Origin of the sequence: Hyphomicrobium sp. (assembly GCF_041674905.1) — a bacterium.
In the GTDB taxonomy this organism is placed as follows: Bacteria; Pseudomonadota; Alphaproteobacteria; order Rhizobiales; family Hyphomicrobiaceae; genus Hyphomicrobium_B.
Genome location: NZ_JBAYUV010000020.1, coordinates 1 through 57671 on the forward strand (window position 1 = coordinate 1; position 57671 = coordinate 57671).

Sequence of the window (57671 nt, forward strand, 5' to 3'; positions counted from 1 at the left end):
ACGACGAACGCCATCTTCCCCGTCATGCCCGCGATGCCGCCGATCGAGAACAGCACCAGCGCCGGCACCCCGCTCGCAACCCAAAACGCTCCGCGCCAATCTATCGAGCGAACAAGTTCTTTTGGAACGTGCCCTCCGTGAATGCTTGCTGCTTCAACCGTCATTATTTCCCTCCCAGGAAAAGTGTTCTGCCGCTTTTGCGATGCAGTTTTTTATGATTTCAACCAAAAATGCCAAAATATAACCAAAAACGACATTTCCTGATTGATGGGTGCGATATTTTCACATCTTGCAAAGGAAGCAAGTTAAAATTCGTTTCCAGAGTGGAAAAATTTGGCCTTGCTCAGCTTTTTAGCAGAGGCAGGAAATACTGTGCATTTGCGAAATAAACAGCCTATTTATTGAATTATAATCATTTTGGAAAGCACTGGTGATGATTGGTGATATTTGGTTTGATTATGTTGGATTTCTATGCCAATTAGATGATCAGTCGTCAGCAAACATATGCCGTAGGGGAGCCGAACGTTGTGAATGGGATAAATCGGCCCGACGCTTGGCTGCCCTGTACCCTGGCCGGCGTAAGAGCAATCGAGGATGCGCGCTTCGATGAAGCCGCCTTATTTTGGCGCGACAGCTGCGCATTCGCCGATCATCTTCCGGACGATGATCCGAGGCGGGCAGCCGCACTCAATAACCTCGGACTGATCGAGTTCATTGCCGGTCATCGCGACCAGGCCATGAGCGCTTTGAGCACGGCACGAGATCACTGGCAAAAAGTGGAGACGTGGGTGCGGCAGGTGGACATCCCGTCTTCGGCAAGCAGTTCGATGTTTCATTTCCTGCTCGCAGCCAATCATCCTGACGTGCTGACACGCCTGCGCCGGGAAAAGTATCTGACGATCTGTGCCGGCGCCGCGGCCATAACGGAGGCGATCTACGATCAGGCGCGTGGACACAACGCGGAGCCCGATCGCCTGCAAAAGCACGCCGAAGCCATTCAGGCCGCGTTCGGCGAAGACGCCGCCGAAGCCCACACGCGCGTCGCGCTTGCAGCGCGTCCTTCGCCAGAAAAACCGCCAGAAAAACGCGCGCGCATCGTGAAAAGCGCGGAAGAGCAATGGCGATCGGTGTCGAAAAATACGGTGGTCGAAATGCGCCCCCTCATCGATGCTGCATATCTGACGATCGCATTGAAACCGGAATATCTCGACCGCGCACACGCGCCTCTGGACTAGCAGCCGCAAAAAACAAAGACATACGGGAGCAGAAATGGCTGGCGCAATATCAAAAGCTATCCCGCCTTGGGAGCAGGAGGGCGTCGATCCTCCGTTCGCGAAGGAAAAGGTGAAACTGGCCGCCCGGCGCGTTTTCGAACGCATCGTCTCAGGTGAGTATTCATTTGGCTCTCGCCTCGCAGCCGAGCGCAATTTCGCCGATGAATTCGGCTTGACGCGATCCACCGTCAGGCAAGCCCTGGAATTTCTTGAAGCCTATGGCGTCGTCGTGCGGCGGGCCAACAGCGGCACGTATGTCATCTATAAGCCTGCGCCGCTCCCGCAAAGCGCACCCGTCCCCGCTCCACCATCTCTCGACGTCCTCGACATCAAACCCATTGTGGAATCGGCTTCACCCTTCGAGATGGGCGTCGTCTGTTCGCTATTGGAACCGGAAATCGTCCGGCTCGGCGCATTGTATATGTCCGTGCGCGATTTGAACGAGCTCCGCATCCTGCTTGAAGACATCGAAACGGTCGTCGCGGACGCCGCGAAATTCGCGCATTTGGAAAAGCAATTCCTGATGAAGATTGCGGAAGGTACCCACAATCGCCTCTTGATCACGATGTACCGGATTGTAGGCGAAGTCCGCTGCCAGCCTCATTGGCTTGCGACGCGCATTCAATCGTTATCCCCGAAGCGCATCAGCGACAGCCGCCAACGCCTTCGCTCGCTTTTCGAGGCCTTGGAGAACAGGGATATCGAAGCCGCGATGGAATTCATGAATCTCATCATCGCCAGCAATCAGCAGGATCTTCTCTATCAGCCATGAGTGAAGCTGAGTCTGCTTAAAGAATATATCGGCTTTCCGCGATTTTCTCTTCGCGCTGGTCCCACATCAGGCCCATCTTGCGCATGTGCCGGATGAGAACCTCTTTGTGTTGCGACCACCAGTCGAGAATGGAGCCGAACTCCACGATCCGCGCACGACCGTCCTGAATTCTGACCACTGGCCAATACCCGACGAGCGCATTGTCGATACCGAACAGTTCCCGGCCCCACCAGATCGCATCGCCGAAAACATTGCGGCTGCGCCCCCCGACCTTCATCATCGCCATGACGGTCCCGGGCTCGAAAGATCGGCATCGCTCGACGGCCGACTTCCAAATATCCAGCACCGACACATACTGCCAGGAGACGGCACTCCAAGTGCCCGGAAAGCGCGCGCAGAACTCTTCGTAAAAACCGTTCGGATTTTCAAAGCTGATCTGCTGATCATTCAGACGCGGATCGTCGAAATCCGGGAATTGAAAAACGAAGCCTTCCATGAATTCGGCAGATGTCTTTGCGATCAGCTCGACATAGTTATCGCAAGTGCACGACAGGATCGGCCCCCGGTATCCCTGCCGAAAAGCCTCGATCGTCAAGGCGTGCACGAACGGCTCATAAGCCGTGTCCCAGCATAAAAGGTCGGGCTTTTTGGAAAGCAGCTCTTGCACCAGCGGCTTGAACTCGGACGTTTCGATCGGAAACAGAATCTCGGCGACAACGTCGATGTCGGCAGCTTCGAACGCGGCGCGGTAAGTGGCAATGGACGGGATGCCGTGCGCGTCGTTTTGCGTGCACATGGCAACCGTCTTGATGCTCGGATGCGTCCGCTTCAGCCAATCGACCCCGGTCACGTTGTAAATAGGATGAACTTCACTCGGCGCGATCAGCGTTCGAGAATCCGGCGTAAGATCGCTCGGCAAGGCCGTGCTGACGAGAATTCGGCGCTGATTCAAAAAATCCCGCAGCGGTCGCGAAAAGTCATTACCGCCGACCATGATCAGGAACTTGACCTCGTCCTCCATGACGAGCTTGCGGGCTCCTTCGAACGCGCGGTCGGGTTGGAACTGGGTATCATACGGAATAACGTTGATCAGATAGCGATGATCGCCGATCTGCAATCCGCCGCTCGCGTTGATCCGCTCCTGCCAGATCAGGCAGCCATTAAACCCCGGCTCCGCCCAAGACTTCAATGGCCCGGAAAGCGGCGCAAGAAAGCCGACATTGACCTTTTTCTTCGTCACGAATTTACGGCGCGGCATCGCCACGGAAAGCGCCGAAATAAGCGGAAAATGCGACTTGGCCATTTAGAACGGGTCTTCCGGACGTAGGAACCGCGGCGAGCCTCGATCCTGACCGAGGCAATCGAAGTTGGTGCGAATTCTAGCTGATTACAAGACGCATGATTACACAATGGTCAAACCGTGGACCGCCGGCGATGACGATCCGCCGTCCCCGCCGCCTGCGAAAAGACCGGACGAGAGGCGCGGAAAGCACGCGAGCCATCAAGACTGCGCGCGAGTTATCGTCGCGCTCAAGCCTTGCCAAGGCGGAACGGGCTCGGTGGTCATAAAGATGCGCCGCGGCCGGGTGAAAACGACCGGCCCATCATCTCGGCTGGCATACGTGTGCACGCGCGGAATCTTGTTCATCGGCGTTTGTACAACCTAAAACGCAATCTGGCGGACTCGATCGGGAAAGCTTAGGCTCCCCGGCGCCACGAGGAGAGATCGAATGCCGAACTTTGGCTTGCCGCGCCGAGACGCGGTCGCCTTGAGCGATACCCGCTCGGTGAACTGGAAGCGCGGCCTGTTCCGCGTCTGGATGCTGCTGTCAGCCGGCTGGATCATGGGCTGGACCATCTACCTGATGCTCGAAGGCGCGCATGGAAGCCTGAACAGTCGCGGCGATCTGATCGAAGTTCCGATTCTTCTGTTCGCACCACCGATCGCGCTTTGGCTCTTCGGCCTCGCGGCGGCATGGGCGATCCGCGGCTTCGACACCGATCAATAGAGCGCCGCGAGCCGGCTCGGTCCTGAGGACGTGCACGGCGGACTACGATCCATAATAACCGTGATGCCTGCCAGACGACGGTGGCGGACTATTTCGCGTCTTCTGTCGCAGCCTCGGGCGAAAACTCCGCTGCCTTTCCAGCGCGGCCGTTCTCCGCATCAGCGTCCGGCATGGCCGCCTTCTTCGCAACGATGTTCGGCCATTGGTCCGCGTGTTTGCGATTGAGATCGAGCCAATGCGCCGTCGCCTGCGGCTCGGCGTCGGAGAAGATTGCTTCCGCCGGACACTCTGGAACGCAGACCCCGCAATCGATGCATTCGTCAGGGTGAATGACCAGCATGTTCTCGCCCTCGTAGAAGCAATCGACGGGGCACACCTCAACGCAGTCGGTGTATTTGCACTTGATGCAATTCTCTGTGACGACGTAGGTCATGATCTCGGATAAATCACTCCAATCTGTTGCTCGTCGAGCGATGCAATTCTGAACCCTTGGCATCGACGAACGGAGCGAGCATATCGTCGCGCCGAACCCTTTTTACAGGACGCGTGGCGCCGCTGCTCAATTTGCTCGATCAGCGGCATTGCCGCGATCACTTCCGCGAAGTGCGGCTATCGTTCCATGTTGCGCAAGCGTCAAGCCAAAAGATATACCTAAAATATATCAAATAGCCGTGAAACAGCAAACTCATGCAATCCGGCTCGAGCCTGCCAAATGCATGCCGTCTCGCTACACCCCTCATTTTGTCACTCTGGAAGTCAGCAGGCACAGCAATTAATGTCCTTCAACGCGTTGAATCGCGCCAAATGGATCTACGAGGTTCAAGGATATCGTCATGAAGCCCGCAACAAGTTCGATCGCGACAGTCGTCGGCGCCGATGATCCGACGATCCAGACCCTGTTCGCTGAAACCGCCACGAAGTGGCGCGCCGACGGGTTGAACGTCGTCGGACTTATCGCCGAGACGCACGGACTGGAGGACCGCGTCTGCCGGGCCGGATATCTTCGCGATGTCGTTTCCGGCAAGATGTTCTCGATCTACGTCGGAACACCGAGAGCCGAAACGTCGTGCCACCTCGACGCGGACGGCGTCGATACCGCCTGCGGAGAGCTTCTGAAGCAGATCTCCGATAGCGATGTCGTGGTGCTCAGCAAGTTCGGAAAGCTCGAAGCCGAACGCGGCGGTTTGGCCCGCGCCTTCGACGCAGCCATCGCGGCGGGAAAGCCAATTATCACGACCGTCTCGGATCGCCATCGCGAGTCATGGAAAGGTTTTGCAGCCGAAGGCGCAGTTTATCTATCGCCGGATGAAACCGCGCTCGAGCAATGGCGTGCGACAATAAAAAAGACCGCGGCCGGACATTAGCTCTCGTTCGATCTCCAAGTTGGCGTCTAGTATTTTTTATAGCGACGCCTGTGCGCGCGATCGCGAGTTCGCTGTGATAGCCGTTTGCAGAACGCGCTGTTTGTTCCGCTCAAGCATCCATAACGCTCTAAAAGCTCGGCATCGCGGTCGCTCAGCGGACCGCCGGCGCGAGCATTGGCGCGCGCGTGTTCCAGCTCACCAGCTTCTCCCAGGCCAATGGCATTGGCCGATCCGGAGACAGCGAGCACGCACAAACCGGCCGCAATGAAAACACTTCGGATCATTGTTTCCTCCGGCACAAAAACCTCCGGTCTCATCAATAGACCCACTTCGCCGCGTCGCAAAACTGACATTGTAGCCAATAGAGCCGAATTCCGATGGCAAACGCGACCGCTACTCAGCAACGTCCGACAATCACGAAAAAATTCAAGCCGACGCGGACATAAAAAGCTGATCTGCCCTGGCGAAACTCGTGAGCATCGCCACATGTTGAGGTATCGGCACGATCACCGGTGCGCGGACGGCGGCTGGATTTCCGCCAAACGACCTAGGGATAAAGCGACCACCATGAAAGCCGACGGTTACAGTTCCGATGAGTTGAAGAGCTTCAATCGCGTTCTGCGGACGGCAATGGCCGAGATCAACGCGCGGCGCGCGGATTTTCCGATCGCCGACATGATTGCTCGGCTTTTCGAAGCCGCCGACAAAGGCGAACGCGACCCTGCCAAGCTGCAAGCGGCGGTTCTGGCGGTAGCTCAATCCCGCACTTCGGCCGCATCCAGACAAATGAAGGCGCGTGCTCGTCCGGCGATTTCAATTGCTCCGAAGCGGCGCAGCAATCGGCCTATGTTGTCGCTGTTTCCGCGTGCGCGGTTGTCGGACCAGAAAGTCTGACCCGACGCCGGCAAGAACGGCGGCAGCACAATGTGTGCACCGCAATTTATTTTATTGGTGCGCCTGCGCAGCCCTGCGAGCGACTTCTTCCTGCGAGACCTCGCCAGCTGCAATCAATGCGTTGAGGCAGCGCGGGGACAACCTTTCACCGGCTGCGCGCATGCACGCGCGAACCTCGGGGCTATCGGATGCGTGCTGGCTGCACAACGCGCGGTAATCGCTCGAGCACGCAAGCTTCACCCGTAAGCTGACCGCATTGGCCTGCGTCACGGACAGCGCTGTGGCCGCAACCGCCGCGATCGCGCAGCAAAACCAGAAACGGGACATCGCGTTACGCATCGCTCCTCGCATAATGCTCCTCGCGTTAATCGACTTATTAACATACTGACAATAAATGATTTAACGAACTCTAACAGGCTTCGGCGATTTAATTAAAGTACAAACTGTCGCGAGCGCGAAAAACCCCTGCTTTAACGAGATAATTTAGAATTGTTCGTCTTACCGAACCGTGCGGTCCAAATTAATGGACTGATCGAGACCGAGAGCTTCGTGCAGGCCCTTCACGCCGATAAAACTGGCGCCTTCCAAATTCGCATGTGAAAAATTCGCGCCTGACACATCCGCCCCAGCGAAGTCCGCGCGCGACAGATCAACGTCCGTGAAGTCGGCGCCCGTCAAATCGGCTCCGGTGAATTTTGCAAACCACATCACGGCACGCTGCATGTGAGCGTTATGCAAACGCGCTCCTGAAAAATCGCAGTACTTGAGAATGTTTCGGTACGTCGTCGCGAGCGTACCTTCGCCGGAACGCTGTTCAAGCGGAACGAAGTTTGCTTCCGTCAAATCCGCGCCTCGAAAGTCGGAACCCGACAGTTCCGCTTGCACGCGAACCCTCGAAAGGTTCGCGCCGGAAAATCGTGGAGCATCGGATGTTTTGTTCGAAAGGTCAGAATAGATCGTCGGCCTCAAAATCGTCGCGCCGGTGAGATTTGCTCCCGAAAGATTGGCGCGGATTAAGACGGATCGGTCAAGCCTCGTGTGAGAGAGGTCGACGCCCGACAAGTTCGCATCCGTAAAATCGGTGCCGTAGAAATCGGATCGCGCCAGGTTCGCGCCCTTGAAGTCCAGCTCGGTGAGATCGAGATAGACCAAAAACTTCCCTGAGAGGTCCGGCCGTTCGCCGGACTTGGCGGTGTGAAGCATGGCTGTGATCGTGCGAGCGCTGACCTCAGCATGCATCGGCACGGGGACGGCCGGCTGATCCGCCGACGCCGACCCGGCGATGGCAAGACTGGCCAACGATGCAATCACAATGGTCTGGCGCAAACGACAACGCATGCTGGCTACCTCACCCGCTCATGCCACTCATGCATGAATCGAGAGCAGAGACTATTCGTTTTGCCTAAAATGGGAATGCGTGGTCGGCCTTTAAGAGGCAGGCTTGCGGCATCCCGAAAAAAGGTCGAACGCGGGATCATAAACGCGTGTTTTAACGTCCATCAGTCCGAGAACGGACGGAAACAGATTGTCGTGGCTTACGCGCTGCGAAGAACGCTGAACGAGGCAAGCCAAGTCGACCCCCGTGCCCTCCCGCATCGAGGACGATAGCCAAACCACCATCGGCACATGGATCTGCGCCTCCGGTGCGAGCGCGTAGGGCATCCCGTGAAGATACATATTATGCTCGCCAAGGCTCTCGCCGTGATCGGAAACATACAGCATTCCGGCGTCCACGCCGTGGCTGTCCGCAGCCGACAGAACTCCGATCAACCGTGCCAAGACGTGATCCGTGTAGAGGATCGTATTGTCGTAAGCATTGATGATATTTGCCGTTTCGCAGTCGCTGAACTGAACGACCTTGCACGCAGGCTTGAAGACTTCAAACGTCTCCGGATAACGCTTCCAGTAAGCCGGCCCATGACTGCCCATCATGTGCAGCACGATGACCGTGTCGCGTTGCATGTTTGCGATGCGCCGGTCGAGCCCATCCACGAGCACATCGTCAAAATTCTCCGTGCTCGGAAAGAACGTCGGAGCCACGTGCCCGGTCAGCGTTTCGGTCGGCACGCGATCGCAAACGCCTTTGCAACCCGCTTGGTTATCCCGCCAGACCACGTCGACGCCCGCGCGCTTCAGAATATCGAGAAGATTTTCGCGCGATGCCGCCTTCGTATTCGTGAAACCCGCCTTGCCAAGACCTGAGAACATGCATGGCACTGACTGCGCAGTATCGGTCCCGCAGGAATAGGCCTGCGAATAGTTGATGAGATCCGGAATATTCGAAAGCTCCGGATTGGTGGCCTTCCCATAGCCGTTGAGGGAAAAATGATCCCAGCGCGCCGTTTCTCCCACCACAATGACGAATAGAGATTTTCGCGCCGGTGACTTCGCATTCGCGACGCGATGTGCATCCTCGCCATAAGGCGCAAGGACTTTGGCCTGCAAAACGTTTCGTTTTTTCCAATAACTGGAGGTCGCCGCGATGTAATTGAAGGGCGCCAGCGTCAGCTTCAAATCACGCTGCTCGCGAAAGATCGACAGAAAGCTGCCCCACACCGGAAATATCGCCAGCACGAAGATGACCGCCGCAACCGCCGCATAGCGCGCCTTCGCCAGCGCTTCGGCCTTGAACGTCTGCGCGGCCCACGGAATAGCTGCGAACAAAACAGCAGGCAGAACTCCGAGAACTCCGACCCAGGCCACGAGCTTCCACGACACGAGATCATGAACCTCGCGCATGTCCGTCTCGAATATGTTCTGCACCATGTCGGCATCGATGACGACGCCGTATTCGGTCATGAAGTAGCTCGCGGCGGCTGTCAGCGGCAACACGATCAAAACGATCGCGCGAAGCACCGGCTTGTACGAAATGGCAAGCAGGATGAGATAAAGCGCGAGAACGGCCGCCACCAGCGTCGCGGCGACGAAATGCCAATCGCTGAAATTATGCGGCGCGGCGGCAATCAGCAGTTTCCGCCAGAACGCGTAATTGAGCACCACCGCGATATAGACCGCGAGCAGAAGGATCAGGATTTCCGGACGGCGAGGCTTGAACATAGGTGATCCTGGACGCTCTGAATTGCGAGGTTGACGGATGAAATAATCGGGAAGAAATCTCGAGCAGCATCAACGTCACGGCAACAGCCACGTCAAGCGGCGGCGCGCCGATCTGATGCGCCGATGAGCCTTTCCAGCGTCAACTCGGTCGATCGGTCTAGCCTGCCATCAACGCGGAGCGGCCGGAAATGCGCCTGAAAAGCCGTGAGAACGTGGCTCGTGAGTTCGTCAAGCACGCCCGTCGGCTCGATGCGATAACCATATAGCGCGAGCAGCTCTTGCGCGGCCGCCACCCGGCTTCCGCACGCGCCAGCATCGAGCCCCGGATCATCGCCGTGTACTGACGAAGGCCGTACCCAGAGCCCCAGGCCCCGGCGCGCGAGAAGCGCCCAGTTGAACTTCTCCCCCGGATCGATCTTGCGACCCGGCGCAATATCGGAATGCGCAAGAACGGCATCCGCCGACATCCGATGACGTTGCGCAATGTCCTTGCCAAGTGCGATCACCGCATGCATCTGCGCGGCCGGAAAATCCGGATAGCCGTGCTGATGGCCCGGATTCTGGATCTCGATTCCGATCGAATGCGAATTGATGTCGGTCTCACCGCGCCAGAACGAAGCCCCCGCATGCCAGGCGCGCAGGCTTTCCGGAACCAGCTGAGTGATCCGGCCTTCTTCATCGATGACGTAGTGACAAGAGACGTTGCTTTCCGCGCGCGCCAACCAGTCGATGGCCTTTGCCGCCGACGACATGCCCGTGTAATGTAAAATGAGCAGCGACGGCCGAACGCCGCCACGCCGCGGTTCGTGGTTTTCCGCAACGTGGACTGCGGCGACCAGATCGCTATCGGCTGTGAACGTCACGGACTGGGTTCCAATGCCCGTTCGACACGCAACCCGCGCTCGGTAAGGATTTCTTCGTAGGCCGCCGTGATCGCGGCAAGCCTACGCTCGGCGCCGGCGAGAAATTCCGGCGGCACGCCCTTCGCGACCAGCGCGTCCGGATGATGACTTTTGACGAGGTCGCGATAGCGCGCCTTGATGTCCTTGTCCGAAGCCCCGGGCGAAACGTTCAGAACTTCATAGGGGCTGTCCGCGTCGACGACAAACCCGCGTCGAACACAGCGATACTCTCGCTGTGAAAGCCCGAGGATTTCCGAGACGTGCGCGAGATAGCGATCCTCATCCGGATGCAGCACGCCGTCGGCGCTCGCGACATGAAACAGACATTCGAGCACCGAAACCTTGAGATCCGGCTGATCGTCGAGCAGACGCGCGACCTGCGCCGCATAAGTCTCATAGCCGGCGACGTCCTGGCTCGCGAGTTGATACAGGCGGCGCACGTGCGCGCGCTCGGAATCGGGCACGGAAAACTGACGTTCGAAGGCTTGCGCCTCAATCGGCAACGAGACGCCGTCGGCCTTGCTCATCTTGGCCGCGAGTGCGACGACCGCAATCGTGAACGCGACACGCGATTGCGCGGGCGAGCGCACGCCATCGATCCCGAGCGAGCCCTTGAAGGCTTCGAGCGCCGAGCGCAGGCCGCCGCCGTAGGTTGCTGCCACCGCATTTTTCAGAAATTGCCAAGCCATCGTCCGGCCACCCGTCGTGAGCCCTCAAGGCGGCCTTTCGGCCACGGATCGGGAGCATAAGGGACGTCGAAACAGACTTCCCCTAAAATTCCTGCAACAAAGGCGGAAAGCCGGAAATATCAGATATGCGGGATCGGCAGGACGTGGAGCCTTCGCGCCGCGCAGTCCGCCAGAGCTAAGACCCCGCGCGCCGCGAGTTCAGGAAGTCCTGAAAGTCGGAGGCGTCCGCAGCTTGACGCAACTTGGCGAGAAACGCCCGGAATTCCCGCGCTTCGTCGTCGAGCTTGTTTAACGTCGCGCGCCGGTAATCGTCGAAGGCGGAGTGGTCCGGATCGCGCCGTCGCGGCGGACCGTCAAACTGGCGGTTTTGATAGCGCCAGTAAGCGCGCCGCGCTCCGAAACCCAGCGCCCGGGCCACTGCACCGAGGAGACCGCTGCCGAACAGGACCGCCCCTGCGAATGCCGCGATCGCAACGAAGAACAGCATCCTGAGCACAATCGCGCCCACGAAAAACAGGATCATGGCCATCACGAAAAATGGCACCACGAAAAGCAATGGGAAGAAAAACAGCGGCATCGATCGTCTCCCACACGCCAACAAATCAATTGCCAACGAATGAGGCGACCCGAACGGCCGCCTCACGCATCATATTGCTCAGACCGCGCCTTCGCTGGCAGCCGGACGATCGCGACGATCGCTCATGAACTGATCGAACTCAGACTTGTCCTTGGCCTGCCGCAGGCGCTCAAGGAATGAGCGGAACTCACGCTCTTCTTCCTCGAGACGTGTCAACGTCGCCTCGCGATAGTCGTCGAACGCTTTATTGCCGCTCGAATACGCGCCGCGTGCGAAATTCCGCATTTCGCCTTCGACGCGGTCTTTCGCGCGTCCGAACCGTTCCGCGAACCGGTTGTCCCATCGTCCGCGACCGCCGTGCCATCCACAGTTCATGCGTCCACTCCAAAGCATATAGGCCAAGATGGTGAGCCCAATCGGCCAGAAAAGAACGAACCCCAGGATCATCGCGACGAGCCACGCCGGCCTGCCGAAATCGTCCAGGGTTTGAACCACTTGCGTCATTCGCCACCCTCTCCTCGTTTAGGGATGTAAATGTATTTTACATTCACATAGGTGGGACGGCAAGGGGCGGATTCAAGGGCGGCCGACGAATTTTTCGGATCTTCGGAAAGAGAGCCGTTCAGGCGGGCTTCGGCCGCGCACCCAACCCATCCAGATAAATCAGCACCGCCGCGTCGAGCAGGTCTTCCGGGCTCATCGGAATGGGACGGCGGGCCTCGTCGCCGCGCGCGAACAGCGACGCGATGCCGTGCGCCTCGGCCCAAATGTGCAGCGCCATCATCATCACGGGCGGACGCTTGCCCTCGGGCATCGTCGCGATCAGCGCCGAGCACGCATCGCGCAGCACGTTGAACGCCCGGTCGCCCGCGACGTGCAGATCCGGAAACGCCTGGAACGACAGCCCCGATTCAAACATCGCCGAATATTGCGCCGGCTCCGCGCGCGCGAAGCCGAGATAGGCGTGTCCCACCCGCTCGAACGCCTTGAACGGATCGGGCGTGCCCTTCGCCCAGGCTTGCGAGAGCTTCGCCTCGAACTGCTCGAACGCCCGGCGCGCCACGTCCGCCATCAGGGAATCGCGATCGCGATAATGCCGGTAGGGCGCCGCTGGACTGACACCCGCCGCCCGCGCCGCTTCCGCGAAAGTGAATCCCGCCGGTCCCTTCGCGGCAATCAGCTCCAGCGCCGCCTTCATCAGGGCTTCGCGCAGGTTTCCATGATGATAGCCGCGCCGCGCTCCTGGCGGCGGATCGTGATCCCAGGTCATGAGCGCTTCTAGAGTGCTTCCGGAAAAGTGGGAACCGGTTTTCCGGTAAGAAGCACGATCAACAAAAGGCTAGAGCCTTTCCGCAGTTCCACCAAAATCAGAAAGGCTCTAGCGGATTTGCTGCGCGCCTGCACGCACGCCCACGCTGGCAAGCAAGCGTTATTTGCAGATGCGCATCAAGCCGTCGCGCCCGTGATGGGCAAGATCGAGATGGAAATGGTCGGCGTGCAGCCGGTTGTATTTCGGACTGAGCACCGTCGTGAAATACTCGCACGAGCCCTCGTGCACGCGCCGCAAAAACGCCTGCTCGCGATCCGAGCCGTTCCAGCCGCGCAGCACGCTGATCGTATCTCCGTTCGCAAGCCTGAAGCCGCCGATGTCGACGGCATTGGCGTAGGCGTGCTCGGAAATCTGTGCGCCTTCGACACTATTCATCGGCCTGCAGGAATAGGAGGCGAGAACTTTCAGTCCCGCAAGCTCCTGTCGAAAGTAATAGCGTGCCGCAGGCTCGACGACGTTCTTCACCCAGCTATCGATCTGCGGGATCATCGGACAGCGCAGCGATGCGGAGGGTTCGAGTGTCACCCGGCCGTTATCGGCAGCCAGCATCTCGAACGGAATTTCAGCGCCACAGACACTCGGACCGCCAAGCGCCGAGCGGGCGCGAACGAACGCCGACTGGCGGACGACGCCGGAGGCAAGGCACGCGCGTTCTTCCGGTGAGCGCCAGGGATCGCTTTTGACAACGAAACTCGTCCCCGTGGTGCCGCAACCCGACAAAAGCGCCGGGCCGGACAGCAAAAGGACAATCAGCGGAGCGAAAACGCAGATACGACGCAAGACCATGACCGGCCAAGTAAACGGAGGTAACGTTAACCGAGAGTAAAGAAGCGCCCGCCCGGCACGCAAAATCCCAGATTTTTCAGGCTGATTCTGGCCGTCGCGTTGTCAAAGCAGAGGCAAGCAAGCCGAATCTGGCGGCGCGCCCAACCTGTGACCGTCAAGGTGTGGACGGCAAATTAGCAAAGTTATCCACAGTTCACTCTATCCCGACATATCTCTGAAATCCCACCGTCATCGAGCCCCGCTATTGGGCATCTGCTCCCGTAGGCGCTGCCGGCCGGATATGTCCCGCGTACCAGCCCGGAATGCGCCGGTTTCACGTTCTTCGATCGGATTTGTACCGCGTACCGATCCGAAGACGTGTGAAGGAGCGCACGGCCGAGAAAATACCGCGAGACAGCCCGCGTCTCGCGGCCATGTGCCCTGGCGCGCTCGATGTCTGGCCTTGCCGCTTCCCTCAGGCGCAGGCTCGGGCAACGGCCGCCGGGGCAATCATTTATTATTGGCCGCCGCCGAGCTGCTTTCGAGAGACTGGCCGCCTTCCAAAAATGCCAGAACCTCGGCCTTGAACGTTCGGTCTCCGACGGCCCGGTTATGGTCTTTCCCCGCCATCGTGATGGCCCGCGCGCCGGGGATGATCTTCGCAAGTTCGTCCGCCGATCCGCCGATGACGTCGGTTTCACCGACCGCCACGAGAACCGGGGCCGAAATCGACGCGGCCATCTCCGCCGTGATCGGCGCACGCGCCGAGCGAATGCACGCCGCAAGCGCTTTGAGATCGCTTTTCGTCTGCTCGGCAAAGGCGCGGAACGTGCGCGCGGTGGGATTGGTCACATCGTCGATGCTGTCGGCCTCGAGCGCCCGCGCGATCGGCCCCGTCCCGGCCATGCCCCGCACCATATTGATGCCGAGCCCGCCGAAAACGACATGATCGACGCGATCGGGATGCGCCAGCGCCAGGAATGCGGCAATGCGCGCACCCATCGAATAGCCGATGACATGCGCTCGCGTGATGCCGAGATGGTCGAGCAGCCGCCGGGCGTCTTCGGCCATCAGCGGGGCACCGTAATCCGTCAATTCGTGGAGCTGCTGACTGTGCCCGTGCCCGCGATTGTCGAAGGCGACGACGCGGTATCCGGCCTTGCGGAGAAAATCGACCCAGCCCGTACCGCCCCAGTTCGTCTCGACGTTTGACGCAAAACCGTGAATCAACAACACCGGCGGCTTTCCCGTGCCTTCGCCAGTCTCGCCGCCAGTATCGAGGTAAGCGATCTCAACGCCCGCGCTGTCGAAGTGCTTCATGCCGTCGCTGCCCACTCTCTCGAAGGATGCGGTATCTCCCCTACCATCATCGGCGTCCAGAAGGTATGGTGCCGCCGCAAATCTCCAATTCACTAAAGGGCGTCGCATGGCCGGAGCACTGATCCCTCATTTCGCAAACGACGTCGGCGCCGAGCGCATTTTCGTCGGCGTCAAGGAATTCAACTGCATGGGCGCACGCCCGCCGTTTGACCATCCGCACATCTATCTCGACATGGGACAGGACAACCAGATCCTCTGCCCCTATTGCTCGACGCTTTATATCCACGATCCGCGCCTCAAGGCCGACGAAAGCGATCCGAAGAACAGCCTCGTCTCCGACGCCGCCTGATTGAGCGATGCGCCCCGCCCCGCACATCAGGCACCGCAACTGATGAGCGAAAAACTTTTTCGAGTCGCGATTGCAGGCGGCGGCATCGGCGGCATCGCGACGGCGCTCGCGCTGGCGCGACATGGCATCGCGTCGGACGTTTACGAACGACGCGATACGTTTCCTGAAGAAGGCGCAGGCATTCAGATCGGGCCGAACGGCACGCGCATCCTGCAACACCTGGGCGTCGCGGAACGTCTGCAAGCCCACGCGGCGACACCGGATTGCCTGAGCGTTCGCGACGGCAAGACCGGCCGCGAGCTGACACGCCTACCGCTGGGCGCTTGGATCGCGGAGCGGCACGGTGCGCCCTATTGGACCGCGCACCGCAGGGATTTGCACACGGCGCTTCGCGCGCAGGCCGAAGCCTCTCCGCTGATCGAGCTTTGCACCGGCGTCGAAATCACTTCCTTCGCCACCGACAGCGACGGCATCGGAGCAACCGGCACGCGCGGCGAAACGCTAAACGCCTCGGCACTCGTCTGCGCCGATGGGCTCTGGTCGAACCTTCGCAAGAAGATCGCACCCGGAGCCGCACCGCAGCCGGTCGGCAAAGTCGCCTATCGTTGCGTCATTCCGGCTGGCGACCTCGCTGCCGAATTGACACCCAACGCCGTCCACATCTGGCTCGCGCCCGGCGCTCACGTCGTCCACTATCCCGTCAACGCCGGACGCGATATCGCCCTCGTTGTGATCGCCGACGACACGTTGCGCGAGCCGGGATGGGATACATCGGCATCAAACGAAGCGGTGCGCGAAAAAGTCCGCGAGTATGCGCCTCCCTTGCAAGCTCTCGTCGCCAAGGCGAACAACTGGCGCTGCTGGTCGCTCTACCAGATGCCACCTCTAGAGCGCTGGTCGAACGGCCACGCGACGCTACTCGGAGATGCCGCCCATCCGGTGCTGCCGTTCCTGGCGCAAGGCGCCGTGCTCGCACTCGAAGACGCGGTGACGCTGGCGGCGGCGCTGGCAGACCGTCAAAGCACCATCGAAACCTCATTGCAAAATTATGAGCAAGCGCGCCGCCCGCGCGCCCGCCGCGTCGTGGAGGCATCATACCGAAACGGCCGCATCTATCATATGGCAGGTGCCGCAGCCCTTGCGCGCAACACGACGATGCGCCTCGCGCCACCCACGCGCGTAATGGCCGGATTTGACTGGCTCTACGGCTGGAGATTTTGAGCCATGCTGCTCCGGCTCGCCTCTTTCTTCTCCCGGCGTTCCGATCTCGTGACGCTCGGCGCGCAAGGCGTCGTCGTCAACGAAGCCTCCCAGGTTCTGTTGATCCGTCATGGCTATCGCCCCGGCTGGCATTTCCCGGGTGGCGGCATCGAGCACGGCGAAACCATTGACCGCGCGCTAAGCCGCGAATTGCACGAAGAAACAGGCGTGACGATCGTAAAGCCCGCACGGCTTTTCGGCATCTACACGAACTTCGACGTTTTTCCCGGCGATCACGTTGTGCTCTTTATCGTCAATCATTGGCGGCAGGATCACGTTCCCGCAGCCAATGCCGAAATCGCGGAACAACGATTTTTCGCCCTCGACAATCTCCCGAATGCAACCGGAGCGGCCACAAAACGCCGCCTCAACGAAATTTTTTCCGGCGCGGATCGTACACGAGCCTGGTAGATAGCCGCAGCTTAAGCCGGGACTGCTTCCTTGGCGGATGCAAGGGCGTTAAGAAGCAGCGATCGTCACCCCATCGCACCAAAATTAAACAGGACCCATGGATCTCCTCAGCGGCATGGTTGGTAGTTTTCTGGTCGCTTTGCCGGCGCTGTTCTCGATCGTCAATCCGATCGGCGGCGCGTTGATCTATAGTCAGGTGACCATGGGGCGGCCCCACGCCGAAAGAATAACACTCGCCTATCGCGTCGCCGTTTACTCCGCCATCGTCATGCTGGTATCGCTCCTGATCGGCGCATCGCTGATGAGCTTCTTCGGCGTCAGCATCGATGCGCTTCGCGTCGCGGGCGGACTTGTCGTCGCCGCAAGCGCGTGGGGCATGCTTTACGACCCCAAGGAGAACGAGGACCGCAAGCAGGATCACGCGGCTTCGGCTGCGGGAGAAAGCGACGTCGCCTTCTTTCCTCTCACCATGCCGTTCACGACAGGGCCGGGCACGATTTCCGTCGCCATCGCGCTGAGCGCCAGCCGCCCATCGACGACGGAAGCCCTCTTGCCATTCTACACCGGCGCATCGGGAGCCGCGATCCTCGTCGCATTCGCCGTTGCCGTTTGCTACGCATCCGCAGATCGCCTCGTGGCCCTGCTCGGACCTGCCCGTGCGCGCATTCTCACGCGGCTGTCGGCTTTCCTTCTGCTCTGCATCGGCGTCCAGATTCTGATCTCAGGCGCACAAGGCGCGATTGCAACGACCCTCGCACACCGCCACTAAGCCCCGGCTTCCCCGGTCGAACAAAATCACCTAGGGTCGCGCCCGTCAGCAGGGAGTGGACATATGATGGGAATAATCATTGCGGTCGCCGTCCTGATTTATCTCGCGAGCTCGATCCGCATCTTGCGGCAGTACGAGCGCGGCGTCGTCTTCATGCTCGGCAAATTCGCGGGCGTGCGCGGCCCGGGAATGACGCTGATCTTCAACCCCTTCCAAGCAATGCAGCGCGTCTCGCTCCGCACCGTAACGATGGAAATCCCGTCACAGAAAATCATCACCAAGGACAACGTCTCGATCGATATCGCAGCCGTCGCTTATTACAATGTCAGCGATCCCGAAAAATCCGTCATCGCGATCGAGAACGTCTACGAAGCGATCAACCAGATAAGCCAGACGACCGTACGCAAGGTCGTCGGCCGCTTTTCGCTGGATCAGCTTCTGGCTCAGACGATCGACGTCAACGATCAGATCAAGGACGTGATCGACGGGCACACCGAACCGTGGGGCGCACAGGTCACCGCCGTCGAGATCAAGGACATTGTCCTTCCCGACAACATGCAGCGCGCCATGGCGAAGGAAGCCGAAGCGGAACGCGAACGGCGTGCAAAAATCGTCGCCGCCGAAGGTGAATTCCAAGCGGCGGTGCGGCTCGGCGAAGCCGCCGACATCATCGCAGCCCACCCCGTGGCGTTACAGCTCCGCACGCTGCAGACCATGTCCGAGATTGCAACGGAGAAGAACTCGACGATCTTCTTCCCGGCGCAGTTCATGACGACCGTGCACGAGGCAATCGCAACCATCAAGCGGGATTCAGAAAGAACCTGACCAGAGAACCTGACGGCCGCACGTCAGCGACCGCCTATCCGCCGGTCACCACCAGTTGAAGAACGTCGGCTTGTTGCGATACCGGCGATCGTAGCGGTCGTAACGGCCATAACGTCCGTCGTCGTAATACTCGTAGGGATCGTCACGCATGTAAGCCGGCGCCGTTTTGCGTGGCCGCTTCTTGAGTGCGCCTTGCAGTTCGGTGCTGACCACGACGACGAAGTCCGTCGCCTTGCCCGTTTCAACGCTCAGCGGCTCGTCGGAAACGATGATCGAGGAACCCGGCCACACGTATCCGGAAATCCGCGACGCCACCTCCGGCGGAATGGTGATGCGATCGAGCGCCGCCGACGCCTGATCGGCGTCCGTTGCAGGCGGGCTGAAGTTAAGATCCGCGACACGCCGCTTTTTGTACGAGACCGTGTCCGGATCTCCCGCCGAGCGCCGGGCGATCGAAACGACTTGCCAGCGCAGGTCCTTGGCGTGTTCCGTGTAGTCGACGGCCGTGATCACATGCGTGCCGATCGGTTCGTCGGGATTGGCGATCGCGATCGGAGCGTCGAACACCGGCTCATTGGCCTGGCGAACATAAAGCCGCTGCGTCTTGCGACTGATGAAGATCGAAACCGGATACATTTTCCACTTCGCGGCCTGCATCACGGCAACGGCCGCCTTCTTGACGTCGTCGACTTTCGTCCACTCCGCCGTTGCGGCTGCCAGTTCCTTTTCCGCGGCATCGACAGCGGCTTTCACAGCATCATACTTGTCATTCACGATTTTGGCGGCGGCATCGACTTTGGTTTTTTGATCCTGCGCCCGCGTCGTTGCGGTGGGCGATTTCGCGGCAAGAAGCGTCTTATCGGCACGCGCGACCTTTGCGTCCGACGCCTTCTTGCTGGTTTCCGCACGCTTCAATTGCTTGACGGCCTTGGCATGGACGGCCTTCTTTTCGTCCACAACGGTCTTGAGTTCATCGGCTTGCGACGTCGCCGTCTGAGCCAGGAGGCTCTTTTCTGACGCGGCCACCCTAAGCGCCTGCATCTGCGCGGCGCGCGCCGGCCACTTCGAAACATCGGGCTCGAAGACGTTGAGGTCTTCTTGGTCGTTCGCGTCTCTCTCATACGTCGCCGGCACGGCAACAGCAGCCTCGGCTGCCGGCAGCGGCTTGGGCAGCAGCGAATGCGAAATCGCTGCGGGAGCCGCATCGTCATACGCGACCACGACACGCAATCCCAATCGCGTCAGGGGAAAGAGGTTTTGCGCGAATTCGTAGGGCAGGCGCACGCAGCCATGCGACGCCGGATATCCGGGTAACGCGCCGGCATGAAGCGCAATGCCCGACCATGTGAGCCGCTGCATGAACGGCATCGACGCATCATCGTAGATATTGGAATAATGCTCTTCGTTTTTCTGCAGAATGCTGAAAACGCCAACCGGCGTTTCGTAACTCGTCTGGCCTGACGATATCGGCGCGCGGATCGCGGCACCGTTGGAGTCATAGACCGAAATACGCTGATCTTTGATCGAAACGACGGCCACGACGGGCCGGCCCGCAAGGGATTGCTGCGTGACTTGCGCGTCATCCACATCGCGATCGCGAACACGATCGCGCGCATCGGCGCCATCCGCAAGACCGAGCGCAGCAGCGAAAACCAGAGTTGAAATTGCGGAATTTCTGACGCGCACCAGCGCCGACACGCTCGACATGTGTTGCCCTACCGAAGACAGGCAGGCGAGCCGCTGAAGCGTCCCAACCCCCATCTGACTTATACGTTCACACCAAGTTTACGTTCCGGCGTGCTATCCCGCCGCTGAGGCAGAAGATCACCGAAACGTGCCGGAAACTCGACATTGATGCAATTGAGATTATGGCCAGCGCGTGAAGCGACCGTTAAATTGCGTCGGTTTCGGAGCGAAATCCGGCTGACATTTACAAATTGAGCAAGCTTCGCCTGCTGCTCTGCAAAAACCGACTCATGATCCCTACATATGGCCAGGCTAAATTCCCAAAAATACTCATTCCGATCAGAAAGGCGCATCGCATGACATTGACCGCGGAAACGATCGAACGGGCCGGACATTTTGTAATCGGCGGCGATTTGCCGGTCGTGAGGCTCGGCTTCGGAGCGATGCGCGTCACGGGAGCCGGAGTCTGGGGCGAACCCGAGGACCGCGCCGAGAGTTTGCGGACGCTGCGCCGCCTACCCGAGCTTGGCATCAGCCTGATCGATACCGCCGACTCCTACGGCCCAGAGGTCAGCGAGCGCCTCATCCGCGAAGCTCTCCATCCCTATAAGGAACTGGTAATCGCCACCAAGGGCGGCCTTCTCAGGCCCGCGCCCGGAACATGGGTGCCCCTCGGAAAACCTGAATATCTTCGTCAGCAGGTCATTCTCAGCATCCGGCGGCTCGGCGTCGAACGCATCGACCTCTGGCAGCTCCACCGCATCGACCCCAAAACGCCACAGGACGAACAGTTCGAGGTCATCAAAGCCATGCAGGCGGAAGGCTTGATCCGCCACGTCGGTTTGAGCGAGGTGAGCGTCAAGGACATCCAGGCGGCGCAGAAATACTTCCAGGTCGCGACCGTCCAAAATCTCTACAATCTGGCCAACCGAAGCAGCGAAGACGTCCTCGACTTCTGCGAAAAGAACGGCATCGGCTTCATCCCGTGGTTCCCTTTGGCGTCGGGCGATCTCGCCAAGCCCGGTTCACGCCTTGAGGGCATCGCCAAGAAGCACAACGCCGCGCCGAGCCAGATCGCGCTCGCCTGGCTTTTGCGGCGAAGCCCCAACATGCTGCCGATCCCCGGAACGTCGAAGGTTCGCCATCTCGAGGAAAACGTCGCGTCCGTCGCGATCAACCTGACGGATGCCGACGTCGACGCCTTGAACGAGATCGGCAAGGCTTAAGCTGATCTGACGCTGGGCTTCACGGGAGGTGTGCGGGCGAACGAGCTTGCCATCTCCCTGAGCAGCGCACGAACCTCCGGGTGCTCGTTGCGGTCCCACTCTGACAGCATGTGCCTCAGATCGTCCTCGCGCCGGCGCAGCAGCCGATCGTAGGCGGCGCGGCCCTCGGCCGTCAGCTCGACGACGTCGCTACCGGGTTCCACCGCCATTCCCGAAGCCAGCAGCCCCGCGGTCAGCCGTGCGATCTGCGCGTCGTTGATCGCCAGCCGCTTTTCGAGTTCGACGCGAACTTCGCGGCCGCCACGTTCGGCGATACGGGCGAGCAGCCAATATTCATCCGGCTCCAGCGTGATGCCGACGCTCTTCGCCGACTCCTGGTACACACGCCAGCGATTCTCGCGCGCCGTATTGCGCTCGACGATACGGTGCAGTTCTTCGAGCGAAGTTGCGTCGCGAAGCATCTGCAGCGGATCGTTCACGGGCTCCGGAGCGAGACTTGTCTTGAGCGGCACTTCCTTGATCCCGAGCGTCAACAGAAAGCTGACAAACGCCAGCACCGACGCGGTCACGAACACCGGACGGAGCGCCTCGACGAACAGCGCGTGATAGGTGGCACGCAACGGCTCCGTAAGCCCGGCGATCGCCGAAGGATCGTTGGTGATCTCGGCCAGCTGCGGCACGGCGGCACTCAATTTATGATGCAGCGTACAGGAAAAAATGCCGCCGAACAGCGCCGCGCCGACCGCGCCGCCGATGGACCGGAACAAGGTCGTCCCGGAAGTCGCGACGCCGAGCTGCTCGTAGGCGACGGCGTTCTGCACCGTCATCACAAGAATCTGCATCACCATGCCGAGGCCGAGCCCGAGACAAAGCATATAAACGGAGGCCATATCGGCCGAGGTTGCGAGCGTCATCCTCGATAGAAGCACAAGCCCGATCGTCATTAGCGCGGTGCCTAAAACCGGAAACATTTTATAGCGGCCGATCCGGCTGATGATCTGGCCGCTCGTGACCGAGCTGACGAAAACACCGAGCATCATTGGCGTCATGTGCAAACCTGCGCTCGTCGGATCGAGGCCTTGCACGATCTGCAGATAGACCGGCATCAGCGTGATCGACCCGAACAACGCCATCCCGACGATAAACCCGACGGCGGAGGCGATCACGAACGCACGTTCCCTGAACAAGCCCAGCGGCAGCAGCGGATCCGGCACGACCGTTTCCGCAAAAAGAAACCAGGCGAATGCCAGCAGGCCGAGCGCTGAAATCGCGAACAAGCTGACCGGCGCTTCACGCGCCAGCGTCGCCCCGAGACTCGTGACGATCACGACGCACGTCAGCGTGATTGCAAGAAGTGCGGCGCCGACATAGTCGATTTCGACTTTCGCTTTCCGGCTATGCGGCCGGAACGTTCTATTGATCACGAGCAACGCTGCGAGCCCGAACGGCACGTTGATGAGAAAGATCCAGCGCCACGACATGTTGTCGACGATGAAGCCGCCGATCAGTGGCCCGAGTACTGTCGAAAGCCCGAAGATGCCGCCGAAAAATCCCTGATATCGCCCACGCTCGCGCGGCGGCACGACATCGCCGACCACCGCGATCGCGGTTACGATCAGGCCACCGCCGCCGAGTCCCTGCACGATGCGAAATGCGATCAGCTCCGGCAGATTCTGCGCGAGACCGCAAAGTGCCGATCCGACCAGAAAAATGATAACGGCCGCTTGTAGAATGAGGCGCCGCCCGAAGAGATCGCCAAGCTTTCCGTAAAGCGGCACCACCACGGTTGTCGCCAGCAAGTAAGCCGTGACGATCCAAGACAGGTGAGACAATCCGCCAATCTCGCGAACGATGGTCGGCAGCGCCGTCGAGACGATCGTCTGATCGAGAGACGCGAGCAGCAGAACAAGTGCTAACGCCCCGAAGATCGCGAGACGTCGCCGTGTTTCGCTGTGCGCATCATCGGAACTTTCCACGGTCGGACGTTGCATGCCGTCGAGGATCCTCGGAGCGATGTGTGGTTCCACCGGAAGTGAATTGAGCAAAGTTCGGAACTTGGAACCAACCTGCGATCATGCGGTTAGGCGAAAATCGGCAGCGCTGCGTAGACGACTTGCCGTAAGCCCGCAAGAGTGGCGAAGTGTGGATATTTCGCACTCTGAGCGCCGCATAAGCAACACAACTCGCTTTAAGGTAGACAGCGTGCGAGGTTCGATTGGCGCCGTAACCGCGAATATGATAGCCGAACGAAATTGAAATTCCGGAGTCCATTATGCGAGCACGGGCGGCTCAAATCGCAGCGATGGCGCTATTTTGCCTTGGCGGACCGATATCCGCGTCGGCGAGCCCAGCGCTGCTCTTTGAAATATCGACCGGAAAGGTGCTCTACTCGGAAGACATCGACGATGTCTGGTATCCCGCATCTCTGACCAAGTTGACGACAGCCTACCTTGCATTTCAGGCGATCAAGGACGGCAAACTCCATCTCACCGATAAAATTCCCTGCTCTCTCGTTGCAACGCTGCAGCCGCCGAGCAAGGCCGGCCTCAACGTTGGCGAAACACTCACGGTCGAACAGGCGCTGCAAGCCGTCATCGTAAAATCGGCCAACGATGTAACGGTCATGCTCGCCGAAGCGATTTCAGGCAGCGAAACCAACTTCATCGAGCAGATGAATGCGACCGCCCAGCGCCTCGGCATGACGCGCACGCATTTCGACAACACCAACGGCCTTCCGTCTCCCGGTCAGCTGACGAGCGCGCGTGACCTTGCAAGGATCGCCCGCGCCATCGTCACGGATTTTCCACAATACGCCAGCTATTGGTCGATGCCGGCGATGCGCCTCGGCAAGCGCCGCCTCGGCAGCCACAACGCCTTGCTCAAAACCTTTCCCGGCGCCGATGGAATGAAAACCGGATTTACTTGTGATTCCGGCTACAACGTCGCCGCCTCGGCGACGCGCGACGGCCGGCGCCTCTTGGCCATCGTTCTCGGCGAGTCGTCCGGAAATGAACGCGCCGTCCGCTCGGCTGCATTATTGGAATACGGCTTCCAGTATTACGATTGGAAAACTCTGTTCAACATGCCGACGATCGACACGCTTCCGGTCGATCCCAACGCCAAGGATGTTTTGTCGGTTCGCGACACGGTCGCAGCCACCAGTTGCGGTGGCAATCGCCATCGCGTCGCCAAGCACAAAGCGAAGGGCAAGGTTGCTTCAAAAAACAAGGCGTCCAAGAAAAAGAGCGACGCCGCCGACGAGCCGCAGGATGCAGCAGGCGACCGCACGCAGGGTTCATCCACGGCGACCAGCGCTCAACCGAAAGCTGCCGAAGCCGCGTCTCCCTGATCGCACCCGTCTCTAGACGATGAGTTCAAGAGGCTCCTGCCGATAGGTGCAGCCGGGCGGCTCGCGCGTATCCGGAGACGCGTTTTCATCTGACCCCTCTTCGCCCCCGTCATTGTCATCGCCCGGTTCGGCATTGTCGCGACCGTCGTCGTGACGGCGAGTGTCGGGCGGCGACTGTGCGCCCCCGCGCCCTGCGTCTGCCCCGCCCGTCCCAGACTCGGCCTGCGCGCGTTCTATTCCGATACGCCCCCCCGCGGCGTCCGATGCCCATACTGGCGCCAGGGCCAGCCCGAGAACCGCGCTCCCCGTCAACACGCCTAAAACAAACCTCATAAATGGCCTCTCGGATGCCTTGGCGTCCCAATGATGTCAGGCAGTTAACCTAAGTCGAATAAGGCCGCGCGTGAAGTCCACGCGATGTGGCGTCAAATTTGCTTTCCCGGCTTCATCAACCGGTAGGTAAGCCTGGAGTAGGACCACACAATGTCGTCGATGACGCCAATTTCCCGGATTAAAGAGCCGGACTTTACCCCGACGCCTCGGGATGTCGGCGCGATGGCAGAAGTTTTAGAGGGTCGGCACGGCGCTTTCGCAGCGGCGATCGCCGATTTCTTCGCAATCTATCACGGCGAGAAAGGCGACGCGGGCCGCGCATGGGCCTGGAGCGGAGTCGCCGAACTCGTCCGACAGCGCGAACGAACCCGGCTTGAAAGCTGATTGAGCGATAGGAATTTGCTGTGACGACCGCGATCGCACCCAGCGCCGATGCCGCCACCGCAACACGCATCGAAACGGAGCAAGCCGGCGCCTTCGGGGCCAGCCGGACGTTCGTCTCGAACGTACTCAAGCAAGCCGTTAAAGTCCTGGCCGCGCGCGGCGAGCGCCAACGGACGCAGCGCGACGCCCTCGTCGCGTTCGCGGTTCGCGTTCTAAGCGCGGGCCTTCTCTATCTCACTCAGATCGTTCTTGCCCGTTGGATGGGCGGCTACGAGTACGGCATCTACGTTTCGGTTTGGACCTGGGTGCTGATCCTCGGCGCCATCCCGCATCTTGGACTGAACCTCGCATCGATCCGTCTCGCGCCCGTCTATCGCGAGACCGGCGATTTCGAACGCCTGCGCGGCCTGGTGCACGGCAGCCGGCTGTTCGCGCTCGCCAGCGGCACGGCGGTCATGATGATGGGACTGCTGGGCGTCTGGCTGTTTCAAAATCACATCCAGAACCATTTCGTGCTGCCGGTCTATCTCGCGCTCGTTTGCATCCCGCTTTACGCGCTGACCGACGTCCAGGATGGCATCGGTCGCGGCAATGCCTGGATGACCATCGCGCTCGTGCCGCCCTATATTCTCCGCCCGGTATTGCTGCTCGCGGCCATGCTCGCCGCCTACGCGGCCGGTCTGCCGATGGACGCCGCGACGGCCGCTGCTGCCGCCATCGTCGCGACATGGCTGTCTGGAATTGCACAGGCCGTCCTGCTGAACCGGCGCATGAGCGAAACGGTGCCTCCTGGACCTCGAACCAGCGACTTCGCGGCTTGGTTCAAAATCTCGTTGCCGCTGCTCGCCATGATGAGCGCTGAACTTCTGCTTCAGAACACCGACATTCTCGTCGTCACGCACTTCATGTCGCCGGCCGACGTCGGAATATATTTCGCCGCCGGCAAGACGATGGCGCTGATCATGTTCGTTCATTATGCAGTCGGCAGCGCCGTTGCGCATAAGTTTGCGGCCCTGCACGCACGCGGCGATCGGGACGGCCTACGCGACTTCGTGAAGGACGCGGTCAACTGGACGTTCTGGCCGTCGCTCGCGAGCGCGATCATCATCCTGGCGCTCGGCAAGCCGCTGCTCTCGCTGTTCGGACCACAATTCGAAACCGGCTATCCGGTGATGGGCATTCTCGTCGTCGGCTTTTTGACGCGCTCCGCGATGGGCCCTGCCGAATACCTTCTGAACATGCTTGGCGAGCAGAAGCTGTGCGCAATCGTCTTGTTGGGCGCTGCGCTTCTCAACATCGCGCTCAATTTCATTTTGGTGCCGCGCTTCGGGCTCATCGGCGCAGCTAGCGCGACAGCAATCTCGCTGACCACCGCCGCGTTGATGAACGCCATCGTCGTCTGGCACCGTCTCGACATCAAAATCGCAATCTGGAAAAACCTGCCGAAGTTCTAGTTCGCACCCCTGCGCCGACAAGGGTCCGGCCGCCTCAACGTGCAGTCGCTGACGTCATAGCCGCCCGGCCAGACTAAATACACACGCGTGAACTTCGTGGCGGATGGAGCACCCAACACACACTCCCCCACGTCACGGCCACCGGACCGCCCAACACGCACTCCCCACGTCATGACCACGCAGCCTTAGCCCCGCACCATCCAACGTCATGGCCGCGAAGGCGGCCATCCACGACAACCCGCAACAATAATAACTCCCCGGGATTTGGCAGCTGCCGCTGAGCGATTTTTGGAACACCGCAATAGATGACTTTCGCGAGCGGCGTGGATGGCCGCCTTCGCGGCCATGACGTAAGAGGGAAAACCGGCGCCGTTACCGCCACAAGCTCGTGCCGGGCGGCCGGCTCGCGGAACGCGTATGACTGGCACCAACGAAAGGATCACCAGCGCCCGCCACAAAGCCCGTGCCGGCGGCCGGCTCGCGGAACGCGAGTCGCCGGCACCAACAGAAGGCTCCGCGCCGCAAGCGCCATCTAAAAACTCTACATTGGCGAGGCGAGAACGAGCGTCCAGAAGGATTTGAATTCGCTCTTCGGGTCCTGCACCAGCGCGATGCCCATGTGGGTCGCATCCCGCGTCAGAAGATTCTTGTTATGGCCGGGGCTCTCTTCCCAGCCGCGCATGACTTCATTGAAGTCGACTTGACCCGTGCCGACATTCTCCGCCGTCAGACGCGCGCGAAAACCCGCCCGCTTGACGCGATCCCACGGATTGGAACCGTCGGACCCATAGTGCGAGATGCGGTCGAACTTCGCGAGATCGCGCGAATGCGATTTGGCCGCTTCCGTCAGCTCGGGATTGAGCTTCAGGGCCTTCAACCCATTCTTCTTGCGATAGGCGTTGATGACGTCGCGCGCCATTTCCGCGTTGAGCGACGTATGCGAGTAATCGCGATCCGCAAGCACGCCCGGAGCGGCTTTCTCGAAGCTTCCGCTCGGCGCCTTGTCGAGCGACGCGACCTTGACGTTGCCGCGCGGCGTCGACGGCTCGCCGCCAAGACCGACACTCTTGATCGACGGCGATGACAATGAGGACGTCGTTTCAGGTTCCGTAAAACCTGTCGACAGGGACGTTGAACCGAGGCTGCAGCCGGCCAAAGCCGTAGCAAGCCCGGTAGCGAGCGCGACGCGATACATAACAGCTACTCCCGGCACGAGACGTGCGCGAAACTCCATCATTGCCGGAAATCCGTTAACGCGATGTTAACACTAACGGGACGCGAATCGCGGCTCATATCGTAACGAAACGATGTTCTAGATCCTCGCATGAGGGTCCCTCACGTGCCCATTCCCGCCCACCTGATTTTCGCGCCAACAAGGTGTCGCGATTTTGACCGCCCGGCGGCGAAAGCCTGACGTCGGAACCCTTCGCGAGCACTCAACCCCCGCCCGACCGTCGGGCCTGTGGGTCGTGGGCTCTAAGCCTCTTGGAAGTGCTCGGCCGATCATCAACAGTCGTCGCGGCAACTTGATTCGTGCCGGGAGACCTTCGATGAGTGCAGTCATCGGACAATCTGAGCGAAAATTCGAAGCCCATGTCCCGGCCCTCACCGCAAGGGACCTGGTGCTGCTGCGCATTGCCGCCGGAACCGCGACCCGCGCCGACCTGCAGCGCGACGTGGCGCCGCTTCTCGCTCCGAAATTTTCCGGCGCCGAGTTCCGCCGCTCGGCGGAGCTTGGGATCAGCAATCTCATCGGCAGCCAGCTTGTCGCCGAAACCAAAGGCCGCCTCAGCGCCACGGGAAAGGGCCTTCAAGTTGCAGAAGCCCTGCTTACCTCGGCCAAGGCCCCGTGCGCCACTTGGGCCGACGTAAAACTCGCCCTCGTCTTACGGGCGCTGCGGACAAGCGATACACCGGCGATCCGCAAAGCATTACAGCGGGTTGAAGGTCTCGCCGCCATCGTATTGCAGGATCACTTTGGGAAGTCCACGGGACGCGCACAATCGCCCGCCGACCTCCGCGCCGACTTGGCGATCATCGCGCTCGAACGCGCCTTCGGGAACAAGATCAAGACTGGCTTCAAGAAGGGCGCGGGCCTGCCTGCGAAGCCCGGCCGCGTTCTGGCAGGTCAGCTTTTCAAGCAGCCACGCGAGATCGCGACCGACGGCAAGCTGATCGTCCATCTCGCATGTGAAATCGCCGGCAGCCGCGAGCAGTCCCTCGACGCCCTCGAACTGGCAGTCTTGCGCGGTTTGATGTCGCCGAAGGACGGCACCGACGCACCGCCCGCGCAACCTCTGCGCCCGCAATGTCTGGAAACGCCGCGTATCGCACGTTCGCCCACGCCAAAACCAGCCAACGACCGCGCCCCGATCTCCGAGATCGCGCCGCCAAGCCTGCGTTTGCCGTCGCCGCCAGACATGCCAGAATTTTGTCGCGCTGTGATCGATGCGGCACGACCTGTCTCAGAGGGCTGGCCAGGCAACCGGAAGGCGTTTATCTCTTTGGTCTGGAAGGCGATTCGCAACACGCGGCCCGACTGGGGGTTATCCGAGATTGCGTTCAAAGGCATGCTCGCGGAAGCCCACCGTTCGGGTCAGGTCGAACTCGCGACCGCCGATCTCAAGGACGGCCGCGACCTGAAATCGCTTGAGGATTCGAAGATCCTCTACAAGAACACCGTCTGGCATTTTGTGCGCGTCCAAGATTAAAAGGCATTCCGGTTCGCAATGGGCGTTGAAGGCGGTCCACTCAAAAAGGCGTCGTTTGCTCCCTCGCTCGCTCCCGACAAGCTGAGCGAGGCGTTCGAGCATTCGATTACCTGGGAGGATGATCTCTGGCGCGCCGATCCGGTCGACGTGCCGGAAATTCACGCCAAGGCCCGGCAGAAGTTCAACGATCTGCTGACGACGGTCACATCGGGACGCGGCTATCACACGCCGGAACGCATCCTGCTTTTCCACGGTCAGTCGGGCGCCGGAAAAACGCATCTGCTGCGCGCCCTTAGAACGGACTCTCATCGCACCGGACAGACCTACTTCGGCTACGCGCAGATGACGCCGGACGTGCAGAACTACGCCGATTTCTATTTGCGCCGCCTCGTTCATTCTCTCGAAAAGCCCTACGATCCGGATCGCTTCGGCGAATCCGCGCTGTCGCGGCTGACGAACCGCATGGTGCTCGATTCCGAGGTGATTTCCTCAGCCGACGTCGACAAGCTCCGCGACGCGACGCTCGACGACAAGCAGCTGGCGCGGCTCATTCTCCGTCTCGCCGACCAGATCGTCGCCTGCGACAAATTCCAGACGCGCGAACTCGACATCAATATCGTGCGCGCGCTCCTCTATCTCCAGCGCCGCGATCCGCGCATCGACCAGCGCATCCGGCAGTATCTCAACGGTCGCCAGCTAACGGCAATCGCACACGAAGCTGTCAGCGCCCTCGACCCGAACGACGGCGAAGACCGCGCGTTCGAAATCATCGCCGCGCTCGGCGCACTCGTCTGGACCGTTGAGCGCGCGGCACTCGTCTTCTGCATCGATCAGGTCGAAGACCTGCGCTTCTTCGACAATGCCGAAGATCGCTTCCAGCGCGCCGTCCGCGATCTCATCCAGATCGCAAACCGCTCGACCAACGCCATCGTCATCATTTCGTGCCTGGAAGATTTCTACGGCCAGGTACGCAGCCTTGTGGCGCAATCCTATATCGACCGCATCGAGAAATCGGGTCCGGTGCTTCTGCGCGAAAGCCGCACGCCGGAAGAAGCCCGCCTTATCATTTCGAAACGCCTCGCCTATCATTCGGAAACGAATGGCGGGGGACTGAGCTTCCCCGACGCCTCGCAGTTCTTCGGACCGCAGTTCTTCGAGGAATTCGGCGGGCTCTCGACGCGGCGTCTATTGGAGCACGCGCAGTCGCGCCTCAGGGAAGCGACATCGACAGAGGGCGACGAACGCGAGTCGGAGGCAGAACGTCCGTCCTTCATCTCGACGCTCGCGCAGGCGCTTGGAGCGGCGATCGGGTTCGGCTCCGAAGACGAAGCCACGCCGACGATTTCCGCAGTGCAATTCCGTGAAATGTGGGAGCGCTTCGCCAACGAGAGCGAAGCCGAAATGCCCGCCGACGATCAGGAGCTGGTCGACATCCTCTCGTCTGCCCTGCAGCTCGCGCGCGACGAATGGGGCAGGGCGATCGAAGTTACCGTCAAGCGCCTGGAGCTTGGCGACGATCTTCCCGCCTTCGACCTGACGGTCCGCCATCGCACCGGCTTCGCCAACGACGTGCGCGTCTTCCTGTGCAATCGCCCGACCCAGGGCGGCGGCCTGAAGCGTCAGCTCGACAAGGTGCTGACGGCGATGCAGGGCAAGCCCTGCTTCATGCTGCGCGCCAGCGACTTCCCGCCGAACAAGAAAAATCAGACCGCGCAGGCTTTCCGCAAATTCCGCGACGGCGGTGGCCGTCAGTTGCTCGTGCCGATCCCCGAGTGGGAGCGCATGATGACGGTGCGCGAGTTCACCGCCCATCACCGCACCGATCCCGGCATGGCGCAGTGGCTCGAAGGCACGAAACCGCTGTCGAGCCTGATCTCGATCATCCATCTTCTGCGTCTGGATCTCTTGGGCCGCCCGGTGCCGCGCCTCGTCGCCAAGGAAATGGACGACCCGCAGTCCTCGCTCGACGGCTTCCACACGCCGTCGGCCGAACAAACGCGCGCTGTTCAATCCGGCGACGGCGAACCGGGACTTGCCGCCAACGACGACGACCTGCCGATGTCAGTCATCCTCGACGAGAACGGCAGCTACGGCGCCAGCATTCTCGCAGGCGGCGAGAAAAGCAGCCGCGGCCGCCCCGTCACGCTGAACAAGAGCGTTCTGAAACGCCACGCGGCGTTCCTCGGCGGCTCAGGCTCCGGCAAGACGACGCTCGCGCTGTCTCTGATCGAGCAGCTTCTTCTGCGCGGCATTCCGGCCGTTCTGATCGACCGCAAGGGCGATCTCGCGAGCTACGCCAATCCCGACGTCTGGCGCGCCAATGACAACGAAGCGTCCGACCGCCGCGCCGAGCGCGAAAAACTCGCCGACGCCATCGACGTCGCCGTCTACACGCCGGGCCGCGCATCGGGGCGTCCGATCTCGATCACGCTCCTGCCCAACGGCATCAACGAGCTGCCCGAGCACGAGCAGCAGTTGCTGGCGAACTTGTCAGCCGCCGCACTCGGCGAAATGCTGCATCTGAAGAACTCCGCGACGCATCAGAAGCAGTCGGGTGTTCTGGCTGTGGCCTTGCGCGTCCTGGGTTCGCTGTCGACGAGCGAGGTCACACTCGCCGACTTGATCCGGCTTCTCGAAGACGAACACCCCGAGCTGACCGATCAGACGCAGCGGATGGACCCGTCAGGCAAGCTCCGCCGCGATCTCGTCGCCCAACTTGACTCGCTCCGCCTGCGCAACGCCGCGCTGTTCGAAGGCGGTGGCGAAAGCCTGCGCATGGAAAGCCTGCTCGGCCTCGGACGCTACCAGCGCCCGAACCGCACGCGCCTGTCGGTCATCTACACCGGCTTCCTCGGCGACAACGAAAACATCCTGTTCTGGGTCTCGCAGTTCCTTTCGGAAGCCCTGCGCTTCTGCCAGCGCAACCCGAACGACGAGTTGCAGGCCGTCGTCATGTTCGACGAAGCCGACCTTTACATTCCGGCGAACTCCAAGCCCGCGACCGCCGAACCGCTCCAGAGCCTCTTGAAACGCGCCCGCTCCGCCGGTCTCGGCATGATGCTCGCGACGCAGTCACCGGGCGACCTCGACTACAAGAGCCGCGACCAGATCACGAGCTGGTTCATCGGCCGCGTGCGCGAGGATACCGCGCTCCGTAAGCTCAAGGCGGCCTTCCAGTCGGAGTCGGGCCTCGATCCGGCAACGGCGCTTCCCGGCCAGACCGTCGGCGAATTCCATCTCGTCCAGGAAGGTTTGGTAAGGCCGATGAAGGCGCAACGCTCGCTGATTGCCGCCGAGCAGGTGCCGTTCGATCGCATCGAGCAGCTGGCCGCCGAAACGCGCGGAATCGACGAGCGCCAACTCCGGCTTTTTGACCTTCGTTAATTTATGTAAACTGGAATTGAAGCGTCGAATAGCTATTCAATTCGCATTTCAATACCCGAAATACTCCGTGATATTGCGCTGCCTATAGTTGCTCCCTTGCGTGCAGGCGCAATCCGACCGTCTCAAAGCAACACTTTGAAAATAAAATATATTTTTGCCGACCTGAAGAATGCTTCAAACGCAAATCCCGGAAATGGCGAGCCATTTTATTTGCGAGCCGGACGCGCGGGATCGTAGCCGCAAAATAAGGAGAGGGTCTGTCCACTCCCCATTCGTCGCGATATTATGGGGACGGCTGACAAAGTGGGAATGTGGTCAGCCGCGCAGTTAGGGGCGGCCCTCTCTCGGCGAAAAAAGAACGCGATGACCAGGGGGCAAACCGGTCGGATGCGGTCTTCACAGATGGCCGAGGCAGTTGGGAGTGAACCTTTCGAGTTCAGTGCGGGGTAAGTGTCATGGTGGCGAAGCATTTCGTCATGATGGTCGTTGCGACTCTAGTCGGTCCAGCAATCGGCGTCGGTCTTTTCATTCTCGTCAGCAATTTCTAGGCCCAGAAGCTTGTCGGCGCTCGCGCTCCGATGCGACGAGTGTCTGCAATGGCTGCGTGGAGCCTTGTAGGCCTCGGCCGCACAAATGCCATCAGTTGGCGTGAATGCCGCCGCGAGCCCGTTGAGTTGGCGCCTTAAACTCCAATTATGCAGGCCATACGACAGCCGCGTTCGTCGCGGCGAGAATGGCGGCTTGCGGCAATGCTACCCATCCTTCGCCTTCTCACGGCGCTCAGCGAAATTTGTCTGAGGCTTCCGCGCCAGATCGCGCGCCGCCTGATGTCGGCCGTCGCCTTCAATCCGAAGCTCGGACCTATCCGCCACGTATTCACGGCCGCGACGCTCTATATCCTTTTCGCGCTCGTGCTCGTTTACGTCGCCGCCCCGATCCGAGGCTATGTCGGCGACCTCACGATGCACGAAAAGCTTGGCTACGACGCCGAACGCTGGCTCGCGACCGCCATCTACGATCCCAAAGGCAACTTTGTCGGCACCTTCGACCCGCGCCTCGATAGCCTGCGCGACGTCAACTACACCGACAGCGATATCGAGCTCGGCAATTACGTCGCCAGCCCCGATCACAAATCTATTCCCGTCCGCGACGTGCCCGAGCAGTACTGGCGATGCCTGTCCTATCACGAGGACCGCTATATAGGCGGCGTGCTCAATCCGTTCGGCATCGATCTCGCGGGTGTTTTGAAGATCCCGATCACCACGATCACGCATTCGATTGCGGCGCGGCGTCCGACCCTTGGCGTGGGCGGCTCGACGCTGCCGATGCAGTTCGCGCGCGTCATCTACAAGACGCCGCCCCACGCCGGCGAGGGCGGCATCACGAAACTCCGCCGCAAGCTCGGCGAATGGTGGCTCGCGCCCGTCATCTACCGCGAACTGACGCGCGGCGGCGACGATACGCTGCTGAAACAGTGGGCCGCGAACCACATCTGGCTGGCGCAACGAACCGGCGGCCAGCCGCTGCACGGAGTAGAAGTCACGAGCCAGGTCGTGTTCGGCAAGGAGGCCAAGGACCTCTCAACCGCCGAGCAGTTCGTCCTGGCGTCTGCCGTCAACAAGCCGATCATTCTGCTCGAAGGCAACGACCGCCTGAATGCCGTCCGCCTCGACCGCTGGCGCTACATCACCGAAGTCCGCGCCCGCACCTGCGCCGAAAAGCTCATCACCGATGAAGCCGAGCAGAGAAAAGTCGTCTTCGAGCTGATGGCGCTCGCGGGCGGCCCGCCCGATCCGAAAGTAAAACCAAAGCTCGAGGCGGCGCTCGAACGCTTCGTGCCCGATCAGGTGAAACGCGCCGAAGCCAATCCGATGATCCGCGCCAACCTGCTGCTCCCCGCAGCACGCTTCGGCATCCGCGAAGAGATGAAGCAGAGCTATGGCTTCGGCTGGCGCGATTACGTGCGCGGCGTCACGACGACCTTCGACATCGGCGAGAACCTCGCGTTCCGCGAAAAAATCGACGCCAGGCTTACGGCTCTCAACACGGAATGGGCGTCGCGCATCAACGCCGCGTTCACGCTCGATCCCACGAAGGTCACTGCCGACAAGGCGCTCCCGAATATCATCGTCGTCGCCGCCGACGCCGAGGGCCGCATCGTGCGCTATTACGAGTCCGGCGAAACCGCCGCTTACTTCGGTTCGCTACCCGCACGCCGCTCATCAGACGGCGTCTATGACCCGAGTTCCGAAAGCCGCCAGGTTGCCTCGACCGGCAAGATGCTGCTCGCCATCGCACTCGCAAATCAGGGCCGCGATACCGGTGAAAGCCCCTATTCCGACCCGGCGGCACCGGCACAGGGCCTCGACACCTGCGCCCGAGGCACAAGTCAGCAGAACCGCAAGGCCGTCGTTGCCTTCGCCTGCTCGCTCAACGCCCCGCTGATCAGTCGCGGCGCCGCGCTCGGGCAAGCACCGATCAAGCGGCTGATCGACGGATTCGGCTTTACGATGCCGCCTGCTGCCGAAACAGGCGGCACGCCGCCGTCGACCGCCGTCGTGCTCGGACAGATTGCCGGTGCCCCGCGCCGCGTGCATTTCATGTCGAGCGTCGTCCTCGCTTCCTTGATCGGCCGTAGCGATCGTCCGATGCGCCCGCCAACGATGATCAAAACTTACGACTACACGCAGAAAGGCCAGAACGGCGGCGGCATCGCCGCCGAAGCACGCCCCGCAGTCATCCCGAAGTCGTTGATCCGGCCGCGCGGAACGGGATTGATCCGGACGTTGCTGGAAGCCCCGCTCTGCTACGAGACGGGCGGCAAATCCTACGGCACGTTGAAAAGCATCGCCAAATGGTGCGCGCGGCGGCGCGGCGACCTGCGCCTGCATTTTGCCAAGACCGGAACCTCCGTCACGCTCGATCCGAACGCGACGGTCGACGCCTGGGCATCGGGCGGCCTGCAATTCGCGAACGGCGCCGCCTATTCCTACGTCGTGCTCGTGGGCACGGGAACGGCGTCTCAGCCTTGGGCGCACGATCTGCACGCGGCCCAGGTTGCCGCGCCGCTGCTTGAAGTGCTGCTCGGCGATCTTGCCGATCACGCCAAGGCGAATCCGCGCCGCGATCTTCTACCTGCGCCACGAATCAATTCCGCGCCGCGCATTTCAAAGGCAGCGCCTCCACTGACGGCCGCAAAACTCGCGACCAACAAAAAATTCGAACGCTCGCCTTCCGACGAGCAGCTCCGCACGCTGACGTCGAATTGAATGCACTCGCGCGGTCGGTTGACCAAGGATGACGGAAACAAATCCGTCAGCACTTCGACACCCGTCAGCCGCAGTTGCGACATCAAAAACGCGTTCTGGCGACTGAGTGTGCTGCCGGCACCAAATGCGGGTTGGCGGCAATGAGATTGCAAACACGAGATCAACGGCGTGGATCGTTTCCGCTGCGCGATGCGGTGGACGACGACACCGACGCGTCGTCGAAGCCGCCGCGCGACTGGAAGCGCATGATCTTGATTTTCGGCTTGGGCGCGCTCTCCTGGGTCGCAACCTACGTCGGCATGCTCGAGCTGATCGAAGCCAACATGGGCGACCTGCCGCTGATACACCGCATCATCGTCGCTTTCTCGGTCGCGATGCTGATGACGATGATCATCTGGCTCCTCGACCAGTTGTTCCGGCCGCAACCTTTGACGACCAAACTGTTCTATGCGAGCGGCTACGTTTTCCTGTCGCTGATTTCCATCGGCTTCGGGTTCGGCTTCTACTGGAAGGTGCTCGAAAGCCGAGGGGAAGCATCGCGATCGGCCGAAAGCGCCGTCTCGCAGGTTCAGAATTCGCTGCATGGCGCATCGACGCGTCTCACGCAATTGCAGGCGACGCTCACGCAATTAACTCAGGTTTCAACCGACAAAGCCGAACTTGAACGAACCAAGGGCACCTCATGCCCGAATTCGCGTCCCGGTGATGGTCCGCGACGCAAGATGCGCGAGGACGACGCGCAGCGCTTTTCCTTCGCGTCCGAATTCGTGAAGGGCCGCGTCGGTGCGGTGAATGCCGACATGCAGGCCTTGAACGGCGATCTGGCCAAGGTTGTCTCCGCCGATGCATCGACCTTCGACGCCAAGACCGGCACGCGCAACGAATTCATGCGCGCCCTCGGCCGCAAACTCGACCTGACGGTGACGGGATTCAACGCTTTCCGCACCGATCCGCAGCTTCGGCAAATTCGCAGCGATCTCGCCGACCGCTCCGACCGCACGACCTTCGGCGACGGCAAGGCGGCCGTCTCCTGCCCCGACCCGCAATTGCAAATGGCATTGCACGGCGTCGTCAAAGCCATCGACCAGCTTCCTGAATTGCAGAAACCGGAAATCGCGGCCGTCGAAGGCTCCGAAGCGACGATCGAAGCATTCCGACGCCTGACCGCATCGTTCTACGGTCTTTTGGCGTTCAAGATGCCGCCGTCGGCCGACGAACTCCGCGAGTTGCAGAAAAAAGCGATCCAGTCGGTCGAGAACCCGTCCGAAGCCTCGCTTCGAGCCCTCCGCTCCGATGAAGCCTCGGGCCTCTCGAAACGCGACTACGTTCCGCTCGCCGTTGCGCTGTTCGTCGATCTCTGCTTGTTTCTCGTATCGATGGGGCAGCGTCCCGGCAGCCGCCTCGATGGACTGGTCCCGAAAATGAAAGCCGCCGAGCGCGGGCCGGTCATCGAAATCCTGTCGCGCTTCAATGACATCCATCGCGACAAGCAGATCCGCGAGAATTTCGAGCTGTTCCGTCATGTCGTCTTCGATATGAACGGCGACTATTACGTCGCTGTACCGCTCGATGCACCGCCGCGCCTGAGCCCCGCGGAACGTGAAAACCTCCGCGTCGAAGCCCAGCTTCTCGCCAACCTGTTCGCGAGCTTCGAGCGCGAGAAAATCTTCAAGCGCACGCTTCTGCCCACGACTGGCAGCATCCAAAGGCGGCTCATGCGTCAAGGCTCGAAGTTCGCCGGCTCCGAATCGTTCCGCGTCTATAAGTTCGCGAACGGCGCCTGGTCGGACATCATTCTGGGCGCCGTCATGGGCGCCGCCAAGCGCGCCGAAGCCCGACGGGCTGAATACGCTGACGTTGAAACCGACGCCGCCGACGAGCCGCGCACGACGCCGCCGTCGCTCGACATCGGAGCCTTGAAACCGGCAAACGAGCCCACGGAGCCGACGCTGCCTTTCGACACTGTGACGAGGTCCGCGCCGACAATGACTGATACGTCAGTCGATCCGGCACATGAGAAACGCTTCGGCCCCTACGCGACGGCGTATCGCCCGAACTCCAACGCGAGTTCCAACTCGGGCGCCGAACCGCCCTTTTTCTCCGCACCGCACGCGGCGCGCATACGCAAGCCGTCGCAGCCGCCGCTTCGCGAAACCGAAATTTCCGTGAGGGCCGCAAACAGCAACACGACCGCAGCGCCGCCTGCTGACGTGCAACCCGCGACCGTCATTCCCATTCCCCGCTTCGAATTCCGCAACCGAACGGACAACGAGCGCCCGAGCGCCGCGCTCGCCGAGCCGGTGGCGAGCGTCACGCTGCAGCGGGAAACCGCGACGTTCACGGTGCCGGTCAGCGAGGCCGTCATTCCGTCGTCGCTGCGGGACGCGCTCACGAAATCGGCCGCATACCGGACCGAGGCCCGGGACGATATCGCCCAGCTCGAAGTCATGGCATCGGCAACTGACGACCAACTTTTTTGGGAGCAAGATCAACCGCCTGCTGATCAGGAGCCGCTTTCGGCTTCCGACGAAGCCCTGTTCAGGCGCATCGCACCGCCGGCGGCGGAATGAAAAATACTTGGACAGAAAAAGAGATAAGGCCCTTCGCCATAAATCGAACCGCCCCGCAACGCTTGTTTAACGTTCTTCTCGGCTTAATGGGGCAGCCGAGGCAAGCCAGGGTGCTGCTTCCCCGGCGAACAGTTTGGGCTGACGATAGGACTTTCACATGCGCATTTCTTCACCTTCGCGGCTCATGACGGTGTCTCGAACGGATAAGGAAACGCGGCTCAAGGACTTTATCGCCGAAAGCCTCACGGCTCTTGCAGAAGGCCCGGGCGGCAACGGTTCGGTCACGATGATGGTCCGCAGCGTCGATAGCCCGACGGCACGCGCGCTCAGCGCGGCGCTCGCTGAAGTTCCGCTGCTTCCACTGGATATCCGGGTGATCGTCGCCGACACGCGCGTCGAGGACGCAACGCTGCCGTCGCTTCGCGACATCACAAGCATTGAATTCCGCCTTCTCAACGATCCGCGCTTTGGCGCATCGCACGAGCAGCTCGTCGTCGGACGCACGCATGTCTGGATCGGCGACTGCATGCGCCGCGACCCGAATAAGCGAGACGCTTTCGAACTTTATCACAAGGCCGACCCTGTCGTGCGCAAGTGCGCCGCCGTTTCCTTCGAGAAGCTCTGGTCGCGCGCCAAGCCGCTGCTGCCGCTGAAGGGCGCCGGTCTCTCGCCCGAAATCATTGCGGCTGGAAATAACCCAGACCTTCCCTGGTCGCACCGGCAGTAGCTGCCTCCTAAGCGGCATTCAGAACAATCCGGACTTGGCTGGCCCGCGACGGGATTAACCTTGTCGCGGGCTGCAAGTATTTTTGCGTCGTGTCATCCCCGTTCGTCACGCGTCTGATAAAATTTCCGGACGAGCCAAGCGCCCGCCAGAAAAAAAGCCGCAAGAACGCGCAAGCATCGGTATTTGGCAAATTACCGCCGCGCTTCGGCCGTTGGCTCTTGTTGGGCTTTCGGCTTCCTCACTCTGGAACGATACTTCCCCCGGGCTAAGCTCAGGTGTCCCCGCGCACCCTCACGCTTTACAGGATGGCATCCCATGTTTTTCTTCGCGCGCCTCGCACTCGTCTCCACGCTGCTGCTGGCGACGGTCACCGGCGCACTCGCCGCCGACAAGGTCTTTTTGCACCAAGGCGTCGCCGCCGACGCGAAGCGCTATGAAACGTTCCTCAAGACGAACTGGAAGCCGGACGGCAAACCTGCGGCCGTCCTGAAAGCCGACGCCGACAAGGTCTTCGCTTCCGATCCCCGCGCCGCCTCACGCAGCCTCGCCGCAGCCGTCGTCGCCAACGACAAGGACTGGGCAACCTGGACACGGCTCGCCGAATCCCTGATCGCCATCAAACCCGATCCGAACTCCGGCAGCGAACGCTACGACCTTCCGATTTATGCCTCCGGTGCTGCCTATCGCGGCTATCAGCTCGCCAGTGCGACAGCCGACAAGGCGCACGCGCTTTACGTTCTAGGCGAGACGCTCGAGCGCCGCTCCTATTGGCGGCCTGCGATCGACGCGATGAAATTCAGCCTCGATCTGGCGGACGATCAGACGACGCGCGAAGCCTACGACAAGCTGCGCGGCCAGTACGGTTTCCGCATGACCGACTACAAGACGGATAACGAAGCGACCCCGCCGCGCCTTTGCCTCGAATTTTCCGAAGAGCTCAGCCGCACGCAAACGGACGTCGCGAAATTTATTTCGATCAACGGCAAAGACCCGCAAAATCTCGTCCAGGACGCACGCCAGCTGTGCGTCGAGGGCCTGAAGCATGGCGAACGCTACGTCGTGCAAATTCGCGCCGGACTCCCCTCGAACGTCGGCGAAAACCTGCTCAAGGCCTCCGACATCGCCGTCTACGTTCCGGACCGCTCGCCCTTCGTCCGCTTTGGCGGCAAGGCCTACGTTCTTCCCGCACGCGGCCAGCAGGGCATTCCGGTCGTCACGACCAACACCAATAAGATCAATGTTGAGGTCTTCCGATTGGGCGACCGCGCGCTCGCCGCAACGTTGCAGTCCGGCGATACGCAGCGCCAGCTTTCGAGCTATGACGTCGACAACATCCGCGATCGGACCGGCATCAAGGTCTATACCGGCACGATGGACATCACCTCCAAGCTGAATGAGGAGGTGACGACCGCCGTTCCCGTCACCGATGCAACCGGCCGTCTTGAGCCGGGCGTCTATGTGATGGTCGCAACGCCCTCGGAAAAGACGAAGAACGACAGCTACGAACGCGCGACGCAATGGTTCATCGTTTCCGATCTCGGCCTGACCGCGTTCACCGGCACCGACGGCATCCACGCCTTCGTGCGTTCGCTGGGCGACGCGACGTCCATTCTTGGAAGCCAGGTCAAGCTCGTCGCGCGCAATAACGAAGTTCTGGCGACGGCAACGACGGATGAGAACGGACACGCAAAATTCGACGCCGCCCTGACGAAAGGCGAAGGCGGCGCGGCGCCCGCCATCCTCGTCGCCACGCAGGGCATTGGCGAATACGCTTTCCTCGACCTGACGCTGAACGCGTTCGATCTCTCCGATCGCGGCGTCAAGGGGCGCGATCCAGCCGGTCCCGTCGACGCCTTCATGTACACGGAGCGCGGCGTCTATCGCGGCGGTGAAGAGGTCAACATCACGGCGCTGGTGCGCGATCAGTTCGGCAAGGCATCGGCCGTTCCGACAACCCTGATCGTCACCCGTCCTGACGGCGTCGAGCAGTCGCGAACGGTGATGAACAATCAAGGCCTCGGCGGCCGCGACTTCACGCTCGAACTCGCCAAAACCGCGATGACCGGCACCTGGCGGCTTTGGCTGCATACCGATCCGAAAGCACCAGCCATCGCCGAACGCGCGTTCCTCGTCGAAGACTTCGTGCCGGAACGCCTGGACATGAAACTTTCGGCCAATGTCCCCGCGCTAACGCCGGACGAAAACCAGACGATCAACGCCGACGGCCATTATCTCTACGGGCCGCCGGCCGCAGGCCTCGGACTTGAAGGCGAGATCGTCGTCAAAACCTCGAATAAGGACGTTTCTGGGCACGCCGGTTACGTCTTCGGTCAGGCGGACGAGTCCGTAAATCCGGTGCGCCAACCGCTGCCGTCGAACCTCGCGATGGACAACGACGGCAAAGCCGCGATCGCTGTCACGCTCCCGCAACTGCCGCGCACGCCGAAGCCGCTCGAAGCCGCGATCAGCGTCAAGCTTCGCGAGGCGGGCGGACGCACCATCGAACGCAACCTGACGCTTCCCGTCGATTTGAAAATCGAACGCATCGGTATCAAACCGCTGTTCGAAAACTTCACGGCGCCGGAAGACCAGAGCGCGGGCTTCGACATCGTGCTCCTCGACGCCAACAATAAAGCCGAAGCCGCAGACAATCTGACGTGGACGCTGACCCGGCTCGACACGAACTGGCAGTGGTATCGCCGCGACGGATCATGGACCTACGAAGCGGTCACGGTGAAGCGCAAGATCGGCAGCGGCCCGCTGTCGATCGCAGCCGACAAACCGGCGCGCATCTCGCAAGCCATCGGCTGGGGCCGCTATCGTCTCGACGTTGCATCCAACGATCCGAACGGACCGGCCTCGAGCATCGTCTTCAACGCCGGCTGGTACACGTCCGGCGACACCGTCGACAGCCCCGAGCAGCTCGACGTCGCGCTCGACAAGGACAGCTACAAATCCGGCGACACAGCCAAGCTCCGCATCGCAACCAAGCTCGGCGGCAAAGCCCTCATTACGGTTCTCGGCACGGGCCTTCACATGCTGAAGGAAGTCGATATCGACAAAGGCGGTGGCGAAGTGGACGTGCCCGTCTCCGACACCTGGGGTCCAGGTGCCTACGTCACCGCCCTCCTCTATCGTCCGATGGACGAAACCGAAAAGCGCATGCCGAGCCGCGCCATCGGCATCAAGTGGCTTCCCGTCGATCAAAGCGCACGCGAACTCAAGGTTGCCGTGACGCTGCCGGAAAAGGTCAAGTCGGGCAGCAAGATCGATGTGCCGCTGAAAATCGAGGGGCTTGCTCCCGGAGAAGACGCGCGCGTCGCCGTCGCCGCCGTCGATCTCGGCATCCTAAATCTGACGCGCTACGAGACGCCTGCGCCGGAGAAATGGTTCAATCAGCAGCAGAAACTGTCATTTGAAATCCGCGACTTCTACGGTCGCCTGATCGATGGCATGCGCGCCGATCGCGGCAAGCTCCGCTCGGGCGGCGACGCGGGCGGCCCCGCGATGCAGGGCAATCCGACCGTCGAAACCGTCGTTTCGCTGTATTCCGGCATCGTCCGCGTGCAGGAAGACGGCACCGCGAGCGTGAGCTTCGAGCTGCCCGACTTCAACGGCACCGTCCGCGTGATGGCGGTGGCGTGGAGCAACGATAAGGTCGGCCACGGCTCCGGCGATCTGATCGTGCGCGATCCTGTGGCACTAACTGTCGCGGTGCCACGCTTCATGACTCTCGGTGATGAGGTAAAGCTCGGCTTCGACCTGCACAACGTCGACGGCCCCGCCGCACCCTACAAGCTCACGCTATCGAAAAAACACGGCGACGACAGCCACGAAACTTTGACGTCGATCACCGACAAGTCGGTCGATCTCAAGACCGGCGAGCGCCGGATGCAGCGCATCGCCTTTAAGCCCGAGGACCTCGGCCGCCTGACGCTCAAGGCCGTCATTACCGGCCCGAACGACATCGCCGTCAAACGCGAAATGACGTTCGAAGTTCTGCCGCCCGCAGGCGACATCAAGCGCACGACCATCTCGTCACTGAAGCCGGGCGGCAAGTTGAGCGTGAGTTCCGATGTCGTCTATGACCTGATCCCGTCGCGCACGCGCATCAATCTGTCGGTCGGCCCGGCCGCACGTTTCGATGTGCCGACGCTGCTGACCCAGCTCGACCGTTATCCGTACGGCTGCGCCGAGCAAACCGTGTCCCGAGCCATGCCGCTCGTCGTCGCCAACGCACTCGCGGCGCAAGTCGGCATTGCGGAAGACAAGGCGCTGAAGGAACGCGTGCAGACCGCCGTGGCGCGCGTGTTCGAGATGCAGGATTCGACAGGCGCATTCGGTGTCTGGGGCCCCTCCAACACCGATCTCTGGCTGACGGCCTACGTCACCGACTTCCTGACCCGCGCCAAGGAAGCCAACTACGACATGCCGCGCGAAGGCTTCAATCGCGCGCTCGACCGGCTTCAGAACTTCATTGCTTATGCGTCGGACTTCGAAAAGGGCGGCGAGGATAGGGCCTATGCGCTCTACGTTCTCGCCCGCAACGGGCGCGCGCCGATCGGCGATCTCCGCTACTACGCCGACACGCGCATCGACCGCTTCTCAACGCCGCTCGCAAAAGCACAGGTCGGCGCCGCGCTTGCGATGATGGGCGATAAAGAGCGCGCCGAACGCGCGTTCGCTGCGGCGCTCGCGATGATGCCGGACGTCACACCGGACTTCGGCTATCGCAGCGACTACGGCTCGACCTTGCGTGATGGCGCGGCTTTGGTGGCCCTCGCCGCCGAGACCGGTGTCGCGAAAGCAGAACAGCCGAAACTCGCGAACGTCATCGCCAAGGCCTACGAGACGCGCACCTACACGTCGACGCAGGAACAGGCGTGGATGCTGCTCGCAGCCAAAGCCTTGAACGACGAGGTGAAGGCTGCGAGCTTGTCGATCGATGGCAAGCCGGCATCCGGTCCGGTGCTGCGCGCTCTGACCCCCGCGGAGCTGAAGAACGGCACACTGACGATCACCAACGACGGCGATGCCGCGGTCGATGCCGTCATTTCCGTCATCGGAGCCGCTCTGACTCCCGAACCGCCCGCATCGAAAGGCTTTGCGATCGAACGCCAAGCCTACACGCTCGAGGGCAAACCGGTCGATCTCGAGAGCCTCAAGGGCGGCAAAGCGGATGTGAAGCAGAACGACCGCTTCGTCATCGCCGTCAAGGTCACGTCGGAAGACGAAAGCGGCCGCGTCATGGTCGTCGATCGTCTTCCCGCAGGCTTCGAGATCGAAAATCCGCATCTCGTCGAAAGCGGTTCGATCGCGGGCCTGAGCTGGCTGAAATCGACCGCGACGCCCGAGCACACTGAATTCCGTGACGATCGCTTCGTCGCGGCGTTCAACTTCGCCAACGTCCGTACGACAACCGAAGAGAACGGCTCGGTCGAAGGCGACGCGCCTGAAACGCCGGACGACAGTGCCATCGCGACACCGGACGGCACGGCACAGAAGAAAGCGCCCCCCGTGTCGGCAACGCTCGCCTACATCGTCCGCGCCGTCAGCCCAGGGACGTTCGTCCATCCTGCGGCGACGGTTGAGGACATGTATCGCCCCGAGCGCTACGCCCGCACCGCCGCCGGTACGCTGACCGTCTCCGCGAAGGAGTAAGCTGCGTGGCAACGCTGCGAACTTTCGCGAAACGGCTAGCTTCTCTGGGTCGCAGAGAGAAGACGAGCGCGTCCCCACTTCTTTCCCTTCGTGGAAACGGAAGTGCGGGAGGACCTTCCGCTATTCCCCTCTTCCAACGCGGGGAAGTGAATGCGGATGCATCCTCCTTAATTCCCCTCCCCCAACGCGGGGAGGGGTTAGGGGTGTGGGGAAGCAACGCATCTCATGCTTCGTCTAATGCACTCTCTAAATCGATCCCGTGGCGGCGCGTTACAATCGCAGCATCACTGATGATGTTGGCAAGCGCCGGCGCCGCCTACGGCCTCTACCAAAAAGCCTTTGCCGACGCGGGGCCACTCCTGCTCGAAGAAGCGAAGGCAACGTCCGTCATTGTTGTCGATCGCGACGACCGCCTGCTCCGCGCCTTTACGACGACCGCGGGCAACTGGCGCCTGCCGATCGATCCCAAGGACGTCGATCCGCACTATCTCAAGATGCTGTTCGCATTCGAGGACAAGCGCTTCTACAGCCATCACGGCGTCGATCCGAAAGCCGTGCTGCGCGCCGTCGGACAATTGCTTCGCCATGGCGGTCTCGTCTCGGGCGGCTCGACGCTGACGATGCAGGTCGCGCGCTTGCTGGACGGCAAGCACGAGCGCACCGCAAGTGGCAAGCTGCGCCAGATGGCGCGCGCGATCAATCTCGAGCGCAAGCTCTCGAAAACCGAAATCCTGAAGCTTTACCTCCGCCTCGCGCCGTTCGGCGGCAATCTCGAAGGCGTGCGCGCTGCGTCGCTGGCCTATTTCGGCAAGGAGCCGCGCAGGCTGTCGCTCGGCGAAGCCGCGTTGCTCGTCGCGCTCCCGCAATCCCCCGAGCAGCGCCGTCTCGATCGCAATCCCGAAGCCGCGCAACGCGCCCGCAATCGCGTCCTTGACCGCGCCGTCACAGCGCACGTCATCACCGCAGCCGACGCCGCGCGAGCCAAAACCGAACGCGTCGTGAAAGCGCGCTATGCCTTCCCGATGTTCGCGCCTCACCTGACGGAAACGCAGGTCGCGGCCCATCCGAAAGAACCGCTGATAAAACTGACGCTCGACCGGACGCTGCAAGCAAGCCTCGAAAAACTCGCGGCCGAGCAGGCGCGGCTCATCGGCGAAAAAGTTTCGTCGGCCATCGTCGTCGCGGATCACCAGACGGGCGAAATCATCGCCGAAGTCGGATCGGCCGGATACATGGACGTCGGACGCCAGGGCGCCGTCGATATGGCGACCGCCGTCCGCTCACCCGGCTCGACGCTGAAGCCCTTCATCTACGGCCTCGCATTCGAAGCCGGCCTCGCGCATCCCGAAACGCTGATCGACGACCGTGCGACACGCTTCGGAACCTACGCACCAAAAAATTTCGACGAGAATTTTCACGGCACCGTCTCGATCCGCGAAGCCCTCGAACAATCGTTGAATATTCCGGCCGTGCGCGTGCTCGCTCGCGTCGGACCCGGAAAGCTCGTAGGCCGCTTTCGCCGGGCGGGCGTCGACGCCCGCTTTCCTGATAAATCCGAACCGACGCTCGCGATGGCCCTCGGCGGCACCGGCCTGACGCTCGAAGAGATGACGCAGCTTTACGCCAGCCTCGCGCGCGGCGGCGACAGCATCGCGCTCGTTCATCGCCTCGACGAACGCGCCCGCGCCTTCGCTGCGACACGCGTCAAGCCGCTCGTCAACGCGCATCGGCTGATGTCGCCGCTCGCCGCCTGGTATGTCACAGACGTGCTGAAGAATGCGCCGCCGCCGCCGAACGCCAAGGGCGGACGCTTCGCCTACAAGACCGGCACCTCCTATGGCTATCGCGACGCCTGGGCCATCGGCTACGACGGCAAATATGTTGTAGCGGCCTGGGTCGGAAAGCCTGACAATTCAAGCGTGCCGGGAATCCTCGGACGCACTGCTGCCGCGCCGATTCTCTTCGACGCCTTCGCGCGCATCTCCGAGAAGCGCGCGCCGTTGCAGGCGATGCCCGCCAATGCTCTTAAAGGCACGAACGCCGATCTTCCCGCGCCGCTCAAGCGCTGGCGTGATCCGGGCGATGATCCCGCGACCGGCCGCTTTCTCGAACCGCCTGTGCTGATTTCATTCCCGCCCGATCAATCGGAAATCGAAGGCGTCGATCTCGGCGGCGATCCGCTGATCCTCAAGGCCGACGGAGGCGCGCTGCCTTTGACGTGGCTCATCGACGGCACACCGATCCAGTCGGATGCTCATTCGCGCGAGGTGACATGGCAGCCGGGAACGGCAGGCTTCACCAAGCTGACGGTCATCGATGCGAAAGGCCGCACCGATCGCGTGTCGATCAGATTAAGATAGCGGCTCGCAAGGCGTAGCGGCAACGCATCCGGCGCGCTAGCTTCGCTCTCGTTTCTTTTCGTCTGGATACCTGTCATTCGATGACCCACGCGATGCGAGTTGCTGCAAGGAATCTTTTATTCCTTGCGATGATGCTGACGGTAGCAGGCTGCCGTGAAGCTCCGCATGAGCGAACAGCTGCGCTTCCCGCACTCGGCGCCAACGTCAATGAAACGACGGTTTCGGGCATCTCATCCGGCGCTTACATGGCGGGGCAATTCCAGATGGCGCACGCGAAGCGTGTTGTCGGCGCCGCCATTATCGCAGGCGGCCCCTATGGCTGCTCCGAGAGCATTTTCGCAAATACGCTCCCGGGCACGGGAACGGCGTTCCTCAATCTCAGCAAAGCCGTCAACGGCTGCATGCTCGATCTGCTCGAAATCTGGGGCGTCGCCGATCCCTCCGAACTCGCCACGAAAGCCGAGGCGCGCGCGGCCAAAGGAGAGATCGACCCGATCGCCGATGTCACACGCGACCGCGTCTATCTTTTCACCGGCACGTCGGACCACACCGTCGTTTCGTCGATCGTCAGGCATGCCGCCGAATTCTACGCCAAGCTCGGCGTTCCGGTGGCGAACATCGAACTCGTCTCCAATTATCCCGCTGGCCACGCCTTCGTGACCGACAATGAAGGCAACGCCTGCGCAGTGTCAGCCAAGCCCTATGTCGTCGACTGCGACTACGACCAGGCCGGCGCGCTACTGACGCACATGTACGGCGCGTTGCAGCCCCGCGCCGAAACTGCAACAGGGGATTTCGTCGACTTCGATCAGCGCCCGTTCGCCGCCAACGACATGAGCGGCAGCGGCCTCGCCGAAACGGGCGTCGTCTACGTCCCGAAGGCCTGCCGCGAAAAAACCGGCTGTCGCGTTCATGTCGCTTTTCACGGATGCGCGCAAAATCGCGAAACGGTCGGCAACGCCTTCATCACCGAGTCCGGCTTCGCGCGTTGGGCCGACACAAACCGTCTGATCGTGCTTTTCCCGCAGGTCGCTGCGTCACCGATCAACCCGCAGGGATGCTGGGATTGGTGGGGTTATACCGGACCGCAGTATTTGACGCGCGACGCGCCGCAGATTGCCGCAGTGAACCGGATGCTCGACGGCTTGCAAGCCGGAGGCGGAGGCGCGTAAAGCCATTTCTGCCAAGAGGCCGGCCACAAGGGAATGGCCAGACATTCAAAGCCGCAAGTCGGCGACCGCATCCGGGGAGGGACACTATGCTGATGCGCGAGACTTTGCTGGCGCCATTGTGGCCGGATCAAAACGGCATCTTTCCAAGCATCCCAAGAACGATCCAGATCGCGGCCACCGTCGCGACGATGGGATTGCTCGCCGCCGCCGCCGCGCTTCCTGACGATCGCGACGCTGCGCCATCCACCTCGGCAAGCGCGCCCGTCTCGACGGCGCACAACCCCGGCCGCGAATCCGATTTCGGCGCCTACCTCGGCGCGCCTTATCATTATCCGAGCGACTTCCATCTCAAGAAGACCGGCGTCAGCGATCTGACGATCAAGGACATTCCTTGGTACACGAACCCGTTTGAAAACCCGCTCTACTACGGCGTTCGCTTTCAACGCTGGTTCGAGGGCGGACGCATTGGCACAATGCTCGACTTCACCCACTCCAAGGTCTACGCGCCGAAAGACGGCGAGCGCACATTCGACGGAACTCTCGACGGCAAGCCCGTGCCCGCCGCCGCCAAGATCGGCGACTATTTCAACAAGCTGGAATGGACGCACGGCCATAACATGCTGACGCTGAACGGCCTGCTGCGACTGCCGTCGCTCGGCATTATTTCTCCGTATGCGGGCGTCGGCGCGGGCATGTCGTTCCCGCACTCTGAAATTCACCTGAAGACGGACGAAAAACGCACTTACGAATATCAATATACAGGCCCATGCGCGCAGGCGCTGTTCGGTCTCGAATTCCGTCTCCGCACCGGCTCAGTCTTCATCGAATACAAATTTACGGCGGCGGACTACTGGGGTCCGCTGACGGGTCGCGACGGCACATGGTTCCCGATCGATATGTGGCGGCAGTTCTCGCGCTGGTGGACAGGCGAGGAACCGCCAAACGGTTGGGCCGGTTCGAAGCTCGTCAGCCATCAGGTGATCGGCGGCTTCCTCGTGCGCTTCGTTCCAAAGACGGCGACGCAATAACGAGCGGGCCCTGCAGCTCCCGCTATTTCGCCCGTTTGCGAGAGACAGATGCCGTGGTCTTCGCCCGAGCCGCCTTGCGCATTCGCGACAGTGCTGCCGCGGATGCCTTCAGTTCGAGCCTCAGCCACATCTCGAAAATCTCGACAACCTCCGACTGTTTTGCTCCCGCGCGCCGCGCCAGATAATAGCCCGCACGCGACGCGACGACGTCGAGCGGAGCGACAAGTCGTTTCGCGATGAGCGCGTCACCCGCCTGGATTTGATCGGCAAGAGCGAAACCTTGACTGGCTTCGGCAGCCGCAATCGCCAGATCGCCGTTGAGCGTCGGACCAGAAGGATCGACCGTTTCAAAAATTCCCGCAGCCTTGAGCCACGCATCCCAGCACTCCTTGGCGGTCTCGCGAATGAGCAAGCGTGGATCAAGATCGCTTGCCGCCGACAGCGGATGCGCACACAAAAATTCGGAGCTGCAAACCAGCATCAATCGCGACTCGACAAGCTTGCGCGCGTCGACGCCCTCCCATTCGCCCGATCCGTATCGAATGCCGAGATCGACATCCTCCTTGCCGAAATCTACAAGCCGGTGGCTTGGATCGACGACAAGATCGATGCCCGGATGGAGTGATGTGAATTTACCGATCCTCGGCGCCAGCCACAACGCCGCGAACGAAACATCCGCCGTGACGATCAAGCGACGCCGGCGGCGCGACGGCCGTGCGAATTGGTTCGACGCCTCCGCGATGAGATCGAAACCTTTCGTCAGTCCTTGCGCCAGGGACCGGCCGGCTTCCGTCAAATCGACGCCTCGCCCCGTGCGCTCGAACAGCGGCGTCCGAAAGTCCGCTTCGAGTGCGCGCACATGCCGGCTGATGGCGGCATGCGTGACGCTCAATTCGTTCGCCGCGCGCGAGAAGCTCGAAAGCCGGGCGGCGGCTTCGAACGCCTTCAACGCATTGAGCGGAGGCAGCTTGCGGACCATGCCTGATGTAACAAAAACTTACAGATCGTGTAAAGCAATGCCGTTTGTCTAACCCATCACCGTATCTCACCATTCTCGCGACAAACTTGCGAGAATGGAGGCGACGGATGATGCGCGTAATCCACCATCTGATCGAAGCGATCGAAACCCTGATTTTTGACTCGCGCAACCGGCGCGGCGATCGCAAATGACGTCGTGCAGGATCAGAACCGCTTCAACAGCCGGTCGATATAATCGAGCTCGTCTTGCGGCCGAAGGCTGTCGCCGGAACGTTTGCGCAGCTCTTCGAGGATTTCGCGCGCCCGCTGCGCATCGATCGCATCCGGCACCTTGACGGACGTGCCGAGATCGGGCCCCTGCGCGCGCTGCGGCCGCCCGAGCGGATCACGCGGAGAATTGCCGCCCCGCCCGAGGCGCTGTTGCGCATTCTTCTGCATCTGCTCGGCCATCTGCTGTGCGCTGTCGCGCATCTGTTGCAAAGCCTGCGCCTGCTGATTACCGGCCTCGTCGAGATCGTTCTGCTTCAGGGCGTCCTCGGCGTTGCCCATGGACTCCTTGGCGTTGCCGAGCTTATCCGGATCGCCGGAACCCATCTGGTCCAGATCTTTTTTCAACTGATCAAGCTGCTCGCGCAGCTGGGCCTGCCGGTCCTGCAAGTCGCCCTTGCCGCGCTGCTGACGTCCAGCGTTATTGCCGTCCCTGCCCTGCTGACCTTCTCCCTGCTCGCCGCCGCCTTGGCGGCCGGGATCCATGCCGTTTTGCCCGCCCTGCGGCGTCCGACCTTGCTGACCTTTCCCGGCCTTGGGCGTGCCTTGACCATTGGGATCGTCTTGTGAACCGCCTTCCGGTTGCTGTCCGCCTTCCCGGCGTCGCTGCTCCTTGAAGGTATCGTCCATCAGCTCCTGCTGACGCCGCGCCAGATTATCAAGCTCGTTGAGCTTCTTCATCATTTGCTGCGTGCGCTGCTGCTGCGCCCGCGACTCCGGCGTGTTGTTCGCCTGCAAACGATCCATCAGCTCGCGCAATTCCGACAGCATGCGCTCGGCCTCTTCGCGCGACCCCTGCCGCGCGTTCTTCTCGAGGTCCTTCATCATCTGATCGAGGTCTTGCTGGCCCAGCTCCTGCGTCTGGTCGTTTTGCTGCTGGTCTCCCGGCGAAGGATTTTCCTTGTCCGCGTTCTTCTGCATCTCGTTGAGATAATCGTTGAGCCGCTTTTTCAGCTCAGCCAGCGCGTCCTGGATTTCCTTGTCGTCGCCCTTTTGCAGGGCGTTGGAAAGCTGATCCTGCGCATCCTTCAGCGCCCGTTCAGCCTGGGAAAGGTTTCCATCCTCGACCTTGAGCGCGATCTGCCAGAGCTCGTCGACCGATTCTTTCAACGTCTCGCGCGATATTTCGCGATCGAGCCGGTGATAGATCGCGCGCAGCCCAAGATACACTGACGAGTCTGTGATGAAGCCTTCGGGCTCCATCGTCAGCGCGTCGAGCGCTCTGACGACGTTCTGCCGGTTGCGCGAATCTTCCGCAAGCTTGCGGCGTTGTTCGATTAACGCCCGCGCCAGCGGATTTTTGAAGCGCCGCGCCGGCAACACAACTTCGATCGGCTTACTGCGCCCGACCTGACCGCCGACATCTGTCGCTTCGAGCCACAGCTGCACCCGCTGCCCGGCCCACGGATGCTCCCCGATTTCGAGCAGCGTCGACGCGTCGACTTTCTTCGCGCCCGGACGCGGAATCTTGAGGCTTAAGACCGGCGGCGGCTCGAGCGGCAGTCGCGGTCCGGTGAGCGGCGGCGGCCGCGCCCATGACGTCGCCGGATCACCGGCCTTCGGCGGCAACGGCCTGACCTTCACTTCCGCGCTGGCAACACCGTAATCGTCTTCCGCGGTGTACGTCATCCGCATCGAACCGCGCGGCGTGCCGGTGATTTCTTTCGACATCACGATTTTCGGCAACTCGTCGGCAATGACGTCAAACGTCCACTGTCCAAGCTCGCGCGTTCCCGACAGCGCCCGAATGCGCGACGACTTGCGAAGCTCATAGCGGACTTCCGAAACGCTCGACGTGTCGCCCGCCTTGCGCGGTTCCGGCGCGACGCGCACCGCTTCCGCCGAGCCGTCGCTCAAAACTTCAAGCGCAACACCGTCCGATCCGAAGCCGACGCCCCTAAGCGTCAACAGACTGCGATCGGGAACCTCGAAAAAGCGCTTCTTCTCCTCGTCGGCGGCGGACGCCTGCTGCGCGCCGTCGGACAGCAGAACCGGCGGCAAAGCCGTATAAGGCGGCGGCGTGACCCAGGCATCGACCCGCGTCGGAGCGCCGGAGCCCGCAACGCCGAAGCGAAACGCCGAAGCAAGCCGGTCGCCGAGATTTCCCGTCACGAGCAGCGCCGCCGGGATCAACAGGAGCAGCGCAAGCCCGCGCAACGCAATCGGATCGAAGCGATCCGTCCGTGGCCGCGGATTGCCGACCCGCAAACGGGCGATGGCGCGCGCTAAGCGCTCGCGGTGCGCCTGCCAAAGAGCCGTCGTCTCGGCATTCGACGTGCCCGATGACAGCGTATCCTCGTAGGAGGTCGCCGGGCGATGCGGAATGCCGGAACGCCGCTCGATGCGCCGGATCGCTTCATCGCGCGTCGGCCAGGGAATGCGCGCGGCGTAGATCGCGGCTGCAAGCGCCGCCGTCGCGAATACGGCGAGCAGCGCCTTGTGAATGAAAGGATCGAGATACGGCCAGACACCCGCAAACGAAACCAGCGCAAACAGCAGCGCAATTCCGATCAGCAGCCAGAGGCGTGGCCACAACCGCTCGAACAGCAAGGCGAGCGTGCTGAGGCGAACCTTGCGCGCAAAAGATCGCGACAGCGCGGAGCCTGTATCCGTGGTGTTAGGGTCAGCCATTCCGCGCAGCCTAACATGGAGAAAACGCCCCGTCCCTTAACAAAATGCAACGTCACCGCCCGGCAAAACGCCTTCAACTTCAACGTTCCTAGGCGACAATTGTTGCCGAAACCCGGCGCATCCTGGGCAACGATTTGGCCCCTCCACCGTCATGACCGCAAAGGCTTTTGAGATCAGTCGTGCCCGCGTGATCGTGCGATCTTCTATCTCACCTTCGCCAACCAATTCCCCCCTCCCGTCATGGCCGCGCAGGCGGCCATCCACGGCAACGATGGCCCATTGATTTTCCGGTATCGCAGCGGATATCGCGCGTCACCCCGGCCCAACGACCGTGAAACCTCCATGGATGGCCGCCTGCGCGGCCATGACGAAAGAAGTGATACGGTCACACCGACCAAGCGCCGCCATGACGAAAGAAGTGGAAACACCCGCTCCGGAGGCGATCAGGGCGGGCCTGGCGCGGACGCGATCAGACCACGATCCAGGGCGGAAGTTTATCCGCTCCGATCAGATCGTCGTAGCTCGGACGCGGCCGAACGACCGCATAGCGATCGCCGTTGACCAGCACCTCCGGCACCAGCAAGCGCGTGTTGTACGTCGACGCCATCACGGCGCCGTAAGCGCCCGCTGTCATCACCGCCAGCAGATCGCCCGGCTCGGCGGGAGGCAGCGCCCGGTCCTCAGCCAGAAAATCGCCCGTCTCGCACACCGGTCCGACGATATCCTGCTGCACGGGCGCCATGTCGTTGCGCTGCTCGGCGACCGACCAGATCTCGTGATAGGCCTCATACAGCGTCGGCCGGATGAGATCGTTCATCGCCGCATCGACGATCGTAAAGGTCTTGTCGTCGCCTTCCTTGACGTAGGTGACCTGCGTCACGAGCACGCCCGCATTGCCGACGATCATGCGGCCGGGTTCCAGCACGATCTTCAATCCGAGATCGCCCAGCGCGTGTCTGACAACGGCGGCATACTCGTCCGGCGTCGGCGGAATATCATTGGCACCGCGATACGGCACGCCGAGCCCGCCGCCGATGTCGAGATGCTCAAGCTGGATACCGTCAGCAATCAGATCGCGCGCCAGGTTGCGCAGCAGCGCGAAGGCATCGCGGAACGGCGCGAGATCGGTGATCTGGCTGCCGATATGCATGTGAATGCCGGAAATCTTGATGCCCGGCAGCTTTGCCGCGCGCGCGTAAAGCTCCCGCGCATCCTCGAAGGGGACGCCGAACTTGTTCTCTGCCTTGCCGGTCGAAATCTTGGCGTGCGTCTTCGCGTCGACGTCCGGATTGACGCGGATCGCGATCGCCGCCGTCTTGCCGAGCGCCGTCGCAACCTCGCTCAGCGCCAGAAGCTCCGGCTCGCTCTCGACATTAAAACCTAGAATGCCTTCGCCTAGCGCGTACTCCATCTCGCCGCGCGTTTTGCCGACGCCCGCGAAAATGATTTTCGAGGCCGGGACGCCTGCCGCCCGCGCGCGTCGAAGCTCACCCTCCGAGACGACATCCATGCCCGCGCCAAGCCGCGCCATCGTCGCCAGCACCGCCTGATTGGAATTGGCTTTGACGGCGAAACAGATGAGCGCCTTCTGATCGCGGAACGCCTCTGCCAGCACGTTGTAGTGCCGTTCGAGCGTGGCCGTCGAATAGCAGTAGAACGGCGTTCCGACCTCGTCCGCGATGCGCGCGAGGCTGACGTCTTCAGCATGCAGAATGCCGTCCTTGTAGTGAAAATGATGCATCGGATCGTTCGGCTTGCGGTTGGATATTTCCAATCGTCATGCCCGCGCCGAGGTGGCCCGTCCAGGACTATCGTCCGCGCGACAGGTGAAATCTCAAATTCTGGTTGTCGAAGGCTGGAGTACTTGCGGAAAAGTGGGAACCGGTTTTCCGATAAGAAGCGCGACAAAATAGAGAGCTAGAGCTTTTGCGAAAGTCGGAAAGGCTCTAGCGCAGCAGCGGATCGAGAACGAAGCTCTCGTGCGGCTTCTTCGGCGCATCCGAGTTGGAGCCCGGGTCACGCGCATCCGGCGATTTCGCTTCACCAGCGACCTTCGCCTCGGGCGGCGGCTCAAGCGGTCCTTTGACGCCGCAGCCCGCAAAGCCGAATCCCACGGCTGAGAGCAGGGCCACGGCCACCAGGGACTTCAGGCGCGAAATCGCTGCCATACGTGCGTCTCTCCAAATCCCCTCGGCCCGGAAAAGCGGGCAGTCTGCCAGCCTGTTCTAGCCCCTCGCGCGATCCTTTTCCAACCGCCACAGCCAGTGACGCGCCATTTTGAGGACGTTCTGTGGCGCAGTTCCCCCATAGCTGGTTCGGCTCTTGACCGAGTTTTCAACCGAAAGCACCGAAAATACGGCCTTCGTGATCTTCGGCTCGATGGCCTGCATGTCGGCGAGCGGCAGCTTGTCGAGGTCGACGCCCTGTGTTTCCGCCGCCTTGACGATCGACCCCGTGACGTGATGCGCGTCGCGGAACGGCATCTTGAGTTCACGGACGAGCCAGTCGGCAAGATCGGTTGCGGTCGAATAGCCGCGCCCGGCCGCTGCACGCATGGCCTCTGGCACCGGCTCGAGATCGCCGATCATGCCCGCCATCGCCGCCATCACGAGCCTGAGGCTCGCCAGCGCGTCGAACGTCGTTTCCTTGTCTTCCTGCATGTCCTTCGAGTAGGCGAGCGGCAGACCCTTCATCACCATCGCCAGGCCCTGGAACGCCGCCGCGATCCGCCCAACCTTGGCGCGCGACAGCTCGGCCGCGTCCGGGTTGCGCTTTTGCGGCATGATCGACGACCCGGTCGTGAACCGATCGGACAGCTTCACGAAGCCGAACTGCGGCGTCATCCAGATGACGATCTCTTCCGCCAGCCGCGAGAAGTGAATAGCCGTAATTGTCGCCGCAGCGAGCGTTTCGAGTGCAAAATCGCGATCCGAGACGCCGTCGAGCGAATTGGCCATCGGCCGGTCGAAACCCAGCGCTTCCGCCGTTTTCTTGCGATCTATGGGGAACGACGTCCCGGCAAGTGCCGCCGAGCCCAGCGGCGACTCGTTGAGCCGCTTGCGGGCGTCCGCGAACCGGCCGCGATCGCGCGCGATCATTTCGACATAGGCGAGCAGATGATGGCCGAACGTCACGGGCTGGGCCGGTTGCAGATGCGTAAAACCGGGCATGACGGTCGCCGCATGAGCTTCCGCTTTCTCCGCCAGCGCCTGCTGCACGCGCTCCAGCGCCTCGTCGATGCCATCGATGGCATCGCGGACATAGAGCCGGAAATCGGTCGCGACCTGATCGTTGCGCGAGCGCCCCGTGTGCAGCCGTCCGGCCGCCGCGCCGATCAGATCCTTGAGGCGATTCTCGACGTTCATGTGCACGTCTTCGAGCGCAATGGAGAATTCAAACGTCCCGGCGTCGATCTCGCCCCGGATTTGATCGAGCCCTTTAACGATCTCCTTCGCGTCGGCTTTTGTTATAATCCCGGCCTCGGCAAGCATCTGCGCGTGCGCCTTAGAGCCGCGAATGTCCTGAGGCGCGAGCCGCTTGTCGAAGTCGATCGAGGCATTTATCTCCTGCATGATCTCGGCCGGAGACATTTGAAAACGGCCACCCCACATGGCGTTGGCGGGCTTATCGGTCACGAGCGGCTCCGTCTTAGCGAAAGAAACAAAGGGTCCCAGATGGCAGCGAACAACGCGGGTGGGCCGAAGAAGGCTCTTTGGATCGTGGCGCTGACAGCGCTCATCGGGTTCGGCGCCGTATACGTTATCGGAGGCGGGTTCGACAACGCGGGTTCTGAGAAATCCGGCGCCGTTGCCCAGGATTTCTCAGCCCCGAGCGTCGGCGGATCGGGAGAATCCGCGTTCAAGTTCGGAAAGATGGCGGCCTTCGTCGCCAAGAAGACGCCGGAGCCGCTGCCC

At 61.4% G+C, this 57671-nt stretch carries 45 protein-coding genes (1 of these 45 running past the window's edge); 24 read left to right on the forward strand and 21 right to left on the reverse strand.

Going from position 1 to position 57671, the window contains the following annotated elements; translation table 11 throughout:
- Positions 1 to 527: 527 nt before the first annotated feature.
- Together WC026_RS09770 and WC026_RS09775 are read left to right on the forward strand one after the other, a co-directional pair.
- Positions 528 to 1235 (forward strand): hypothetical protein, encoded by a 708-nt coding sequence (locus tag WC026_RS09770; protein ID WP_372710725.1) that lies wholly within the window; start codon positions 528 to 530, stop codon positions 1233 to 1235.
- A 34-nt stretch (positions 1236 to 1269) separates the two neighbouring features.
- A complete protein-coding gene (locus WC026_RS09775) occupies positions 1270 to 2046 on the forward strand; it encodes a FadR/GntR family transcriptional regulator (RefSeq protein ID WP_372710726.1) in 777 nt (258 codons plus the stop codon).
- 16 nt (positions 2047 to 2062) lie between these two features.
- Here the strand turns inward: WC026_RS09775 and WC026_RS09780 are convergent, their stop codons facing one another.
- On the reverse strand, positions 2063 to 3349 hold the full coding sequence (locus WC026_RS09780) for an ABC transporter substrate-binding protein (protein WP_372710727.1): 1287 nt from the start codon (positions 3347 to 3349) through the stop codon (positions 2063 to 2065).
- 427 nt (positions 3350 to 3776) lie between these two features.
- Here WC026_RS09780 and WC026_RS09785 point away from each other — a divergent pair, with 427 nt between their 5' ends.
- Positions 3777 to 4055, forward strand: coding sequence for a hypothetical protein (locus WC026_RS09785; RefSeq protein ID WP_372710728.1), 279 nt, complete (start codon positions 3777 to 3779; stop codon positions 4053 to 4055).
- A gap of 88 nt (positions 4056 to 4143) precedes the next feature.
- On the opposite strand, the gene fdxA is transcribed toward WC026_RS09785, so the two are convergent.
- Positions 4144 to 4488, reverse strand: coding sequence for a ferredoxin FdxA (gene fdxA / locus WC026_RS09790; protein ID WP_013214122.1), 345 nt, complete (start codon positions 4486 to 4488; stop codon positions 4144 to 4146).
- Between the two features lie 400 nt (positions 4489 to 4888).
- Between fdxA and WC026_RS09795 the strand changes: the two genes are divergently transcribed.
- Positions 4889 to 5419: a DUF2478 domain-containing protein gene (locus WC026_RS09795; RefSeq protein WP_372710730.1), complete on the forward strand. Its 531-nt coding sequence runs from the start codon at positions 4889 to 4891 to the stop codon at positions 5417 to 5419.
- Between the two features lie 26 nt (positions 5420 to 5445).
- On the opposite strand, the gene WC026_RS09800 is transcribed toward WC026_RS09795, so the two are convergent.
- A complete protein-coding gene (locus WC026_RS09800; protein WP_372710731.1) occupies positions 5446 to 5736 on the reverse strand; it encodes a hypothetical protein in 291 nt (96 codons plus the stop codon).
- A 250-nt stretch (positions 5737 to 5986) separates the two neighbouring features.
- Here WC026_RS09800 and WC026_RS09805 point away from each other — a divergent pair, with 250 nt between their 5' ends.
- Positions 5987 to 6313, forward strand: coding sequence for a hypothetical protein (locus WC026_RS09805; RefSeq protein WP_372710732.1), 327 nt, complete (start codon positions 5987 to 5989; stop codon positions 6311 to 6313).
- A gap of 498 nt (positions 6314 to 6811) precedes the next feature.
- Here the strand turns inward: WC026_RS09805 and WC026_RS09810 are convergent, their stop codons facing one another.
- The 9 genes from WC026_RS09810 to WC026_RS09850 all read right to left on the reverse strand — a co-directional run bounded on the left by WC026_RS09810 (position 6812) and on the right by WC026_RS09850 (position 14953).
- Positions 6812 to 7651, reverse strand: coding sequence for a pentapeptide repeat-containing protein (locus WC026_RS09810; protein WP_372710733.1), 840 nt, complete (start codon positions 7649 to 7651; stop codon positions 6812 to 6814).
- Positions 7652 to 7741: 90 nt separating this feature from the next.
- The gene (locus WC026_RS09815) at positions 7742 to 9370 is read right to left on the reverse strand and encodes a phosphoethanolamine transferase (RefSeq protein WP_372710734.1); all 1629 of its coding nucleotides are present in this window, start codon (positions 9368 to 9370) and stop codon (positions 7742 to 7744) included.
- A gap of 92 nt (positions 9371 to 9462) precedes the next feature.
- Positions 9463 to 10233, reverse strand: a complete 771-nt coding sequence (locus WC026_RS09820; RefSeq protein WP_372710735.1) for an N-acetylmuramoyl-L-alanine amidase — start codon at positions 10231 to 10233, stop codon at positions 9463 to 9465.
- Positions 10230 to 10961, reverse strand: coding sequence for a TerB family tellurite resistance protein (locus WC026_RS09825; protein WP_372710736.1), 732 nt, complete (start codon positions 10959 to 10961; stop codon positions 10230 to 10232). Before WC026_RS09825 ends, WC026_RS09820 begins: the two co-directional genes overlap by 4 nt.
- 175 nt (positions 10962 to 11136) lie before the next feature.
- Positions 11137 to 11538, reverse strand: coding sequence for a DUF2852 domain-containing protein (locus WC026_RS09830; protein WP_372710737.1), 402 nt, complete (start codon positions 11536 to 11538; stop codon positions 11137 to 11139).
- A gap of 78 nt (positions 11539 to 11616) precedes the next feature.
- Positions 11617 to 12042: a DUF2852 domain-containing protein gene (locus WC026_RS09835; protein WP_372710738.1), complete on the reverse strand. Its 426-nt coding sequence runs from the start codon at positions 12040 to 12042 to the stop codon at positions 11617 to 11619.
- A gap of 118 nt (positions 12043 to 12160) precedes the next feature.
- Positions 12161 to 12808, reverse strand: coding sequence for a TetR/AcrR family transcriptional regulator (locus WC026_RS09840; RefSeq protein ID WP_372710739.1), 648 nt, complete (start codon positions 12806 to 12808; stop codon positions 12161 to 12163).
- A gap of 159 nt (positions 12809 to 12967) precedes the next feature.
- Positions 12968 to 13654 (reverse strand): extensin family protein, encoded by a 687-nt coding sequence (locus tag WC026_RS09845; RefSeq protein ID WP_372710740.1) that lies wholly within the window; start codon positions 13652 to 13654, stop codon positions 12968 to 12970.
- A gap of 489 nt (positions 13655 to 14143) precedes the next feature.
- Positions 14144 to 14953: an alpha/beta fold hydrolase gene (locus WC026_RS09850; RefSeq protein ID WP_372710742.1), complete on the reverse strand. Its 810-nt coding sequence runs from the start codon at positions 14951 to 14953 to the stop codon at positions 14144 to 14146.
- A 106-nt stretch (positions 14954 to 15059) separates the two neighbouring features.
- Here WC026_RS09850 and WC026_RS09855 point away from each other — a divergent pair, with 106 nt between their 5' ends.
- The 5 genes from WC026_RS09855 to WC026_RS09875 all read left to right on the forward strand — a co-directional run bounded on the left by WC026_RS09855 (position 15060) and on the right by WC026_RS09875 (position 18567).
- Positions 15060 to 15302, forward strand: a complete 243-nt coding sequence (locus tag WC026_RS09855; protein WP_372710743.1) for a zinc-finger domain-containing protein — start codon at positions 15060 to 15062, stop codon at positions 15300 to 15302.
- Positions 15303 to 15344: 42 nt separating this feature from the next.
- Complete coding sequence (locus WC026_RS09860) at positions 15345 to 16523, forward strand: FAD-dependent monooxygenase (protein WP_372710744.1); 1179 nt, start codon at positions 15345 to 15347, stop codon at positions 16521 to 16523.
- Between the two features lie 3 nt (positions 16524 to 16526).
- Positions 16527 to 16973 (forward strand): NUDIX domain-containing protein, encoded by a 447-nt coding sequence (locus tag WC026_RS09865; RefSeq protein WP_372710745.1) that lies wholly within the window; start codon positions 16527 to 16529, stop codon positions 16971 to 16973.
- Between the two features lie 97 nt (positions 16974 to 17070).
- Complete coding sequence (locus WC026_RS09870; RefSeq protein WP_372710746.1) at positions 17071 to 17742, forward strand: MarC family protein; 672 nt, start codon at positions 17071 to 17073, stop codon at positions 17740 to 17742.
- A gap of 66 nt (positions 17743 to 17808) precedes the next feature.
- Positions 17809 to 18567, forward strand: coding sequence for an SPFH domain-containing protein (locus WC026_RS09875; RefSeq protein ID WP_372710772.1), 759 nt, complete (start codon positions 17809 to 17811; stop codon positions 18565 to 18567).
- Between the two features lie 45 nt (positions 18568 to 18612).
- Here the strand turns inward: WC026_RS09875 and WC026_RS09880 are convergent, their stop codons facing one another.
- Positions 18613 to 20274 (reverse strand): L,D-transpeptidase family protein, encoded by a 1662-nt coding sequence (locus WC026_RS09880; protein WP_372710747.1) that lies wholly within the window; start codon positions 20272 to 20274, stop codon positions 18613 to 18615.
- Between the two features lie 335 nt (positions 20275 to 20609).
- Here WC026_RS09880 and WC026_RS09885 point away from each other — a divergent pair, with 335 nt between their 5' ends.
- On the forward strand, positions 20610 to 21479 hold the full coding sequence (locus WC026_RS09885) for an aldo/keto reductase (protein ID WP_372710749.1): 870 nt from the start codon (positions 20610 to 20612) through the stop codon (positions 21477 to 21479).
- On the opposite strand, the gene WC026_RS09890 is transcribed toward WC026_RS09885, so the two are convergent.
- Complete coding sequence (locus WC026_RS09890; RefSeq protein WP_372710750.1) at positions 21476 to 23470, reverse strand: MFS transporter; 1995 nt, start codon at positions 23468 to 23470, stop codon at positions 21476 to 21478. The two genes, WC026_RS09885 and WC026_RS09890, sit on opposite strands and share 4 nt — an antisense overlap.
- Positions 23471 to 23751: 281 nt before the next feature.
- Here WC026_RS09890 and WC026_RS09895 point away from each other — a divergent pair, with 281 nt between their 5' ends.
- Entirely contained in the window at positions 23752 to 24828 is a 1077-nt protein-coding gene (locus tag WC026_RS09895) for a D-alanyl-D-alanine carboxypeptidase family protein (protein WP_372710751.1), read from the forward strand.
- 12 nt (positions 24829 to 24840) lie between these two features.
- Here WC026_RS09895 and WC026_RS09900 read toward each other — a convergent pair whose 3' ends face one another.
- Positions 24841 to 25161 (reverse strand): hypothetical protein, encoded by a 321-nt coding sequence (locus tag WC026_RS09900; RefSeq protein WP_372710752.1) that lies wholly within the window; start codon positions 25159 to 25161, stop codon positions 24841 to 24843.
- Between the two features lie 222 nt (positions 25162 to 25383).
- Between WC026_RS09900 and WC026_RS09905 the strand changes: the two genes are divergently transcribed.
- Together WC026_RS09905 and WC026_RS09910 are read left to right on the forward strand one after the other, a co-directional pair.
- Positions 25384 to 25545, forward strand: a complete 162-nt coding sequence (locus WC026_RS09905) for a hypothetical protein (protein ID WP_372710753.1) — start codon at positions 25384 to 25386, stop codon at positions 25543 to 25545.
- Positions 25546 to 25565: 20 nt separating this feature from the next.
- Positions 25566 to 26999: a lipopolysaccharide biosynthesis protein gene (locus WC026_RS09910; RefSeq protein WP_372710754.1), complete on the forward strand. Its 1434-nt coding sequence runs from the start codon at positions 25566 to 25568 to the stop codon at positions 26997 to 26999.
- Between the two features lie 541 nt (positions 27000 to 27540).
- On the opposite strand, the gene WC026_RS09915 is transcribed toward WC026_RS09910, so the two are convergent.
- Positions 27541 to 28236 carry a CAP domain-containing protein gene (locus WC026_RS09915; protein WP_372710756.1) on the reverse strand — a complete coding sequence of 232 codons (696 nt, stop codon included), beginning with the start codon at positions 28234 to 28236 and terminating at the stop codon, positions 27541 to 27543.
- A 313-nt stretch (positions 28237 to 28549) separates the two neighbouring features.
- On the opposite strand from WC026_RS09915, the gene WC026_RS09920 reads away from it, so the two are divergent.
- From WC026_RS09920 to WC026_RS09960, 9 genes are all read left to right on the forward strand, one after another.
- A complete protein-coding gene (locus WC026_RS09920; protein WP_372710757.1) occupies positions 28550 to 29710 on the forward strand; it encodes a hypothetical protein in 1161 nt (386 codons plus the stop codon).
- A gap of 18 nt (positions 29711 to 29728) precedes the next feature.
- Positions 29729 to 33094 (forward strand): ATP-binding protein, encoded by a 3366-nt coding sequence (locus tag WC026_RS09925; RefSeq protein ID WP_372710759.1) that lies wholly within the window; start codon positions 29729 to 29731, stop codon positions 33092 to 33094.
- 749 nt (positions 33095 to 33843) lie between these two features.
- Positions 33844 to 36363: a transglycosylase domain-containing protein gene (locus WC026_RS09930; protein ID WP_372710760.1), complete on the forward strand. Its 2520-nt coding sequence runs from the start codon at positions 33844 to 33846 to the stop codon at positions 36361 to 36363.
- 140 nt (positions 36364 to 36503) lie between these two features.
- Positions 36504 to 38933, forward strand: a complete 2430-nt coding sequence (locus tag WC026_RS09935; RefSeq protein ID WP_372710761.1) for a hypothetical protein — start codon at positions 36504 to 36506, stop codon at positions 38931 to 38933.
- Positions 38934 to 39090: 157 nt separating this feature from the next.
- Positions 39091 to 39660 (forward strand): hypothetical protein, encoded by a 570-nt coding sequence (locus tag WC026_RS09940; protein ID WP_372710762.1) that lies wholly within the window; start codon positions 39091 to 39093, stop codon positions 39658 to 39660.
- Positions 39661 to 39975: 315 nt separating this feature from the next.
- Positions 39976 to 45321, forward strand: a complete 5346-nt coding sequence (locus tag WC026_RS09945; protein ID WP_372710763.1) for an alpha-2-macroglobulin — start codon at positions 39976 to 39978, stop codon at positions 45319 to 45321.
- 290 nt (positions 45322 to 45611) lie between these two features.
- Positions 45612 to 47681: a penicillin-binding protein 1C gene (gene pbpC / locus WC026_RS09950; protein WP_372710764.1), complete on the forward strand. Its 2070-nt coding sequence runs from the start codon at positions 45612 to 45614 to the stop codon at positions 47679 to 47681.
- A gap of 92 nt (positions 47682 to 47773) precedes the next feature.
- Positions 47774 to 48853 carry a poly(3-hydroxybutyrate) depolymerase gene (locus WC026_RS09955; protein ID WP_372710765.1) on the forward strand — a complete coding sequence of 360 codons (1080 nt, stop codon included), beginning with the start codon at positions 47774 to 47776 and terminating at the stop codon, positions 48851 to 48853.
- Positions 48854 to 48945: 92 nt separating this feature from the next.
- Entirely contained in the window at positions 48946 to 49881 is a 936-nt protein-coding gene (locus WC026_RS09960; RefSeq protein ID WP_372710766.1) for a hypothetical protein, read from the forward strand.
- Between the two features lie 22 nt (positions 49882 to 49903).
- On the opposite strand, the gene WC026_RS09965 is transcribed toward WC026_RS09960, so the two are convergent.
- The 5 genes from WC026_RS09965 to argH all read right to left on the reverse strand — a co-directional run bounded on the left by WC026_RS09965 (position 49904) and on the right by argH (position 57392).
- A complete protein-coding gene (locus WC026_RS09965; protein ID WP_372710767.1) occupies positions 49904 to 50860 on the reverse strand; it encodes a LysR substrate-binding domain-containing protein in 957 nt (318 codons plus the stop codon).
- 203 nt (positions 50861 to 51063) lie between these two features.
- Positions 51064 to 53757: a TIGR02302 family protein gene (locus WC026_RS09970; RefSeq protein ID WP_372710768.1), complete on the reverse strand. Its 2694-nt coding sequence runs from the start codon at positions 53755 to 53757 to the stop codon at positions 51064 to 51066.
- Between the two features lie 469 nt (positions 53758 to 54226).
- Positions 54227 to 55498, reverse strand: coding sequence for a diaminopimelate decarboxylase (gene lysA / locus WC026_RS09975; protein ID WP_372710773.1), 1272 nt, complete (start codon positions 55496 to 55498; stop codon positions 54227 to 54229).
- Positions 55499 to 55703: 205 nt separating this feature from the next.
- Positions 55704 to 55925 (reverse strand): lipoprotein, encoded by a 222-nt coding sequence (locus WC026_RS09980; protein WP_372710769.1) that lies wholly within the window; start codon positions 55923 to 55925, stop codon positions 55704 to 55706.
- 57 nt (positions 55926 to 55982) lie between these two features.
- Positions 55983 to 57392: an argininosuccinate lyase gene (gene argH / locus WC026_RS09985; RefSeq protein WP_372710770.1), complete on the reverse strand. Its 1410-nt coding sequence runs from the start codon at positions 57390 to 57392 to the stop codon at positions 55983 to 55985.
- A 39-nt stretch (positions 57393 to 57431) separates the two neighbouring features.
- On the opposite strand from argH, the gene WC026_RS09990 reads away from it, so the two are divergent.
- Positions 57432 to 57671: the 5' end (the start) of a TlpA family protein disulfide reductase gene (locus WC026_RS09990; protein ID WP_372710771.1), read on the forward strand. 408 nt of this gene lie beyond the right edge of the window; only the first 240 of its 648 coding nucleotides appear in the window; its start codon is at positions 57432 to 57434; its stop codon lies beyond the right edge, outside the window.

Excerpts from the sequence above, each read along its gene's own strand:
- WC026_RS09775 (WP_372710726.1), top strand. The coding sequence starts at position 1,270 with ATGGCTGGCGCAATATCAAAAGCTATCCCGCCTTGGGAGCAGGAGGGC.
- WC026_RS09780 (WP_372710727.1), bottom strand. The coding sequence starts at position 3,349 with ATGGCCAAGTCGCATTTTCCGCTTATTTCGGCGCTTTCCGTGGCGATG.
- WC026_RS09785 (WP_372710728.1), top strand. The coding sequence starts at position 3,777 with ATGCCGAACTTTGGCTTGCCGCGCCGAGACGCGGTCGCCTTGAGCGAT.
- fdxA (WP_013214122.1), bottom strand. The coding sequence starts at position 4,488 with ATGACCTACGTCGTCACAGAGAATTGCATCAAGTGCAAATACACCGAC.
- WC026_RS09795 (WP_372710730.1), top strand. The coding sequence starts at position 4,889 with ATGAAGCCCGCAACAAGTTCGATCGCGACAGTCGTCGGCGCCGATGAT.
- WC026_RS09800 (WP_372710731.1), bottom strand. The coding sequence starts at position 5,736 with ATGAGACCGGAGGTTTTTGTGCCGGAGGAAACAATGATCCGAAGTGTT.
- WC026_RS09805 (WP_372710732.1), top strand. The coding sequence starts at position 5,987 with ATGAAAGCCGACGGTTACAGTTCCGATGAGTTGAAGAGCTTCAATCGC.
- WC026_RS09810 (WP_372710733.1), bottom strand. The coding sequence starts at position 7,651 with ATGCGTTGTCGTTTGCGCCAGACCATTGTGATTGCATCGTTGGCCAGT.
- WC026_RS09815 (WP_372710734.1), bottom strand. The coding sequence starts at position 9,370 with ATGTTCAAGCCTCGCCGTCCGGAAATCCTGATCCTTCTGCTCGCGGTC.
- WC026_RS09825 (WP_372710736.1), bottom strand. The coding sequence starts at position 10,961 with ATGGCTTGGCAATTTCTGAAAAATGCGGTGGCAGCAACCTACGGCGGC.
- WC026_RS09830 (WP_372710737.1), bottom strand. The coding sequence starts at position 11,538 with ATGCCGCTGTTTTTCTTCCCATTGCTTTTCGTGGTGCCATTTTTCGTG.
- WC026_RS09835 (WP_372710738.1), bottom strand. The coding sequence starts at position 12,042 with ATGACGCAAGTGGTTCAAACCCTGGACGATTTCGGCAGGCCGGCGTGG.
- WC026_RS09840 (WP_372710739.1), bottom strand. The coding sequence starts at position 12,808 with ATGACCTGGGATCACGATCCGCCGCCAGGAGCGCGGCGCGGCTATCAT.
- WC026_RS09845 (WP_372710740.1), bottom strand. The coding sequence starts at position 13,654 with ATGGTCTTGCGTCGTATCTGCGTTTTCGCTCCGCTGATTGTCCTTTTG.
- WC026_RS09850 (WP_372710742.1), bottom strand. The coding sequence starts at position 14,953 with ATGAAGCACTTCGACAGCGCGGGCGTTGAGATCGCTTACCTCGATACT.
- WC026_RS09855 (WP_372710743.1), top strand. The coding sequence starts at position 15,060 with ATGGCCGGAGCACTGATCCCTCATTTCGCAAACGACGTCGGCGCCGAG.
- WC026_RS09860 (WP_372710744.1), top strand. The coding sequence starts at position 15,345 with ATGAGCGAAAAACTTTTTCGAGTCGCGATTGCAGGCGGCGGCATCGGC.
- WC026_RS09865 (WP_372710745.1), top strand. The coding sequence starts at position 16,527 with ATGCTGCTCCGGCTCGCCTCTTTCTTCTCCCGGCGTTCCGATCTCGTG.
- WC026_RS09870 (WP_372710746.1), top strand. The coding sequence starts at position 17,071 with ATGGATCTCCTCAGCGGCATGGTTGGTAGTTTTCTGGTCGCTTTGCCG.
- WC026_RS09875 (WP_372710772.1), top strand. The coding sequence starts at position 17,809 with ATGGGAATAATCATTGCGGTCGCCGTCCTGATTTATCTCGCGAGCTCG.
- WC026_RS09880 (WP_372710747.1), bottom strand. The coding sequence starts at position 20,274 with ATGTCGAGCGTGTCGGCGCTGGTGCGCGTCAGAAATTCCGCAATTTCA.
- WC026_RS09885 (WP_372710749.1), top strand. The coding sequence starts at position 20,610 with ATGACATTGACCGCGGAAACGATCGAACGGGCCGGACATTTTGTAATC.
- WC026_RS09890 (WP_372710750.1), bottom strand. The coding sequence starts at position 23,470 with ATGCAACGTCCGACCGTGGAAAGTTCCGATGATGCGCACAGCGAAACA.
- WC026_RS09895 (WP_372710751.1), top strand. The coding sequence starts at position 23,752 with ATGCGAGCACGGGCGGCTCAAATCGCAGCGATGGCGCTATTTTGCCTT.
- WC026_RS09900 (WP_372710752.1), bottom strand. The coding sequence starts at position 25,161 with ATGAGGTTTGTTTTAGGCGTGTTGACGGGGAGCGCGGTTCTCGGGCTG.
- WC026_RS09905 (WP_372710753.1), top strand. The coding sequence starts at position 25,384 with ATGGCAGAAGTTTTAGAGGGTCGGCACGGCGCTTTCGCAGCGGCGATC.
- WC026_RS09915 (WP_372710756.1), bottom strand. The coding sequence starts at position 28,236 with ATGATGGAGTTTCGCGCACGTCTCGTGCCGGGAGTAGCTGTTATGTAT.
- WC026_RS09920 (WP_372710757.1), top strand. The coding sequence starts at position 28,550 with ATGAGTGCAGTCATCGGACAATCTGAGCGAAAATTCGAAGCCCATGTC.
- WC026_RS09925 (WP_372710759.1), top strand. The coding sequence starts at position 29,729 with ATGGGCGTTGAAGGCGGTCCACTCAAAAAGGCGTCGTTTGCTCCCTCG.
- WC026_RS09930 (WP_372710760.1), top strand. The coding sequence starts at position 33,844 with ATGCTACCCATCCTTCGCCTTCTCACGGCGCTCAGCGAAATTTGTCTG.
- WC026_RS09935 (WP_372710761.1), top strand. The coding sequence starts at position 36,504 with ATGAGATTGCAAACACGAGATCAACGGCGTGGATCGTTTCCGCTGCGC.
- WC026_RS09940 (WP_372710762.1), top strand. The coding sequence starts at position 39,091 with ATGCGCATTTCTTCACCTTCGCGGCTCATGACGGTGTCTCGAACGGAT.
- WC026_RS09945 (WP_372710763.1), top strand. The coding sequence starts at position 39,976 with ATGTTTTTCTTCGCGCGCCTCGCACTCGTCTCCACGCTGCTGCTGGCG.
- pbpC (WP_372710764.1), top strand. The coding sequence starts at position 45,612 with ATGATGTTGGCAAGCGCCGGCGCCGCCTACGGCCTCTACCAAAAAGCC.
- WC026_RS09955 (WP_372710765.1), top strand. The coding sequence starts at position 47,774 with ATGCGAGTTGCTGCAAGGAATCTTTTATTCCTTGCGATGATGCTGACG.
- WC026_RS09960 (WP_372710766.1), top strand. The coding sequence starts at position 48,946 with ATGCGCGAGACTTTGCTGGCGCCATTGTGGCCGGATCAAAACGGCATC.
- WC026_RS09965 (WP_372710767.1), bottom strand. The coding sequence starts at position 50,860 with ATGGTCCGCAAGCTGCCTCCGCTCAATGCGTTGAAGGCGTTCGAAGCC.
- WC026_RS09970 (WP_372710768.1), bottom strand. The coding sequence starts at position 53,757 with ATGGCTGACCCTAACACCACGGATACAGGCTCCGCGCTGTCGCGATCT.
- lysA (WP_372710773.1), bottom strand. The coding sequence starts at position 55,498 with ATGCATCATTTTCACTACAAGGACGGCATTCTGCATGCTGAAGACGTC.
- WC026_RS09980 (WP_372710769.1), bottom strand. The coding sequence starts at position 55,925 with ATGGCAGCGATTTCGCGCCTGAAGTCCCTGGTGGCCGTGGCCCTGCTC.